The sequence below is a fragment of the Corynebacterium sp. LaCa78 genome (assembly GCF_046717505.1).
In the GTDB taxonomy this organism is placed as follows: Bacteria; Actinomycetota; Actinomycetes; order Mycobacteriales; family Mycobacteriaceae; genus Corynebacterium.
In genome coordinates this window covers 1,026,917-1,082,706 of sequence record NZ_CP177112.1, presented here as the reverse complement: position 1 = coordinate 1,082,706, position 55,790 = coordinate 1,026,917, and the positions used below count along the sequence as shown (strand labels likewise).

At 59.4% G+C, this 55,790-nt stretch carries 57 protein-coding genes and 1 pseudogene (2 of these 58 running past the window's edge); 17 read left to right on the top strand and 41 right to left on the bottom strand.

Annotated features, from left to right (window positions below):
* Positions 1-327 carry the 5' end (the start) of a DoxX family protein gene (locus ACLI1O_RS05270; protein WP_239267694.1) on the bottom strand. The gene continues 561 nt to the left of window position 1, outside the view, so the window shows 327 of its 888 coding nt (coding positions 1-327); it begins with the start codon at positions 325-327; the stop codon falls past the left edge of the window.
* A gap of 195 nt (positions 328-522) precedes the next feature.
* On the opposite strand from ACLI1O_RS05270, the gene ACLI1O_RS05265 reads away from it, so the two are divergent.
* The gene (locus ACLI1O_RS05265) at positions 523-1,620 is read left to right on the top strand and encodes a glutathione S-transferase family protein (protein WP_239267695.1); all 1,098 of its coding nucleotides are present in this window, start codon (positions 523-525) and stop codon (positions 1,618-1,620) included.
* On the opposite strand, the gene ACLI1O_RS05260 is transcribed toward ACLI1O_RS05265, so the two are convergent.
* Complete coding sequence (locus ACLI1O_RS05260; protein WP_239267697.1) at positions 1,589-2,461, bottom strand: ArgP/LysG family DNA-binding transcriptional regulator; 873 nt, start codon at positions 2,459-2,461, stop codon at positions 1,589-1,591. The two genes, ACLI1O_RS05265 and ACLI1O_RS05260, sit on opposite strands and share 32 nt — an antisense overlap.
* 69 nt (positions 2,462-2,530) lie before the next feature.
* On the opposite strand from ACLI1O_RS05260, the gene ACLI1O_RS05255 reads away from it, so the two are divergent.
* Positions 2,531-3,250 (top strand): LysE/ArgO family amino acid transporter, encoded by a 720-nt coding sequence (locus ACLI1O_RS05255; RefSeq protein WP_239267699.1) that lies wholly within the window; start codon positions 2,531-2,533, stop codon positions 3,248-3,250.
* Between the two features lie 113 nt (positions 3,251-3,363).
* On the opposite strand, the gene ACLI1O_RS05250 is transcribed toward ACLI1O_RS05255, so the two are convergent.
* From ACLI1O_RS05250 to gatB, 3 genes are all read right to left on the bottom strand, one after another.
* Entirely contained in the window at positions 3,364-4,794 is a 1,431-nt protein-coding gene (locus ACLI1O_RS05250; protein ID WP_239267701.1) for a hypothetical protein, read from the bottom strand.
* Positions 4,795-4,996: 202 nt separating this feature from the next.
* Entirely contained in the window at positions 4,997-6,049 is a 1,053-nt protein-coding gene (locus ACLI1O_RS05245) for an NAD(P)-dependent alcohol dehydrogenase (RefSeq protein WP_239267703.1), read from the bottom strand.
* A gap of 127 nt (positions 6,050-6,176) precedes the next feature.
* The gene (gene gatB, locus ACLI1O_RS05240) at positions 6,177-7,682 is read right to left on the bottom strand and encodes an Asp-tRNA(Asn)/Glu-tRNA(Gln) amidotransferase subunit GatB (protein ID WP_239275322.1); all 1,506 of its coding nucleotides are present in this window, start codon (positions 7,680-7,682) and stop codon (positions 6,177-6,179) included.
* 57 nt (positions 7,683-7,739) lie between these two features.
* Here gatB and ACLI1O_RS05235 point away from each other — a divergent pair, with 57 nt between their 5' ends.
* Positions 7,740-8,525 carry a DUF4261 domain-containing protein gene (locus tag ACLI1O_RS05235; RefSeq protein ID WP_284849478.1) on the top strand — a complete coding sequence of 262 codons (786 nt, stop codon included), beginning with the start codon at positions 7,740-7,742 and terminating at the stop codon, positions 8,523-8,525.
* On the opposite strand, the gene ACLI1O_RS05230 is transcribed toward ACLI1O_RS05235, so the two are convergent.
* From ACLI1O_RS05230 to ACLI1O_RS05220, 3 genes are all read right to left on the bottom strand, one after another.
* On the bottom strand, positions 8,522-9,487 hold the full coding sequence (locus ACLI1O_RS05230) for a bile acid:sodium symporter family protein (RefSeq protein ID WP_284849477.1): 966 nt from the start codon (positions 9,485-9,487) through the stop codon (positions 8,522-8,524). The two genes, ACLI1O_RS05235 and ACLI1O_RS05230, sit on opposite strands and share 4 nt — an antisense overlap.
* A 72-nt stretch (positions 9,488-9,559) precedes the next feature.
* On the bottom strand, positions 9,560-10,591 hold the full coding sequence (locus ACLI1O_RS05225; RefSeq protein ID WP_005280236.1) for an ATP-dependent 6-phosphofructokinase: 1,032 nt from the start codon (positions 10,589-10,591) through the stop codon (positions 9,560-9,562).
* A gap of 24 nt (positions 10,592-10,615) precedes the next feature.
* Positions 10,616-11,992, bottom strand: coding sequence for a DHA2 family efflux MFS transporter permease subunit (locus ACLI1O_RS05220; protein ID WP_284631832.1), 1,377 nt, complete (start codon positions 11,990-11,992; stop codon positions 10,616-10,618).
* A 47-nt stretch (positions 11,993-12,039) separates the two neighbouring features.
* Between ACLI1O_RS05220 and ACLI1O_RS05215 the strand changes: the two genes are divergently transcribed.
* Positions 12,040-12,363 carry a membrane protein gene (locus ACLI1O_RS05215; protein ID WP_005282483.1) on the top strand — a complete coding sequence of 108 codons (324 nt, stop codon included), beginning with the start codon at positions 12,040-12,042 and terminating at the stop codon, positions 12,361-12,363.
* Positions 12,364-12,440: 77 nt separating this feature from the next.
* Here the strand turns inward: ACLI1O_RS05215 and ACLI1O_RS05210 are convergent, their stop codons facing one another.
* The 3 genes from ACLI1O_RS05210 to gatC all read right to left on the bottom strand — a co-directional run bounded on the left by ACLI1O_RS05210 (position 12,441) and on the right by gatC (position 14,845).
* Positions 12,441-12,956 (bottom strand): META domain-containing protein, encoded by a 516-nt coding sequence (locus tag ACLI1O_RS05210; RefSeq protein WP_239267715.1) that lies wholly within the window; start codon positions 12,954-12,956, stop codon positions 12,441-12,443.
* Between the two features lie 104 nt (positions 12,957-13,060).
* Complete coding sequence (gene gatA, locus ACLI1O_RS05205) at positions 13,061-14,548, bottom strand: Asp-tRNA(Asn)/Glu-tRNA(Gln) amidotransferase subunit GatA (protein WP_239267716.1); 1,488 nt, start codon at positions 14,546-14,548, stop codon at positions 13,061-13,063.
* Positions 14,549-14,845 carry an Asp-tRNA(Asn)/Glu-tRNA(Gln) amidotransferase subunit GatC gene (gene gatC / locus ACLI1O_RS05200; protein ID WP_005280231.1) on the bottom strand — a complete coding sequence of 99 codons (297 nt, stop codon included), beginning with the start codon at positions 14,843-14,845 and terminating at the stop codon, positions 14,549-14,551. It abuts the gene before it with no gap.
* Between the two features lie 207 nt (positions 14,846-15,052).
* Here gatC and ACLI1O_RS05195 point away from each other — a divergent pair, with 207 nt between their 5' ends.
* Positions 15,053-15,715 (top strand): amino acid-binding ACT, encoded by a 663-nt coding sequence (locus ACLI1O_RS05195; RefSeq protein WP_005280230.1) that lies wholly within the window; start codon positions 15,053-15,055, stop codon positions 15,713-15,715.
* Between the two features lie 17 nt (positions 15,716-15,732).
* On the opposite strand, the gene ligA is transcribed toward ACLI1O_RS05195, so the two are convergent.
* Complete coding sequence (gene ligA, locus ACLI1O_RS05190) at positions 15,733-17,802, bottom strand: NAD-dependent DNA ligase LigA (protein ID WP_411707006.1); 2,070 nt, start codon at positions 17,800-17,802, stop codon at positions 15,733-15,735.
* 45 nt (positions 17,803-17,847) lie between these two features.
* Between ligA and ACLI1O_RS05185 the strand changes: the two genes are divergently transcribed.
* From ACLI1O_RS05185 to ACLI1O_RS05170, 4 genes are read left to right on the top strand one after another with little or no spacing between them, the layout of a single operon-like run.
* The gene (locus ACLI1O_RS05185) at positions 17,848-18,519 is read left to right on the top strand and encodes a 3'-5' exonuclease (RefSeq protein WP_411707005.1); all 672 of its coding nucleotides are present in this window, start codon (positions 17,848-17,850) and stop codon (positions 18,517-18,519) included.
* A gap of 40 nt (positions 18,520-18,559) precedes the next feature.
* Complete coding sequence (locus ACLI1O_RS05180; RefSeq protein ID WP_239267722.1) at positions 18,560-19,057, top strand: ArsR/SmtB family transcription factor; 498 nt, start codon at positions 18,560-18,562, stop codon at positions 19,055-19,057.
* Positions 19,057-20,055, top strand: coding sequence for a serine hydrolase domain-containing protein (locus ACLI1O_RS05175; protein ID WP_239267724.1), 999 nt, complete (start codon positions 19,057-19,059; stop codon positions 20,053-20,055). The genes ACLI1O_RS05180 and ACLI1O_RS05175 overlap by 1 nt, the downstream gene beginning before the upstream one ends.
* A 9-nt stretch (positions 20,056-20,064) precedes the next feature.
* The gene (locus ACLI1O_RS05170; RefSeq protein WP_239267725.1) at positions 20,065-20,355 is read left to right on the top strand and encodes a hypothetical protein; all 291 of its coding nucleotides are present in this window, start codon (positions 20,065-20,067) and stop codon (positions 20,353-20,355) included.
* Here ACLI1O_RS05170 and ACLI1O_RS05165 read toward each other — a convergent pair.
* Positions 20,352-21,269, bottom strand: a complete 918-nt coding sequence (locus ACLI1O_RS05165) for a methionine synthase (RefSeq protein ID WP_411707004.1) — start codon at positions 21,267-21,269, stop codon at positions 20,352-20,354. The two genes, ACLI1O_RS05170 and ACLI1O_RS05165, sit on opposite strands and share 4 nt — an antisense overlap.
* Entirely contained in the window at positions 21,270-22,355 is a 1,086-nt protein-coding gene (gene mnmA / locus ACLI1O_RS05160; protein ID WP_284643707.1) for a tRNA 2-thiouridine(34) synthase MnmA, read from the bottom strand.
* 96 nt (positions 22,356-22,451) lie between these two features.
* Here mnmA and ACLI1O_RS05155 point away from each other — a divergent pair, with 96 nt between their 5' ends.
* Positions 22,452-23,288, top strand: a complete 837-nt coding sequence (locus ACLI1O_RS05155; RefSeq protein WP_411707003.1) for a spermidine synthase — start codon at positions 22,452-22,454, stop codon at positions 23,286-23,288.
* Here ACLI1O_RS05155 and ACLI1O_RS05150 read toward each other — a convergent pair.
* On the bottom strand, positions 23,269-24,432 hold the full coding sequence (locus ACLI1O_RS05150) for a glycoside hydrolase family 25 protein (protein WP_284782580.1): 1,164 nt from the start codon (positions 24,430-24,432) through the stop codon (positions 23,269-23,271). The two genes, ACLI1O_RS05155 and ACLI1O_RS05150, sit on opposite strands and share 20 nt — an antisense overlap.
* A 415-nt stretch (positions 24,433-24,847) precedes the next feature.
* Here ACLI1O_RS05150 and ACLI1O_RS05145 point away from each other — a divergent pair, with 415 nt between their 5' ends.
* Positions 24,848-25,816 carry an HNH endonuclease signature motif containing protein gene (locus ACLI1O_RS05145; protein WP_411707002.1) on the top strand — a complete coding sequence of 323 codons (969 nt, stop codon included), beginning with the start codon at positions 24,848-24,850 and terminating at the stop codon, positions 25,814-25,816.
* Here the strand turns inward: ACLI1O_RS05145 and ACLI1O_RS05140 are convergent.
* The 25 genes and pseudogenes from ACLI1O_RS05140 to rho form a co-directional block, all read right to left on the bottom strand.
* Positions 25,813-26,928 (bottom strand): cysteine desulfurase family protein, encoded by a 1,116-nt coding sequence (locus tag ACLI1O_RS05140; protein ID WP_126318834.1) that lies wholly within the window; start codon positions 26,926-26,928, stop codon positions 25,813-25,815. The genes ACLI1O_RS05145 and ACLI1O_RS05140 overlap by 4 nt on opposite strands.
* Positions 26,928-27,869 (bottom strand): electron transfer flavoprotein subunit alpha/FixB family protein, encoded by a 942-nt coding sequence (locus tag ACLI1O_RS05135; RefSeq protein WP_411707001.1) that lies wholly within the window; start codon positions 27,867-27,869, stop codon positions 26,928-26,930. Before ACLI1O_RS05135 ends, ACLI1O_RS05140 begins: the two co-directional genes overlap by 1 nt.
* An 8-nt stretch (positions 27,870-27,877) precedes the next feature.
* Positions 27,878-28,660, bottom strand: a complete 783-nt coding sequence (locus ACLI1O_RS05130; RefSeq protein ID WP_349864992.1) for an electron transfer flavoprotein subunit beta/FixA family protein — start codon at positions 28,658-28,660, stop codon at positions 27,878-27,880.
* A 26-nt stretch (positions 28,661-28,686) separates the two neighbouring features.
* A complete protein-coding gene (locus ACLI1O_RS05125; protein ID WP_411707000.1) occupies positions 28,687-29,820 on the bottom strand; it encodes a THUMP-like domain-containing protein in 1,134 nt (377 codons plus the stop codon).
* On the bottom strand, positions 29,817-30,644 hold the full coding sequence (locus tag ACLI1O_RS05120; RefSeq protein WP_239267744.1) for an NUDIX hydrolase: 828 nt from the start codon (positions 30,642-30,644) through the stop codon (positions 29,817-29,819). The genes ACLI1O_RS05125 and ACLI1O_RS05120 overlap by 4 nt, the downstream gene beginning before the upstream one ends.
* Entirely contained in the window at positions 30,644-31,462 is an 819-nt protein-coding gene (locus ACLI1O_RS05115; protein WP_239267745.1) for an ABC transporter ATP-binding protein, read from the bottom strand. Before ACLI1O_RS05115 ends, ACLI1O_RS05120 begins: the two co-directional genes overlap by 1 nt.
* A 50-nt stretch (positions 31,463-31,512) precedes the next feature.
* Entirely contained in the window at positions 31,513-32,430 is a 918-nt protein-coding gene (locus ACLI1O_RS05110; protein ID WP_239267747.1) for a tetratricopeptide repeat protein, read from the bottom strand.
* Positions 32,430-32,738 (bottom strand): MTH1187 family thiamine-binding protein, encoded by a 309-nt coding sequence (locus ACLI1O_RS05105; protein WP_034653892.1) that lies wholly within the window; start codon positions 32,736-32,738, stop codon positions 32,430-32,432. Before ACLI1O_RS05105 ends, ACLI1O_RS05110 begins: the two co-directional genes overlap by 1 nt.
* A gap of 10 nt (positions 32,739-32,748) precedes the next feature.
* Complete coding sequence (locus tag ACLI1O_RS05100) at positions 32,749-33,033, bottom strand: hypothetical protein (protein ID WP_239267748.1); 285 nt, start codon at positions 33,031-33,033, stop codon at positions 32,749-32,751.
* On the bottom strand, positions 33,033-33,725 hold the full coding sequence (gene nucS, locus ACLI1O_RS05095; protein WP_411706999.1) for an endonuclease NucS: 693 nt from the start codon (positions 33,723-33,725) through the stop codon (positions 33,033-33,035). Before nucS ends, ACLI1O_RS05100 begins: the two co-directional genes overlap by 1 nt.
* 21 nt (positions 33,726-33,746) lie before the next feature.
* The gene (locus tag ACLI1O_RS05090; RefSeq protein WP_005280203.1) at positions 33,747-34,226 is read right to left on the bottom strand and encodes a DUF2550 domain-containing protein; all 480 of its coding nucleotides are present in this window, start codon (positions 34,224-34,226) and stop codon (positions 33,747-33,749) included.
* A 183-nt stretch (positions 34,227-34,409) separates the two neighbouring features.
* Positions 34,410-34,756, bottom strand: a pseudogene (locus ACLI1O_RS05085) (F0F1 ATP synthase subunit epsilon).
* Between the two features lie 10 nt (positions 34,757-34,766).
* Positions 34,767-36,212 carry a F0F1 ATP synthase subunit beta gene (gene atpD, locus ACLI1O_RS05080; protein ID WP_005280201.1) on the bottom strand — a complete coding sequence of 482 codons (1,446 nt, stop codon included), beginning with the start codon at positions 36,210-36,212 and terminating at the stop codon, positions 34,767-34,769.
* Positions 36,213-36,215: 3 nt separating this feature from the next.
* Positions 36,216-37,205, bottom strand: coding sequence for a F0F1 ATP synthase subunit gamma (locus ACLI1O_RS05075; RefSeq protein ID WP_239267750.1), 990 nt, complete (start codon positions 37,203-37,205; stop codon positions 36,216-36,218).
* Between the two features lie 50 nt (positions 37,206-37,255).
* Positions 37,256-38,896: a F0F1 ATP synthase subunit alpha gene (gene atpA, locus ACLI1O_RS05070; protein WP_023017789.1), complete on the bottom strand. Its 1,641-nt coding sequence runs from the start codon at positions 38,894-38,896 to the stop codon at positions 37,256-37,258.
* A gap of 60 nt (positions 38,897-38,956) precedes the next feature.
* Positions 38,957-39,772 carry a F0F1 ATP synthase subunit delta gene (locus tag ACLI1O_RS05065; protein WP_239267752.1) on the bottom strand — a complete coding sequence of 272 codons (816 nt, stop codon included), beginning with the start codon at positions 39,770-39,772 and terminating at the stop codon, positions 38,957-38,959.
* 6 nt (positions 39,773-39,778) lie between these two features.
* Positions 39,779-40,348: a F0F1 ATP synthase subunit B gene (locus ACLI1O_RS05060; protein WP_005280197.1), complete on the bottom strand. Its 570-nt coding sequence runs from the start codon at positions 40,346-40,348 to the stop codon at positions 39,779-39,781.
* Positions 40,349-40,391: 43 nt separating this feature from the next.
* Positions 40,392-40,631, bottom strand: coding sequence for an ATP synthase F0 subunit C (locus ACLI1O_RS05055; protein WP_005280196.1), 240 nt, complete (start codon positions 40,629-40,631; stop codon positions 40,392-40,394).
* A gap of 104 nt (positions 40,632-40,735) precedes the next feature.
* Complete coding sequence (gene atpB, locus ACLI1O_RS05050; RefSeq protein WP_005280195.1) at positions 40,736-41,536, bottom strand: F0F1 ATP synthase subunit A; 801 nt, start codon at positions 41,534-41,536, stop codon at positions 40,736-40,738.
* Between the two features lie 445 nt (positions 41,537-41,981).
* Entirely contained in the window at positions 41,982-42,413 is a 432-nt protein-coding gene (locus tag ACLI1O_RS05045) for a hypothetical protein (RefSeq protein ID WP_239267753.1), read from the bottom strand.
* A 10-nt stretch (positions 42,414-42,423) separates the two neighbouring features.
* The gene (locus ACLI1O_RS05040; protein WP_411706998.1) at positions 42,424-43,599 is read right to left on the bottom strand and encodes an MraY family glycosyltransferase; all 1,176 of its coding nucleotides are present in this window, start codon (positions 43,597-43,599) and stop codon (positions 42,424-42,426) included.
* 14 nt (positions 43,600-43,613) lie between these two features.
* Positions 43,614-44,282, bottom strand: a complete 669-nt coding sequence (locus ACLI1O_RS05035) for an L-threonylcarbamoyladenylate synthase (protein ID WP_239267756.1) — start codon at positions 44,280-44,282, stop codon at positions 43,614-43,616.
* A 32-nt stretch (positions 44,283-44,314) separates the two neighbouring features.
* Entirely contained in the window at positions 44,315-45,148 is an 834-nt protein-coding gene (gene prmC, locus ACLI1O_RS05030; protein ID WP_239267758.1) for a peptide chain release factor N(5)-glutamine methyltransferase, read from the bottom strand.
* A 9-nt stretch (positions 45,149-45,157) separates the two neighbouring features.
* Positions 45,158-46,234, bottom strand: coding sequence for a peptide chain release factor 1 (gene prfA, locus ACLI1O_RS05025; RefSeq protein ID WP_005282411.1), 1,077 nt, complete (start codon positions 46,232-46,234; stop codon positions 45,158-45,160).
* Complete coding sequence (rho, locus tag ACLI1O_RS05020; protein WP_239267760.1) at positions 46,227-48,104, bottom strand: transcription termination factor Rho; 1,878 nt, start codon at positions 48,102-48,104, stop codon at positions 46,227-46,229. Before rho ends, prfA begins: the two co-directional genes overlap by 8 nt.
* Before the next feature lie 374 nt (positions 48,105-48,478).
* Between rho and ACLI1O_RS05015 the strand changes: the two genes are divergently transcribed.
* The 5 genes from ACLI1O_RS05015 to ACLI1O_RS04995 all read left to right on the top strand — a co-directional run bounded on the left by ACLI1O_RS05015 (position 48,479) and on the right by ACLI1O_RS04995 (position 53,730).
* Positions 48,479-50,266: a long-chain fatty-acid--CoA ligase gene (locus tag ACLI1O_RS05015; RefSeq protein WP_284869747.1), complete on the top strand. Its 1,788-nt coding sequence runs from the start codon at positions 48,479-48,481 to the stop codon at positions 50,264-50,266.
* Positions 50,267-50,327: 61 nt separating this feature from the next.
* Entirely contained in the window at positions 50,328-51,443 is a 1,116-nt protein-coding gene (gene moaA / locus ACLI1O_RS05010; protein ID WP_239267764.1) for a GTP 3',8-cyclase MoaA, read from the top strand.
* A gap of 11 nt (positions 51,444-51,454) precedes the next feature.
* Entirely contained in the window at positions 51,455-52,660 is a 1,206-nt protein-coding gene (locus ACLI1O_RS05005; RefSeq protein ID WP_239267766.1) for a molybdopterin molybdotransferase MoeA, read from the top strand.
* A 15-nt stretch (positions 52,661-52,675) separates the two neighbouring features.
* Entirely contained in the window at positions 52,676-53,155 is a 480-nt protein-coding gene (gene moaC / locus ACLI1O_RS05000; RefSeq protein WP_284850272.1) for a cyclic pyranopterin monophosphate synthase MoaC, read from the top strand.
* Positions 53,155-53,730, top strand: a complete 576-nt coding sequence (locus ACLI1O_RS04995; protein ID WP_284769846.1) for a molybdenum cofactor guanylyltransferase — start codon at positions 53,155-53,157, stop codon at positions 53,728-53,730. The genes moaC and ACLI1O_RS04995 overlap by 1 nt, the downstream gene beginning before the upstream one ends.
* A 63-nt stretch (positions 53,731-53,793) precedes the next feature.
* On the opposite strand, the gene ACLI1O_RS04990 is transcribed toward ACLI1O_RS04995, so the two are convergent.
* Positions 53,794-54,273, bottom strand: a complete 480-nt coding sequence (locus ACLI1O_RS04990) for a molybdopterin-binding protein (protein ID WP_239267771.1) — start codon at positions 54,271-54,273, stop codon at positions 53,794-53,796.
* Positions 54,274-54,501: 228 nt separating this feature from the next.
* On the opposite strand from ACLI1O_RS04990, the gene ACLI1O_RS04985 reads away from it, so the two are divergent.
* Positions 54,502-55,790, top strand: the 5' portion of a protein-coding gene (locus ACLI1O_RS04985; protein WP_239267773.1) for a nitrate/nitrite transporter. The gene runs 37 nt beyond the window's last position; the window shows 1,289 of its 1,326 coding nt (coding positions 1-1,289); its start codon is at positions 54,502-54,504; the stop codon falls past the right edge of the window.

Genomic DNA, 55,790 nt, shown 5'->3' with positions numbered 1-55,790 from the left:
CTTGCGCTCTTGTTCCGCCAGCTCTTCTGGACTCAAGCCGGCATCGTCTGCCGCAAAACCTTCGGCCTGCGACGCCGCTGCGGGATCCAATACCGCGGTATCCTCACCTGCGGATTGCTGGTTTCCCTGCTGCGTGGCCCCATTAGCGGCATTGGGCAAAACCTCCGTCTCCGCCGCCTCTTGCTTCTGCGGCCGAATTTCTTGCGGTTCGGCGCGCCCTGCGCGGGCAAAGACATCGGGGTTATCCTGCCGCATGGAATCGTAGGCTGGAACGTTAAGATCCTCGTCTAAGGGATTGGCTTTATCCGGTTGCTGCTTATCGCTCATATGACCAACTTAAGACAGTTGCCTGCAGTTTTGCGGTACCGTTATCGGCGCGCCGCAATTGTCCCCGCACTCCTCTTCCCCCAGCCCCCATCTTGTTGTAATATCAACAATGTCACATAGTTGACATATAAACATTAATTACCGGCGGGGACACTTTCCCCGCCTTATGAATCCACCAGAATTGGGAACGAATCGATGACTTCACACGACTCCGACTGGGCCGGAGATGCCCGCAATGCTTCACCAGATGGCGAGTTTATTCGCGATACCACCTATATCGAAGACCGCATTTCACCAAAGGTATCCGAGATAACCGCGCAGGATGATGGCACCTTTTACTGGCCCATGGAGGCTGGCCGTTACCGCCTGGTGGCGGCCCGTGCCTGCCCGTGGGCGCACCGCGCGGTCATCGCTCGCCGCCTGTTGGGCTTAGAGGACTCCATTTCCTTGGCCCTCGCCGGGCCCGTACACGATGCGCGGTCCTGGACATTCGACCTCGACGAGGGCGAAGTAGACCCGGTTTTGGGCTACAAGCGCCTGCAGGAAGCCTACTTCGAGCGCTTTCCAGATTACCCCCGCGGAATTACTGTGCCAGCCTTGGTAGAAGAATCCACCGGCCGGGTAGTCACCAATGATTACCCCTCGATGGTGCGCGATTTTATTGAAAAGTGGACGGACTTCCAGGCAGAAGGCGCTCCCGATCTCTTCCCTGAACAGCACCGCGAGGAGATGAACGAGCTCAACGAGTACATCTTCCACGGCATCAATAATGGCGTGTACCGCTGCGGTTTTGCCGGCTCGCAAGAAGCCTACGAAGAGGCTTATGACCAACTGTGGGAGGCGCTCGATTGGGCCGAGGAGCGCCTGGGCACCCAGCGCTATATGGTTGGCGATCACATTACCGAAACCGATATCCGCCTATTTGCCACCCTCGTGCGCTTCGATCCCGTGTATTACTCGCACTTCAAGTGCTCGCGCCACAAGATCCAGGAACTGCCCAACCTGCGCGGCTACCTGCAAGAACTATTCCAGCTACCGGGCTTTGGTGATACCACCGATTTCACCGAGATCAAACAGCACTACTTTGCCACGCACACCGAAATCAACCCCACCCGCATCGTTCCGGTGGGACCGGATATGTCCTGGCTAGCAGAGCCGCACGACCGCGATCGCTTTGGCGGGCAGCCCTTTGCCCCTGGCGTGCGACTCCCGGGCCCCATTCCCTCCGGCGAGGAAGTAAAGAATCCGGAAGACTTTCAGCTTAAGCTCTTCCCAGCCCCGCAGCCGCGTTAATCACAGACCGCGTCAGATCGCTTAAGACCTCGGATTCTAGGCGCCAACGCTGCCAGTAGAGGTCGATGTCGAGCTGGTGGTCATCGAGAAGCAGCAGCTCTTTCGATTCCACCAGCGGCTGGGCCTGGACCTGCGGCAAAAGCCCCCACCCCAGGCCCACGCGCACGGCCTCCAGGTAGCCTTCCGAAGAGGGAATTTGCGAGACCCGTGCGCGCACGACGTGGGAGTCAATAAAGCGCTCGCGCATGGCATCATCGAGCACTTGGTCATTGGGGCCATAGCCCACCAGCGGCATCGTCTCCCAGGTAAACCGCCCTGAATGAAAGCCTTCCGCGATATGCGGGGCGGCAACGGCGAAATAGCGCATGGTCCCCAAAAACGTGGAATCGCACCCGGATACCGGCGAATGCTCCCTCGTTACCGCACCCAAAACATCGCCGCGCCGCAGCATCGCGAGCGTGCGGGCCTCATCCTCAATGCGTATGCGCAGGGCAACGTCTCCCTGCTGCGCGGTATCGCTTAATACCTGCGTAAACCAGGTGGCGAGCGAGTCGGAGTTGATGGCCACCGACAGGGGCACGCGCGCTAGGCGCTGGCCCAACCGGGCATCGGTTTCCGCCTGCACCAACGCCATGCGCCGGGCCGCCTGTACGAGGACTTCGCCGGCTTCCGTCGCCCCCACCGGATTCGCCCGCCGCACCAGCACACGGCCGGTGCTCGCCTCCAACGCCTTAATGCGCTGGCTTACCGCAGATGGGGAAATCCCCAGGACCGAGGCGGCGACCTCAAAGCTTCCTTCCTCCACGATGGCCAGCAAGGTTTCCAAATGTACCGGGTTCATGAAGCTATTCTAAACCATATGAAGATAGATTAACTGGACTTATTTACCGCTTGGATCCACACTAGGGGCATGTCCATCGTGCTTGCTGGTTTTGTGCTTGGTTTATCCCTCATCGTGGCCGTCGGCCCCCAAAATGCGATGCTGTTGAAATACGGCATCCGCCGCGATCACATCGGGCTCATCATCGTGGTGTGCGCGCTTTCCGATGTCATCCTCATTACCTCCGGCACCGCCGGTGTCGGCTACCTGGTTGAGCGCTTTCCCAATGCGCTTGAGGCGCTCAAGTACATCGGCGCGGCATACCTCGCCTTTTTCACCTTCACCTGCTTCCGCGATGCCTTCAAAACCAAGGGCGAGGCCATCGACGTGGAATCCACTTCCCCTAATTCCACCGAGGAAGTCGCGACCTTCGACGGCGACACCACGGGTGGGGCCGGCACCGGGCACGGTTCTGTCGCCACAGCTACCGCCACCCAGCGCCAGGAAATTAAGCGCTCTCCCTCCTGGGTTAAGCCACTACTTACCGCGCTGGCGCTAACCTGGCTCAATCCAGGCGCCTATGTTGATGTGCTGGTCATGCTCGGCGGCATCGCCAACCAGTATGGCGACCCCGGCCGGTGGCTTTTCGCCGGCGGTGCCATTGCCGCCAGCTTTACGTGGTTTCCCGTCATTGGCTTTGGCGCTGCCCGCTTCTCCCACGTCCTCTCCCGCCCCGAGGTATGGCGCTGGATCAACGTTGGCATCGGCGTCATCATGGTTGGCCTGACCCTCAAGCTCCTCCTGCTGTAATCCCTTGGCCAGCTCCAGCCCTAAGCGTTAAAAGGGGCATCGGCAAGCACAAGGCATAGAAAATCCCTCCCCGGGAAATCCTGGGGAGGGAAATTTATTGCTCTAAGGCGAGATTACTTCTGGGAGCTTTCCGCTTCGGAAGACTCATCGTCTTCCTCTGGGTCACCGATAGCACCGGTTTCTTCGATCCACTTTTCAATCTCTTCCGGCGAGCGGTCGTGCTCTACGCCCTCGCGCTCGATGTAGTAGGTGTGATCGTCCTGGTTTTGCTTCTCAAATTCTTCCTTATCAAAGTCCACATCGTCATCACCGTCAAGCTTTTCCGTCACCTCGGTCACGAGCTCTTCATAGAGGGATTCGCTATCCATATTGGAATCCTCGAGGTGCTGGCCAATCTCGTCGTCGTAGCGATCTGCGTCGTATTCCTTGTTCGGGTTCAGCTTCAGGTGCATCAGCGAACGCACGCGCTCGCGGCGCAGCGCCTCGTCCTGAATCTTGGACTGGCTGCGGAACCATGCGAAGACCAAGACGGCCACCATCGCGATGCCCATGTAGCCGATGACCGGGTAGACGTACTGCATCAAGGTCTTGAAGCCGAAGAAGGAGACGCCGAAACCTGCGAAACAGCCGGCGATGAAGATAACGCGGAACTTTGCCTCATTGCCCGCGGAAAGGCGCTTACCCAATGCGTAGAACATACCAATGGCGGTATTGAAAATCATCAGGTAAATAATGATGGCCATGATTGCGCCCAAGACTGGGTTGACGCTATCGACCAAGGACAGCATCGGGATATCGGAGCCCTCAATCTCCTCGGCGTTCATCAGCAGGGAGAAGCCTGCCAGGCCCATCATGACGGAGTAGACGATGCCGCCTACGATGCCGCCCCAACCGGCCTCACGGGGGCTAATGTTATCGCCGCCGATAACCAGCGACATCGAAACCGCCAGCATCAAAGCTAGGCCGTTGTAGTTCAGCGCGGAGACCAACCAGTTGCCGATCGGGGTATCGATTTGGCTGGAGGCTTCCATTGCCGCACCGATATCGTCCGGCATATTGAACATGGTGTAGATGGCCACACCAATGACGGCAATAATGATGGACGGCGTGAGCATACCGATGACCTTGGACACCTTATCGACGTCCATCATACCGACGGCAATCACGAGCCCCAACATCAGCGTCGAGCCGATCCAAGCCTGCCAGCCAAATTGCTGCTCCATATTGGAACCGGCACCGGCCAGCATCACGAAGCCGATGGCGAAGAGCGTGATGATAACGGCGACGTCCAATAGCTTAGACACGATAGGGTGGGTGACCTTGCGGAATACCGTGTTGTGCTCAGTGGCGTGGAAATAGCTGCCCAATTGCAAGAACACGGTGCCCGCCAGCGTCATAATGGCCGCTGCGACCACAATGCCGGCAATACCCCAGGTGCCGAAGGCGGTGAAATATTGCACGACCTCTTGGCCCGTAGCAAAGCCCGCGCCTACCAGCAGGCCCACGAAGGACATAGCCATGGCGAGAATATTTTTATAAGACACAGTTGCCTAACTTTTGTAGCGGATAATTTTCACACACCAGTGCGCGCGTCCTAGGCCCCCTCCTTATCCCCCGACGCGTGCGGGGAGGCGCGGCGCAGGAGTGTGCTCCTGTGCACATGGTACGTAACCCAATAACGAAATCCTACTTGCACGTGCGTGAAATACAATACATCATCTTTTGTCGATGAAGTAGCTTACATACTTAATCCGCGAAAGTTTCCGTATCGATGACAAAACGGAACTTCACATCACCGGCAACAACCCGCTCATAGGCTGCGTCAACGTCATCAACGCCCACCTTTTCGATGACCGCGCCGATGCCGTGTTCTGCACAAAAGTCCAGCATCTCTTGGGTTTCGGCAATGCCGCCAATATTGTTTCCGGTCAATACTTTACCGCCACCAACGAGGTTGCCCATCGTGATTCCCAGTTCCTCCGGCGGCAGGCCGACCACAGACATGATCCCCCGCGGCTTCAACAGCTGCAGGTAGTCATTGAGGGAATAGGAGGCGGAAATAGTAGACAAAATCAGGTCAAACTCGCCCTTGTGGTTGGCAAAGAAGTCGGGGGCCTCACCCGTTGCCAACACCCGCTGCGCGCCGAGCTTGTAGGCTTCTTGTTCCTTGCGCAAGGAGCGGGAAATGACGGTGACCTCAGCGCCCTTGGCGGCGGCGATCTGCACGCCCATGTGGCCCAGACCGCCAAGGCCAACGACGGCTACCTTATCGCCTTCCTTGACCTGCCACCGGGCCAAGGGCGAGTAGGTGGTAATTCCGGCGCACAAGAGCGGGGCGGCAACATCAAAGTCGAGGCCTTCCGGAATCGTCAACACAAAATTCTCATTGACCACGACCTTTTGCGCATAGCCGCCCTGGGTAATGGTCCCATCGACGTCTTCAGAGTTATAGGTTCCCACCGAGCCGTTCAGGCAGCTTTGCTCCTGCCCATTGCGGCACTGCTCGCACACCCCGCAAGAGTTGACCAAGCAGCCCACACCCACGCGGTCGCCTACCTTAAACTTGGTGACCTTGTCCCCTACCGCTTCGACCACGCCAGCGATCTCGTGGCCCACCGTCAGCGGGAAGTGGGCCTCGCCCCACTCATTGCGAATGGTGTGAATATCCGAGTGGCAAATGCCTGCCGCCTTGATATCGATGACGACGTCATCTTCGCGCGGATCGCGCCGTTCGATTTCTACGGTGCGAAAAGGTGCATCTGGGCTCGTTTTTTGCAGAACTTTAGATTTAATTGGCATGTCACATAGTCTACGCGTTGCCGTCCTGACCTGCCCAAATGAAAACTATGGTCAATTTAAAAACCACGAAAGCCAGCCTCCGCCCCTTGTGGAAGCAGGGACGAAGACTGGCTAGATTAGTGGCGTATTAGCTCAGCTTTTCCGCGATCAGCTTATTAACCTGACCCGGATCCGCCTTGCCTTGCGTCGCCTTCATCACGGCACCGACGATCGCGCCGGTGACCTTCTTATTGCCGGCGCGGTACTTCTCCACGATGTCCGGGTTTGCGGCCAAGGCATCATCCACGGCCTTTTCGATGGCCCCATCATCGCGCACGACCTCGAGACCGCGCTTGGCGACGACCTCATCAACATCGCCCTCGCCCGCCAGTACGCCATCGACGGCTTGGCGCGCCAGCTTGGTGGTCAGCTTGCCTTCCTTGACCAAGGCGATGACGCGGGCGATGTGGGCCGGGGTGATATCCAGCTCAGCCAGGGTCTTGTCCTGCTCATTGGCCTTACCTGCAAGATAAGACACCCACCAGGAACGAGCCTCGTCCGGCTTCGCGCCGACTTCGACCGTCTCCACGATGAGATCCAGCGCGCCCGCGTTGACTAGGTCGCGCATCTCCTCGTCCTTAATGCCCCACTCCTTTTGGATGCGGGCGCGGCGGACCCACGGCAGCTCCGGAAGGGTTGCGCGCAGCTCTTCTACCCACTCGCGCGGGGCGATGACCGGCGGCAAATCCGGGTCATTGAAGTAGCGGTAATCTTCCGCGGTCTCCTTCGGGCGGCCCTTAGAGGTAGAGCCATCGGTTTCTTGGTAGTGGCGGGTCTCCTGCTCGATGCTGCCGCCATCTTCTAATACCTGTGCCTGGCGCTGCATCTCAAAGCGTACGGCCTGTTCGACCGAGCGCATGGAGTTGATGTTCTTCGTCTCGGTACGGGTACCGAATTCTTCTTGGCCGATAGGGCGCAAGGAAAGGTTGGAGTCTACGCGCATGGAGCCTTGATCCATGCGGGCATCGGACACGCCCAACGCAGCGACGAGCTCGCGCAGCGCCGAGACATAGGCCTTTGCCACCTCGGGGGCACGCTCGCCGGCGCCGATGATGGGCTTGGTGACGATCTCAATGAGCGGAATGCCCGCGCGGTTGCAGTCCACCAGGGATGCGGTAGCGCCGTGGATGCGGCCATCGGCGCCGCCCAGGTGGGTCAGCTTACCGGTGTCTTCTTCCATGTGGGCGCGCTCGATTTCCACGCGCCATTCCGTGCCATCTTCCAGTACGACGTCGAGGTAGCCGTCATAGGCAATCGGCTCATCGTACTGGGAAATCTGGTAGTTCTTTGGCTGGTCCGGGTAGAAATAATTCTTGCGGGCAAAGCGCGAGGACTCCGCGATGGAGCAATTAAGCGCCAGGCCAATCTTGATTGCACCCTCCACGCCCTTGGAGTTAACCACGGGAAGAGCCCCGGGAAGGCCCAGCGATACCGGATCGGTATTGGAGTTAGGGGCTGCGCTGAAGTTCGTGGCGGATGTGGAAAACATCTTGGTTTCCGTATCCAGCTCCACGTGGACTTCCATGCCCATTACCGGTTCATACTTGTCGAGGACCTCGTCGAAGTCCATCAGGTCATACATCGCAGCAGTCATGCGTGCCATCTTAATACGTCCGTGCACTCTCGCGCGCTAGCCCCTAGGGTGACTGTCATGACGACTCCACATACAGTAGACACTTCGCTTGTCGATGCCCCACTGATTAACATCGCAGTCTTTTCTACCGCCCCCTCGACCGAAGAGATCACAGAGGCTGTTACCGGGACCTTTTCGGGGCGTGCCGGAGAGATTACTCCCGGCAAGAACCCAGGCAGCCTCGTCGTTCCTATCGATGGCGCGTTTGTCCTGCACTACCAGACCATCGATTCTGCACCCACCCCAGATAGTTACGGCCTCCACCCCATCTTGAGCGCCGATGCCGGCGACCTCAACACCGCGGGAGCCCAAGTGCTAGTCTCAGTCCTTCCGGATAATCAGGAACACGACCTCTCTCACCAATTCCGCGAGCCGCGCCGCGAGCACCTAGAGCTGCTATCCCAAGCGACGTCCGCCGTAGCCCAGCACCCCAACTGCCTCATCATCCACAACCCGCGCGGCAACGTCTCCATCTCCCCGGCGATGTTTAACGATGCCGTGCGCAATAACCTCGCCCCCATGCATATCGCGCCGGTGTGGATTACGCAATCGGGCGGCGAGCTCCGCGGCTATTCTATGGGACTGGTCCAAGCGGGCCACCCGGAAATCCAGGCGCGCACCAGCTCGATGGATCCCACGGACCTCTATTACAAGCTGGCAAATATCGCCAACCATATCCTGCAAGGCGCCACCGTCAAAGGCGGCGATACCTTGGCCTTCGAGGAAGGCCAGGCCTCACTCACCATCACGGAGGAGCCCTGGTTCGTAGACCAGAACTTCCCCGCTGTCACCATTAACTTTTAGCTGACTTTGGCCTTGCGGGCATCGCTAAAGCGGCACAGCGCAGCCAGGATCGCGCCGGACAAGTTGTGCCACACGGAAAAGACAGCGCCGGGCAAGGCAGCCAGTGGGCTCATATAGGAAGAGGCAAGGCTAGTGGCCAGCCCGGAATTTTGCATTCCTACCTCCACGGCCATGGTGCGGCGGACCGGAACCGGCTGGCGGGTAAAGAGGCCCGCGAGATAGCCCAAGCCATAGCCGCACGCGTTGTGAATGACCACGGCGGCAAAGACCAGCACACCGGCGGTGACGATATTGTCATGCGCGCCGCCGACGACAATGCACACGATCAAGGCAATCGCGGTAACCGAAATCCACGGCAATGCCGCCTGAATCTTCGCCACGAGCCGGGGAAGCAGCATGCCGATGACGATGCCCGCGATGACCGGAACGAGCACCACCTTGACGATGGACCACGCCATCGATGCCGCGGAGACCGGCATGTATTCGCCCGCCAACCACAAGGTCAATAGCGGGGTGAGGATGGGCGCCAAGAGCGTGGAGATGGAGGTCATGGTCACCGAAAGCGCGACATCGCCGCGCGCTAAGTAGGACACCACGTTAGAGCTCGTGCCGCCTGGGGCGCAGCCGACCAAAATCACTCCAGCCGCAACCGCTTCTGGCAGATCCATGACTGCCACCACCGCGAGCGCGATCAGCGGCATAATGACGAACTGCGACACCACGCCGAGCACCACGGGCAGTGGCCGGCGCACCACGAGCGCAAAATCGACGGGCTTGAGGGTAAGCCCCATGCCAAACATGACGATGCCCAACAGCGGCGTTACCTGCGGGGCAAAGGATGCCGCGGTATCCGGGGCGATGTAGCCAATAATGCCGCCGATAATAACGAGTATGGGAAAACCCAGCGCCGCGATGAGCGCTTGCCGTTCTTCCTGTTTTTCTGTAGCGCTATTGGTACTCATATACAAAAGAATACCCTCCCACCATGTGAGAGGGCGATCTTAATATTCGAGACGGCGGAGGTTTAACAGACCTTAGCCGAACAGGGCTTGCGCATTGCGGTAGCGGGCATCTGGCACCGTCTTCAGCGTACCCACGGCCTCTTCCAATGGCACGAGGTCGATATCTTCACCGTGCAGGGCAACGCACATTCCCGAGTCCCCATTGTGCGCCGCGCGGGCAGCGTGCACGCCGTAGCGGGTCGCCAGGACGCGGTCATACGCGGTGGGTGTGCCGCCGCGCTGGATGTGGCCCAACACGGTGGTGCGCACGTCATAGCCGGTGCGCTTATTGATTTCATCGCCAATGACCTGGCCAATGCCATTGAAGGTTTGGTGGCCAAATTGGTCGACGCCACCGGCCTCAAACTCCATGGTGCCCTCCTTCGGCAGGGCACCTTCGGCCACACAAATGATGCCGTATTTCTCACCCATCTGGAAGCGGCGTTCCATCGCCTTGGTAATCTCCGCGATATCGAAGGGCTCTTCTGGAATCACGGTGTAATGTGCGCCGCCGGCCATGCCTGCGTGCAAAGCAATCCAGCCCACGTGGCGGCCCATGACCTCCACGATGAGGATGCGGTTGTGGGATTCAGCCGTCGTGTGCAGGCGGTCGATCGCATCCGTTGCCACCGATACCGCGGTATCGAAGCCGAAGGTATAGTCCGTGGCGTTGACGTCATTATCAATGGTCTTCGGCACGCCCACGACGGGGATGCCATTATCGTTAAGCCACTTAGCGCCCTTGAGCGTGCCTTCGCCACCGATGGCAACGAGGGCATCGACCTCGGCCTCGCGCATATTCGTCTTGATCTGCTCCAGGCCGGCCTTAAATTTATCGGGGTGCAGTCGGCCGGTACCCAAAATGGTGCCGCCACGCAAGAGAATCCGGTCGATGCCGGCATCGTCGTAAAGATCGCGCCGACGGTCTTCTAAAAGGCCAACCCACCCGTCTTCGTAGCCCACGACGGTATCGCCAAATTCGTTGGATGCGGTTCGCACAACCGCACGGATTACAGCATTCAGGCCGGGGCAATCGCCACCGGAAGTCAGTACAGCAAGACGCATAACCCCCAATTTAGCGCAGGATTTTTATCCATGCAGCGTGTCCACGTAGCGCAGTGAGGAGATAAGTCCCACCACCAGCGCGATAACAATCACGAGAATCGAATTGATGATCGCCGTAGTCGGATTACCCGTTTGCATTACGGCGGAGACTAGAGCCACGCCCACCACGGATCCCACCTGGCGGGAGGTGTTATACGCCCCCGACGCCGCGCCCATGTGGTGAGGTGAAATATCGCGCAGCGTCGTTGCCGCATTAGAGCCCCAGATAAAGGACTGGCCGATTCCTAGAACGGCGATGGGCAAGGCCAACCACCACGGATTGGCGTCGGCATGCATGACCCACCAGGCCAAACACAGCGAGGCGATCATCAGGCTAAACCCCACCAGCCCCATCAGGCGCGGATTCACCACGTCCGTGAGGATGCCGGCGATGGGTGACATCAGCATCGAGACCAGCGCCATGGGAGCCACGATAATGCCGGCCTCCCCGGCGGATAACCCCTTGACCGATTGCAACCACAACATCACCGGCAGCATGACCGAAGCCGCCATAAAGCCCATGGTTAATATGCCCACGGAACCGGCCGCATAATTGCGGTTGTGGAAGAGCTCCACCGGAAAAAGAGGCGTAGAGCCGCGATCCTGCGCGCTAGTCTGCAAGCGCACAAAGGCGATGCTTGCGACTATGCCGATGGCAAGCACCACTAGCACCCGCCAGTCCCAATCCAGCTCTGGGCCTTGTTGAATGCCAAAGACGATGGACCCTAGCGCAATGAGCGAGACTATGGCCGAGGGCTTATCGATGTCCTGGGCCGTGGTCGGCAGCTTCGGTATCCACAGCAGGGCCAGCACGATGGCGGCGATAACAAATGGAATATGCACCCAGAAGGCCGCCTGCCAGCCAAAAGAAGCCACGAGGAACCCGCCGAGCAGCGGCCCAGCCAAGGATGCCACCGAACCGATAATCCCCCATACCCCCAGCGCGCGCCCACGGCGCTCGCGGGCGAATACCCGGTTAATAACGGACATCGTCTGTGGCATCTCCAGCGATGCTCCGAGACCCTGCACGATGCGCGCGACGATGAGCACTTCTATCGACGGCGCCAGCGCACACGCTACTGCGCCGATCCCAAACAGCGCCACGCCGATGCAAAACAGGGCGCGCTGACCGAGGACATCGCCAAGCCGCCCCGTAAAAAGCAGCGGCACTACGACGGCAAGCAAAAAGGCGGCCGAAACCCACATGATTTCATTGACCGTGGCGCCCAAATCCGCCTGAATCTCCGGCAAGGCGATGGCTACCATCGATTGGTCCAACAGGGATACAAAGAAACCGAGGGATAGGGCAAACATGGCGAGCCATGCTTGGCGCTCCGATGGCAGGTTAGTCTCCGCAATCATGGCAGGAATTCTAGCGGGGCACACAAATCAGGCCTAGACTGGCCACCATGTCCATGATTGATATCAAGAAACCGCAAGACGTATCCACCGCCACCACCGTTACCCTCGGCCTTATCGGTGGTTGGGTCACCGCCCGCGAGACCGGCATTCGCCCGCTCGGCGGCGTCATCCTCGGCGCAGCGGGCCTATGGGCCGGCCGTTCTTGGGCCAAGAAGACCAACCCCGCCACGACCGCAGGCCTGTCCGCCCTGTATGTCGGCGCGTTCGGCGCCTCCCACCCATTGGCAAAGAAGATTGGTTCCTGGCCAGCAGTCCTCGCCGTGACGGCCGCCTCCGCAGGCGCTGCCTACGCGCTTTCCGATGCCAAGTAGTCCACCCCGCCACATACACAACAGCACCATGGTCCCCCGCCAAGGAGGATCATGGTGCTGAATGGTTTTGTGAGTATTTACTCCACAACGTTGAAGACAACGGCGTTGTCCTCAGTGCCCAGTGCGGCCTGGCCGTCAGGCAGAGCATAGAAGGAAGGCTCGGACTCGAGGACGTCACGCAGGGAATCAGAAAGTGCCTGGGTGTGGTCATCACACGCCACCTTGGTGGAGACGAAGTCACCTACGTGAATGGTGCCATCCTTATCCACATCGTAGGAGGTGGTGTAGGTATTGCAGCCATCATCGAGAACCAGGGACTGATCCTTGTCGAACTGCACGGTGAACTGACCGTCTTCCTTAACGGAGTGCAGCTCACCGGTGATGGTCTGGCCCTCGATGTTGGGCACCAGCTTGTCAGCGTCTGCCGGCAGGGATTCCACCAGGTCGCTCTTGGCGGTGGTGTCTGCCACCTCGGTGCCGGGCTCAGCCGGTGCCGGGTTTGCTGCGGGTTCCTCAGCGTTTGCTACGCCCATGGTCATGAGCGCAGCTGCGGAGACGGACATCGTCGCGGTTGCAATCTTTTTCAAAGTCATACCCATTAATCTACCCCTGCCGGATGGGCATCCAACAGGGGTGTAAACGAATCGTTATCTAATCCGCAGCTATTTCACAGTGACAACGATTTTAGATAGCGCGGCTAGCTTTGGCGCTTAGCTTCATAGGCTGCACCCACCTTGTACAGGCGGTCATCCTGGAAAGCCGGTGCCATGATCTGCAAACCGGTAGGCAAGTTGGTATCGGCGGCCAGGCCGGAAGGCACGGACATGCCGCACAGGCCGGCCAGGTTTAGCGGCAAGGTGCACAGGTCGAAGTTGTACATCGCCATGGGGTCTTCGGCCTTCTCCCCCAGCTTGAACGCGGTGGTTGGGGTGGTCGGCGAGACTAGTACGTCAGCCTGCTCAAAGGCGCGGGCAAAGTCCTGGGCCACGAGGGTGCGCACGCGCTGCGCCTGCAGGTAGTAGGCATCGTAGTAGCCCACGGACAGCGCATACGTGCCCAGCATGATGCGGCGCTTGACCTCGGGGCCGAAGCCCTCTGCGCGCGACTGGGACATGACCTGCTCCGCGGAGTGGGATCCGTCATCGCCAGCGCGCAGGCCGTAGCGCATGCCATCGAAGCGGGCCAGGTTGGACGAGACCTCACACGGCATGATCAGGTAGTAGGCAGCCAAGGCCTCGTCGAAGTGCGGGCAGTCCACCTCGACGATTTCCGCGCCCTGCTCGCGCAGCTGTTCCACGGCGGCGTGGTAGTTCTCCATCACGCCGTCCTGCCAGCCATCGCGCTCGAATTGCTTAATGAGGCCTACCTTGACGCCGCTCAGATCACCCTTCGCGCCTTCGCGGGCGGCCTCCACCACGGGGGCAACAGGCCTGTCCACAGACGTGGCGTCGAAGGCATCGTGGCCGGCAATAACCTCGTGCAAGAGCGCGGTATCCAGGACGGTACGGCCACAGGGACCCGCCTGGTCCAGCGAGGACGCGGCTGCAATCAGGCCGTAGCGAGATACCGTGCCGTAGGTGGGCTTTACGCCCACGGTATTGGTCAGCGCCGACGGCTGGCGAATGGATCCGCCGGTATCGGTACCAATACCTAATGGAGCTTGCCCCGAGGCCAGCGCCGCTGCAGTGCCGCCACCGGAACCGCCCGGGGTGCGCTCGGTGTCATACGGGTTGTGAACCGGGCCAAATGCGGAGTTCTCATTGGACGAACCCATCGCAAACTCATCCAGGTTCGTCTTGCCAAGGATCGGGATGCCGGCCTCGCGCAGGCGCTTGGTCACCGTCGCATCATACGGAGACATGTAGCCTTCGAGCATCTTGGATGCGGCGGTAGTGGGGGCATCGGTAGTAACCAGCAGGTCTTTTAGAGCCAGCGGCACACCGGCCAGTGCCGATGCGGGCTTTTCGCCGGCGTCGAGGGCCTTATCCACGACATCGGCAGCCGCCAATGCTTCCTCCTGCCCCACGTGCAGGAAGGAGTTGAGTTCCGGGTTGGTTTCCGCAATGCGATCCAAAAAGGCCTGGGTGACCTCGCGGGAGGTCACCTCGCGCGCGTGAATCTTGTCCGCCAGCTCGGCGGCGGTCAAAGAGGTCAGCCCCTCCGCAGGTACGACAACGTTGGTCATTTACTCTCCTCCCAAAATCTGCGGCACGACGAATCGCTCATCTTCCACGGCCGGCGCTTGGTCCAAGGCCTGCTCGGCGGTAAGGGTGCGCACGATGACGTCTTCGCGCATCGGTGCATCCACGGAGTGCGGGTGGCTCATCGGTTCCACGCCTTCAGTGTCCACGTTCCTTACTGCGGAAACGGAATCAACAATTTCATCAATCTGGCTTGCGAATTGGGCTAGCTCTTCATCGCTTAATGCCAGGCGGGAAAGCTTGGCAAGGTGGGCTACCTCATCACGCGAAATCTCAGACACGCGAACTCCATCCTTTTTCCATAATCGACGCGCAGGTGAAAATTATTTTCCCGCGCGTACTATGTAAATTGCTAAGGCTCCATGATACTGCACCAACCCGCGCGGTTGCCGAGTCACCCCGAATTATTGCCCCTTGAACGTCGCACTGTGACCCAGGTATCGTTATTGGAACTATAAGCTTATAAGCTACTGAAAGCGTGCGACTTAATGTCTTACCTAATCCGTGTCCTGCTTCCCGATACCCCTGGTAGTTTGGGCCAGCTTTCGGAGGCCTTCGGACTGGTTGACGGCAATATCCAATCCGTTGACATCGTAGAATCCTTCCCGGATGGCACCGTCATGGATGACATCGTCATTGAACTTCCCGCAGACGCTATGGCCGATGCCTTAATTACCGCCGCCGCCTCTGTTCATGGCGTGGAAGTAGATTCCATTCGGCCCTTCAGCGGCCGCGTGGACCGGCGCGGGCAGATCGAGTTATTAGCGCGCGTTGCCGCCAATGCCTCCAATGTCACGGCAGCGATGGAGGAAGTCGTCGCGGCTATTCCGAAGGCGGCGACCTCCACGTGGGCCATCGTCATTGACAATAATGAGCCCATTCACCGCGTCGCTTCCTCAAACGCGGCCCCTGCCGATGACGATACGATTCCGGTCGATCTCAACATCGACAGCGCGCGCACCTTGCACCCCGATAAGGACGAATGGGTGCCAGAAAGCTGGGCGCTGCTCGATTCCGCCCTGGCCGCGGCTCCCCTGGGAGATACCGGGATGGTCATCGCCATGGGTCGCACCGGCGGGCCGGAATACCTGGCCTCTGAAGTCGAGCACCTCGGCCACATCGGCACGATTTTGGGCGCCTTCCTCAAATAAGCCCCAGCCCGGCGCGCCTATACCTCCCCGGTGTCCAAGAGCGTGTGGAATTGCTCCTCGTTCAAGATAGGCACGCCAAGGTCGCGAGCCTTATCCTCCTTGGAGCCGGCTTTGGCTCCGGCGACGAGGTAGGAGGTTTTCTTTGATACGGAGCCGGTTGCCTTTCCGCCGCGGCTGATGATGGCTTCCTTGGCGGAATCGCGCGTGAAGTCTTCGAGGCTGCCGGTAACAACGATGGTCAGGCCCTCTAGGGTTTGTTCCTTCCTGTCCTCGGCGGCTACCTCCATGGCTAGACCAGCCTCCGCCCATTTCTCAACGATGGTGCGGTGCCAGTCCACCTCGAACCAGGCGTGGAAGGATTCCGCGATGACCGCGCCTACGCCATCTACCTCTGCAAGATCTTCGGTTTTGGCCGCGCGCAGCTTTTCCATGGAGCCATAACGCGCTGCCAAGGCGCGGGCGGCAATGGGGCCCACGTGGCGAATGGATAGCGAGACTAGCACGCGCCAGAAGTCGCGGTCTTTGACCTCTTCTAAGTTCTGCAGGAGGTTCTTGCCCGCGGTATTGACCTTGGCATTGCCCTCTTTTTTGCTGCGCTTATCCTTCGTATCGCACTTGGCCGTATAGACATCGGAAGCAAGCAGCTTTTCTTCCGTTAGTTCGAAGAGCTCGGATTCATCGGTGAGGATTCCGTTTTCGATGAGGTCCATAGCTCCCTTCTCCCCCAGTGCCTCAATGTCGAGGCCCTTGCGGGAGGCGAGGTATTCCAGGCGCGCGGAAAGTTGGGCTGGGCAGGATTGGGTATTGGGGCATCGCCAGTCAGCATCGCCATCTTTTTGCGGGGCGAGCGTCGTGCCGCAGGCTGGGCACTGCGTGGGGAAGGACCATTCGTATTCGCTGCCATCGCGCTGTTCGCGCACGGGGCCTAGTACCTCAGGAATGATTTCCCCGGCCTTGCGGATAATAATGGTATCCCCGATAAGCACGCCCTTGCGCTTGACCTCAGACTGATTGTGCAGGGTCGCCATGGATACCGTGGAGCCGGAGACAAAGACCGGTTCCATGATGGCAAAGGGGGTAACGCGCCCCGTACGCCCGACACCGACCTCGATGTTTTTTAGCTTCGTCGTGACCTCTTCCGGCGGGTACTTATAGGCAATGGCCCAGCGGGGTGCGCGGGAGGTCGCCCCGAGCTGGCGCTGTGAGCCCAAATCGTCCACCTTGACCACGAGCCCATCCATTTCAAAAATCGCATCGTGGCGGTGTTCGGCCCAGTAAGATACTTCCTCTTGTACTTCTGCGGCGGAGTGGACCTGCTTGGTATAGGGCGAGACGGGCAAGCCCCATGCGGCGATGGCCTTATAGGCGTCGTGCTGGGAGGAGGGGGAAAATCCCTCGCGCGCGCCTAGGCCGTGACACACCATGCGCAGGCGGCGTTTTTTCACCTCGGCGGGATCCTTCATGCGCAGTCCGCCGGCCGCAGCGTTGCGGGGATTGGCAAACCGCGCCTTGCCGTCCGCCGCGCGCTCCTCATTGATCTCTTCGAAATCTTCGGGGCGCATATAGACCTCGCCGCGGATTTCAATAAGTTCCGGGACTGGGTACTCATCAGTGCCCGTAAGTTCGTGCGGGATATCAGAAATAACCCGCGCATTGGCGGTAATCTCCTCGCCCACGGTGCCATCGCCACGGGTAGCGGCCGTGTCCAAACGCCCGTTGCGGTAGACCAAGTCGATGGAGAGGCCATCGATCTTCAGCTCCGTCAGGTAGGTTTTGGCGGGCGTCCTATCCAGCCAGTCCTGCATCTCACCGGCGCTAAAGACGTTATCGAGGCTCATCATGCGCTCGAGGTGCTCAATATCCTCGCCGGCGTTCGGGGTTGCACCTACCTGTTGGGTAGGCGAATCCGGAACCGCCAGCTCCGGGTGCTGCTTTTCTAGGTCCATCAGGCGCTGGAAAAGCGCGTCAAAGTCGGCATCGGGAATTGCCGGTTCACCGTTGTAATACAGGTTGCGGTGGCGGCGCACTTCCTGCGCCAGGTCGTTCCATTCACGTTGCACATCAGCTGGATTAGTCACGGTATCCAAGTCTAGCGATCCCCCATGTCCGGGCTAGCTACTAAGGTATGGACCATGAACTTCGACGCCTCCCGCATGCTCGCCTTCGACCTTGAGACCACCTCCGCCAACCCCAAAGACGCCCGCATCGTTACCTCTGCCCTAGTCCGCATTGACGGCCACGATGTCCAGAAGGTGGAGCACCTTGCGGATCCTGGCATCGAGATCCCCCAAGCCGCCACCGACGTGCATGGGATCACAACGGAAAAGGCCCAGGCAGAAGGCCGCCCGCACGAGGAGGTCCTCAAGGACACGGTTGATGCCATCAAGGCTGCGTGGGACGACGGCCTGACACTCATCGTGTATAACGCGCCTTTTGATCTTACTGTGCTGCGCAGCCTCACTGGCGATTTCACGGTCACCGGCCCTGTCTTCGATCCGTACGTCATTGACCGCGTGAGCGATAAGTGGCGCAAGGGAAAGCGCACCCTCGGAGCGGTGTGCGAGCACTACGGCGTGGAATTGGGCAATGCGCACGAGGCTACTGCCGATGCCCTCGCTGCCGCTCGCGTGGCCTGGAGGCAGGTGCGCCAGCACTACCCCAACCTCGCGCAGATGGACGAAAACGAGCTCATGGAATTCCAAGCAGTCAAGTGGTACGAGGACCGCGTCGCCTTCAAGAAGTACCTAGAAGGCAAGGGCCGCGATGCCTCCGATGTCTCGACGGCGTGGCCGCTCATTTCCTAATCCCCTTGCCATATTTCTAGTGTTTTGGAATTCTAGAAATATGGATTCCTTAGAATCGCGCATTGCCCGTCTCGAGGCTCGCGTCACACAACTCGAAAACCCCGACCCTGACCCCGTCGAATCATCCGCGGGAGAGTCCACCATGTGGCTCGCGGATGCGCTTGAACCTTCTGACCAGCTTCCTGAAGGGTCCGTCATTTTTGGCGGCAACATCACCACCGGCCTAGGTTCCTATGTCTACCAATGGCAGCGCCCAACAAACACGGTGACCGCTGGAGATTGGTCCGACAATCTCGACCGCCTCGCCGCATTGGCGCACCCCGTGCGCGGTGAAATTCTGCGCCGCCTCCTTAGCGCACCAGCCACCGCCACAGAACTGGTGGAAGAGGAAATCGTCACCTCCACCGGCACCGCCTATCACCACCTCAGTGCGCTTACTAACGGTGGCTGGACCACCAAGACACACGGGCAATACTCAATCCGTGCGGCCCGCGTCATCCCCCTGCTCACGATCATTACCGCAAGCGAGGATCACTAATGCGAAAGCGAAAAATGGCGCTAGCCATCACCGTCACCATCATGTCAGCAGCCCTCCTGCTCGTGATTGGGCCGCGGCGGATCGCTGTGGCCACCACGGAAACCGGCAATGCCGAACTTTCCGCCACACTGCGCAAACACACCGAACCGGGTTTCAATAATCTCACCGCCTTCACGCTGCACGAAGGGAAAGCCACCTTCGCAGGGCTCGGCGCGGATGAACACACAGAGGTAGAAATCGGTTCGGTGACCAAGATGTTCACCGGAGAAATAGCTCACCAGCTTGTAGAAGAAGGAAAAATAGGCCTTGATACCACCGTGGGCGATGTCCTAGACGTTGGCCAAGCACCCATTTCCGAGGTCACAGTACAAGAGTTGCTCAACCACACCTCAGGATTACCCCGGCTAGCACAAGGGAATTTTTTCGCTGATGCAATATCGGCCGTTACTGGTGTTAATCCCTACGCAGGTGAGACCACCCAAGATATCCTCGATGCCGCCACCGAAGCGGATCTTAAAGATCGTGGAACGGAGACTTATTCCAATATGGGGTATGGACTGCTTGGCCACCTCCTGGAAACGGCAGCCGATTCAGACTATGAAGACCTGCTCCAGGAGAGAATCTTCCAACCCGCCGGAATGACGGAGTCCTACCTCATGACCCCAGGATCTGTCCCCGATGATGCCCCACGGGGCCTTACTGCCACCGGCCGGGAGGCCGATCCATGGGAGATGGGAGGCGGCAATGCCGCAGCGGGCGCACTACGATCAACCGCACATGACATGGCAGCTTTCGCCGAGTGGATTATGGATAACGGCGATATGGCCTATGGCTGGCAAAAAAGTGAAGACAACCAAAGCTTCTGGCACGACGGCGGAACGGGTGGCTACTCGACGATGCTCATCATAGATCCCGAAAATAAGCGCGCAGCCTTCGCCAATAATGACACCCCGGCGTGGACTAGTGACCTCGCCCAAGCGCTATTCGATGAGATTTAAGGAATTAAAATGATTACCACCCTAATCTTTGCCGCCATCACAGCATCCGAAATCTGGGGAACGTGGAAAGCGCTCAAGAAACCACCTTCCTCGGGGATGCTTATCACGTCGGCGATTGTCAGCATCGCCATGATCGCCTTCGTTGGTAACGCCGCTCCGTGGTACAGCCTAGTCAATTATGGCTGGTGGTATGTCCTCGTAACCGCTTGCTCCCTACACATGGGCGCCGTCGCCTGGTGTATATACACAGACCGCAGTGAAAAGTCTCCGAAGACAGATAGCCTTGGGCGAGCTGCTTAAAGGTCGCCCGCATCGCGGGTGAGGATCGCGGCGGTCTCGGTTACAGAGTGCAATGAGCTTGCCGATGCCCGAGCCGGAAACACATCAAAGTGGTCCACGAGCAGCTCACGCGGCATGCCAATGCGGTCCAGGTGGCGGGCAAGCGAAATCGCCTCGTCCTGCGCGTTGGTGCCGGAAAGTGGAACGCCGACTCGGCGGCCTTCGGACAGGTGCTCGCCCATCCCATCGAAATGCTCCGGGGTAGATAGACGGTCGCGGTAGCGCGCATCAACGAGGAATGTCTTCACGGCCCCAGCCACCGACCACAGCGGCGGAGCATGGAGATAATCCGCCTCAAACCGCAGGAGGGTCTCGAGTGCCGCCTCATCAGGGACGGCGGGGATCGAATCAAAGTCGGTGGTTCCTGGAATGCGGCCGGCGATGACATCGGCAAGCAGCGGCTCATCCAGTTGCACCACGACCTCGCCGTGGAAGCGGCGTGCAACATCGGTGGCGTGGGTGCGGATGCCGTGCAGCAGGGCATCGGAAAGCTCCGCAAAGGCACCGGAATCGGTGAGTACGCGGTGACCATCGGCAAGCTCAATGCTGGCCGCCAGCGACCACGGGCCGAGCGCCTGCACCTTGATGCGAGGCACGGTCTCTCCCCACACCTGCTGCACCTCATCGAGATCGCGCTCGAGTCGGTCCCACGCGCGGCGAGTAAGCAGCTGGGGACGGGCCGTCATGCGCCACGAACGGGGGCCGCGATCGATGGTGATGGCCTCGAGCATGCTTGCGGTACGCCCCACCGAATCGGAGCCCAGCCCGCGTTCCGGTAGCTGCGGGATGGCGGGAAGCTCGGTCTCGCCCATAATGATGTCCGCTGCCTCCGCCATAGAGGTGCCGGGCATGGGCCCGAGTGCGAATCCGGTCATTTACACGGTCTCGCAGATGGTGCCGGAACCGATGACGATATCGCCCAAGTCATCTGGGGAAGGCAAGTACAGCACCGCAGCCTGTCCGCGGGCAACGCCAGACAGTGGCTCCTTGAGCTCCAGGCGCATCGAATCAGCGGCGCGGTCCACGTGGGCAATGCACGGCACTACGGAACCGTGCGCACGAACCTGCACCTCGCACTCAAAGTCGCCGTCCATACCAGGGTGCAGGTACTTCAAGCGGTCAGCCCTGATGGCGGTAACCGCCAGGTCCTCGCGCGCGCCAACAGTCACCGTGCCCGTTGCAGCATCGATATCGGTGACGTAACGCGGGCGGCCATCGGCAGCCGGGGCCTTGATGTCCAGGCCCTTGCGCTGGCCGATGGTGTAGTTCCACGCACCATCATGTTCCTTAAGCTCCGTTCCCTCTTGGTCCACGATCATGCCGGGGCGAAGGCCGATCCGCGATCCAAGGAACTGCTGGGTATTTCCGTCTGGAATGAAGCAGATGTCATAAGAATCCGGCTTCTTCGCTGTGGAAAAACCGTGCGCCGCAGCCTCTTCGCGGATTTGCGGCTTGGGGGTATCACCGATGGGGAAAAAGCAGTGCTCCAGCTCCTCGGCGGAAATGACGCCGAGCACATAAGACTGGTCTTTATTCTCATCCTTGGAGCGGCGCATGTAGCCATCATCATCAAGGGTGGCGTAGTGGCCGGTCGCAACGGCATCAAAGCCTAGAGCCATGCCCTTTTGCAGCAGCGCACGGAACTTAATCTTCTCATTGCAGCGCAGGCAGGGATTCGGGGTTTCACCGCGGGCATAGGAATCCACGAAGTCCGTAATAACCTCTTCCTTGAATTCCTCCGAAAAGTCCCAGACATAGAACGGAATGCCCAACTTATCGCAAATGCGGCGGGCATCGGCGGAATCCTCCAACGAACAGCAGCCGCGGGCCTTTTCGCGCGTTTGCTGCGCGTCCTTATGCAGGGCCAGGTGCACGCCGACGACATCGTGGCCAGCCTCCACCGCACGGGCGGCGGCGACAGATGAGTCCACGCCACCAGACATTGCTACCAATACTCGCATTGCATTCCCCTTTAAATACCTCGACTACAGGCCCGAAAGTGTACTCCCTTGCCCCAACGCAGCTTAAATCGATTCCATTCCCTAAGCTTGAATCCCATGGGTAGAAAGCGAGCTGCGAACAGGTCAGGCATCACCGGGACCTACGAGATATCCACCGGCACCGCCGAGGTCGTACCGGATGAATTCCGCGACGGAGCTTATATCCTTAACGTCAATGGCGTTCCTAGCAGCCATATCGTGCTGGGCGAGCCGCAGGAACTCGACTTTGAATATATGCGCTGGATCGCAGCGGCGGTGGAACACCTTAATACGGTCTCCCCTAATAAGCTGCGCGTTACCCACCTCGGCGGGGCCGGCTGCTCACTCCCGCGCTACTTCGCCGACCTTTGGCCGGACAGCCGCCATACGGTAGTCGAGCTTGATGCCAAGCTGGGCGAATTAGTCCGCGAGCTTTTCGATGTCCCCCGTTCCCCCACCGTCAAAATCCGCCCCGGCGATGCCCGAAAGGAAACCGAAGGTTTTCTGCCCGCCAGCCGCGATATCATTATCCGCGATGTCTTCTCTGGGGACACCACGCCGAAAAATCTAACGACGGTGGAGTTTTTCCAAGCGGCCAAAATGCCCCTGTCTGCCGGCGGCCTTTATGTGGCCAACTGCGGCGATCACTCGGACCTCCAGTTGGCGAAGAAAGAATTGGCCGGGCTTTCTGAGGTCTTCGATCACCTCGCTGTAATCGCTGACCCGCCCATGCTCAAGGGGCGCCGATATGGAAACATCATCTTACTGGCCTCAGATACACAACTGCCAGCTGAGGGCTCGGTACAAGCCGCTCAGCTGGCAAAGGCACTCTTAGGCGGGGCCGTTCCCGCACACTTTAAGGATGAAAGCTGGACCCGTAAATTCTTTGCGGGAGCTACTTCAGCACGCGATTGAGCAAGTCAGCTACTTGATCGGCATCGAAGTCCGGCACGTCAGCACCGGCCTTCTTCGCCGCATCCTTAGCTTCTTCGACCTGGTTGCCGGAAACTTCGCCCTTGTCGACGCCATTGACATGGCCCGCGTTGTCAAGCAGTAGTGCCAAGTCGCCGACGGTGAAATCACCGACCGCCATCTTGCCAAGTTGCTTCAGAGGTAGAGCGTCCTCCTCTTCCAAGGCCTTCACAAAGGCCGCCAAGCCCTCAGCAGCCTGGGCATCGAGGCCGGCGTCTTTGGCGGCATCGGCAAGCTGGGGCATTGCAATGAGGCCAGCCGCAAGGGCGAAGATTGCACCAATCACCGGCGTGCTATCGGAGCTAAGGTCCACACCATCGTCGAGGACGAGGCTATCGAGCGCGCCGCCGATATCGACGTAATTGCCGCCGCTAAAAGACTCTAGCTGCTGCTTCGAGCCATTAAAGAGGTTCAAGTCCACATCGGTGGGAATACCAGCGACCTTGCCCGATCCAGAGCGCTGCCAGAAGGACAGGTTCTTCCACCCACCCACTGGATCCGGGGCTTCATCCTGGTATGCCGCCAACCACAGTGGCATATTGGAGAACTTCTGGGAGTTATTCATCTCGCCCATCCAGAAGTACTTGTAGGTATAAATCATTGGGGTGCGGTTGGTCAGGCGCTTGAGCTCGGAGGTAAATTCCTCGATCCAGCTCTCCAACTGGGAGGCCGACTTGCCCTCGGAGACCTCGATATCAAGCACCGGCGGCAACGTCTGATTCGGCGCCAACGCAATCTGCGCCGCAAAGTTAGCCGCCTGCGTCTTCGCATCGCCAGCTGGGCGCGCATAGTGGTATGCGCCAGTCTTCAGGCCGTGCGCATTGGCCGCTTGGATGTCTTTAACGTAGTGCGGGTTAATCCAGTCCCCACCCTCGGTGGCCTTAACAAAGGCGAAGGACTGGCCGTCAGATTTCACCTTATTCCAGTCAATAGGCATGCCACCGGGGTGCTGGTGGGCAGCAATATCGATGCCTTTCGGTGCGCTGTTTCCCAATGCTGCCTGCGCGGCAGCGGTCCCGCTCACCGTGACTGCAACTGCAGCGATAACCGCGATGATGCTCTTGCGGAGTGCCCTCATAGTTGTCATGCGCGAGAGTCTAACAATCATTCACACTAATCACATTTACAACACGCGTACCACGCGTGGGGATTTTTCACTCCCCTATCCAGTTTTTCGGAAATGTACCATTTAGAACACATATTCGCTTTTCGGCTTGCGGGAGTCAAACGGATAACTTATGGTAAACCTATGAACATTAGCAACTTAGTGCGAAACTCGGGGGATAATCGCCATGGAACCCTACTACCTCATCACTGATCCACACGATGACATAGCAGTTAGTGCCACGTGTAATAGAAAATCCGACTACCTACTCTGGAAGGAAATTCGACCAAGTTTAGAAGATGATTTCGATATTGCGTGTCATACGCTGGCAGGTCGCACCGGCTTAAGCGAACGGCGCACGAGGGATATCACCATGGCGCTATACCGCTTAGAGGAATTGCCACGCACAAAACTGCTGCAGGAAACCTACTACTTCCTCGACTTCTCTCGGCTTATCACCATTGATTCGGTCTTAAGCAAACTTGGCGAGGTAGACAGCGGCGTCCTTCAACGCATAGACGCCGAATTGGAAAAATACCTGACTCCCACAAAGCCGGGTCAAAACTTTCCATCAAATGCTGCCCTTCGCCGAAAGCTCAATGGGCTTATCACCATGGAATCCCCAGACACCACAGGTGATAAGGAATCTGAGGAAGAAGACGGGCGAAATGACTCCTATTTCATCTACCCCACCGCGGGCGGACGAGCAGGGTTAAACGTAGAGTTCGATGAAGATACACTCATCCTCATTGACGAGGTTGTTCAGCGTACTTCGGAAGGGCACGGACTCAGTAAGGCCGATGCACTGGCCCAGCTGATCCTCGGAACCATCGAAGATAAATCTCAGGTACACCTTTATATGTACCGCGCCAGCGACGTAAAAGCGGCTCCAGGATTTATCCAGGGCTACGGGTGGGTTCACCCAGATACCGCTGACCGTCTAACACCGATCACTACCTGGGACATGGACCAAGCGGCAACAAGGGTAAGCCCGGCCTACTCCACGCCGCCGCTCATCGGTGCCTATGTGGAAGGCCGCGATGGTGTGTGCCGCTGGCCTGGGTGCAACCGCCCAGCCTACAGGTGCCAAAAAGACCACCGGATCGATTTCTCAGAGGGAGGAAAGACGACGGCTGGAAATTTAGCCTCGCTGTGCCAGCACCACCACAACGTAAAGACGGATAAAAGCGCCTTTTACATCATGGATCCGCACAGCGGGGATATCATCTGGCTCTTCCAAGACGGACGGTGGGCATACGACGAACCGCAGGGACCGCTAGCGGCGAAAAACAAGAACTGGGCGCTAACTGTTGCCCAGGCAATCGCCGCCCGGCGGAATGCTGCCAAAGAAAGGGCTGATACTTAAACCGTGCGGGCTCGGGCAACAACCTCTGGTAAATGCGCGAGCACGTAATCCACATCGTCTTCGGAAGTAAGGCGTCCCAGAGTGAACCGGAGGGACCCAATTCCTTCTTCCTCGCTGACACCCATTGCAGAAAGCACATGGGACATGCGGTTGACGCCTGCGCTGCAGGCACTGCCGGTCGATGCCTCAATCTGCAGCGAGTCCAGCAACATGATGAGGCTATCGCCATCGGTGCCGGGGAAAGAAACGTGTAGGTGCGACGGCAAGCATGGCTCGGTGGAATTCACGACAACGTTGTCGATGGATGAGAGGATCCCATCCCGCAGCTTATTCCGAAGTGCAGCGATGCGCTCGCCCTCGGCAGCGCTTTCTGCGATCGACTCCTCCAACGCAGCGGCGAGCGCGGAGGCGCTAGCTACGTCTACCGTGCCAGGGCGAAGTCCGCGTTCTTGCCCGCCTCCGTAGGAAATCGGCTGCGGCGCAGGGGTGCGCTTGGCCAAAAGCACGCCAATACCGCGCGGGCCGCCAAACTTGTGTGCGCTGGCGGCAAGCGTTGTGATGCCCAATTCCGCAAAATTGATGGGCAGCTTGCCCGCTACCTGCACCGCATCCACGTGCATGGGAATACCGGATTGTTGCGCGAGGGATGCGAGATCCTCGATGGGCTGAATCGCACCGGTTTCGTTATTGGCCCACATGCAGGTGGCAAGGTCGGCAGGTTCCGCGAAGGCGCCCCCATCGCTGATATGCCCGTTGCGGTCCACAGGGAGCAGATCCACGGTGGCGCCACCCTGGGCAAGCTTGCTCACGGTATCGCGCACCGCTGGGTGCTCAATATCCGTCGAGATGATGCGGTTGGTATTTCCCGCCGCAAAAAGCCCCTGGATAGCGATATTATCCGCCTCGGTCCCAGAGGAGGTAAAAATGACCTCGATGGGTTCGCACCCAAGGAGGGAGGCGACTTTCTCGCGGGCATCGTCAAGCACGGAGCGGGCCCTACGGCCAGAGGCGTACTGCGCGCTGGAGTTGAGCGATCCGGAGGCGGCAACCCATGCGTCGATGGCGGATTGGCGCATCGGCTGGGTTGCTGCGTAGTCGAAATAGTGCGGCATTACTGGCGCGCCTTCAATTCCTCGGTCAAAGCTGGGGCGATTTCGTGCAGGTCTCCGACGACGCCGAGATCGGCGATTTGGAAGAACGGTTCATCTTGGTCCTGGTTAATCACCACGATGGTGCCGGAGGTCTGCATGCCCGAGGTGTGCTGAATGGCACCGGAAATGCCCAAACCAATGTAGAGATCTGGCGACACGGTCACGCCTGTCTGGCCCACCTGGTGGGTAGCGTCGTAGAAGCCTTCATCGACGGCGTCGCGGGTGGCACCGACGGCGCCACCGAGGGCATCGGCAAGCGGCTCTACGATCTCGCCGAACTTATCGCCGACGCCGCGGCCGCCAGAAACCACAACCTTGGCTGCGGTGAGCTCGGGACGGGCGGACTTCTCGGCCGGAGTAAAGGAATTAACCTTGACATCCTTCTCGGTTGCCGCAGGCAGTGGCATTGGGGCCGCCTGAGTTTCCACCTGCTGGGGCTCCGCCGCAACGGAACCCGGCTGCAGGGTATAAATCGGGCAGCTGCCAGTGGCCTGCGAAGTGGTCTCGTAGGTGCCGCCGAAAATGGTCATCGTTGCAGACCCATCCGCCTCAATGGAATCCACATTGACGAGCGCACCGGAGGCCAAGCGGGCGGACAAGTGGCCCGCAATCTCGTTATTCGTCGGGCTGGCGGCCAGAACGATGGGCGCCGGATTGGCTGCGCCCAGGGCGTGCAAAGCATCAACCTCAGGGGTCACCAGGCGCTGGTCATAATCCTCCGCCGTTGCCTGCACTACCTGGGCGGCACCGAGGGCGGCTAGCTCGGCATCGAAGGAATCTGCCTGCTTTCCGACGACCACCGCAGACACCGTCCCCAATTCGCGTGCGGCGGTAATGAGCTCACCGGTAACGGGGAGAATGCTGTCTGCATCGTGTTCAACAAGTACGTAAACGTGAGACATTTCTACTCCTAAATCAAGTTCTTTGCGGCAAGGAAGTCAGCAATCTTCTTCGCAGCATCCTGCGGCTGTGGCTCCGAGATAACCTCGCCGGCCGTGCGCGGTGGGCGCTTAGAAGAAGAAGTGACCGTCGTGGTTGGTGCAATGGCATCAATGCCTAGGTCGGCCACGCTCAATGTGGTGATTTGTGCCTTCTTAGCGGCCATAAGCCCCTTGAAGTTTGGGAAGCGCGGTTTATCAGCCTTATCGGTGACGGACACAATCGCAGGAAGGGCGGCCTCGAGCTCCCAGGTTCCGCGGGCGTCTTCGCGGCTGCCTTTTACCGCGCTGCCCGAAAGTTCTACCTGGTGCAGCTCGGTCAAGGCGGGCAGTTGGCGGTATTCAGCGAGCAATCCAGCCAGCGTGCCGGTCGAGGCATCGGAAGCCTCATTGCCCAAGGTGATCAGTTGGACATCCTCTAGCGTGTTAATCGCTGCGTTCAGGGTCCACGCGGTAGACAGTGCATCGGCGCCGGCCAGTGCGTCGTCAGATACGAGGACCGCGTCATCTGCACCCATCGCAAGCGCCTTGCGGAGGGCCTCGTCTGCTTGTGCGGGGCCCATCGTTAAAGCGACAACACGGTAGTTTTCATCCGGATTATCATCGCGCAGGCGTAGCGCTTGTTCCACGGAGTATTCATTAATCTCATCAATGATGTTGTCCACGGAGGTGCGATCCAGGGTGTGGTCATCCTCCAGAGATTTGGTGGACCACGTATCCGGTACATGCTTGACCAGAGCCACAATCGTTGGCATTGGGGGCACTCACCTTTCCGATAGATTTATGTTGCGTAATTCTCTTCGGACGATAATACTCGGGGTTGGCAAAGCAACGCGATACCCTGTGAGCCAATTCGCGTAATGATGACTGCGAATGGCCGCGAGCCCTTCAACTTCATCTGCTTTCTTAGCTGGTCAGGGTCCACGTCTACGCCGCGCACAAGGATTTCTAGGCTGCCTGCATCATAAGATTTTAGTACCGATTTTAGGCGCTTTAGGGGGACCTTTTCTATGAATGGAAATCCCGACATTCCCTGCGGGATGCGATCCCCTGTTAGGTACGCAATCCGCGGATCGATCTGCCACAATCCTTCGCGCGCCGCATAATGCTGCACGAGGCCCGCGCGCACCACTGCCCCATCGGGGTCAATGAGATACGTACCGATCTCGCCCGCCTCTGGCAGGTTGTGCTCTTCATCCGTGAGGACGTCAACTGACTCGCCCTGAATCATCACCGCGTGCCTGCCCGTGCCGAGGCCAGGTGTGTAGAGGCACGCCTCCTTAACTGCTCCATTGACGCTGCTTACAGCGACCAATCCGTCCCAGTCACTGAAATCGAGACCGGGTGCGCACTTGATGGCCAGGTGTGCGTCCCTGTGCGCGGCGATTAGGTCTGGCAGCGGTGGCAGCAAATCCTCCGGACGGGAAATCCGCCGCCCGGCCTTTCTGCGGGCAGGATCGGCGATAATGACGTCCGCCGTGGTGGTCGTAGTGAGTGCATCTGCTTGAAAGAACGAGTCAGAATCCAAATTATGCCGGGCCATGGCAATGCGCGAGGCGTCGATATCGGAGCCGAAATAGTCAAGGCTCGATCCGTAGCCTTCAGTGCCGATGGAACACGTGACATCGTGGACGGTGCGCATCCCTTTCTGCTGCAGGAATTCTGAGCGATAGCGCGCAACAGGCAGCGGGGTGGCTTGCTGGGCAGAATCGGCATCCATAAGCCAGGTCTCAGGCAGCTTTCCGCCCCGCCGGGCAGTAAGTAGCTCCATGGCGCAGCGCGCATAATCGCCGTAGGCTGCTTTCAGCTTTTCTAGATCCTTCAGCTGCGAAGCCTTGCTCAGATCCAAGTCCAAGCTAGCCAGTTCGGCGTTGTGCTCGCTTAAGAAACGGACTTCATCGAGGTTAAAACTCATATGCGCTCTGTAGGGGTGGTGGCGAAATATTCCGCATACTGCGGGTCATCGCGGGGATCGCCGATGACGGGGCGAAGGTCGGACGAGGAGGCATCATCAAGCACCTCTTGGACGGTGGAGTACTTGCATAACCGTTGCATTTGCGCCCATGTAGGAACTACGAGGCGGACGAGTCCGGCCCGCCAGCCCTCTAGGATGAGCTGCGGCGAAAACCATCCGGCATCATCTGCTTCGTGAGTGTCCCCGTCCGGCTCCTGCCCGCTCGGAAGCAGGCCAACGAAGAAAAATGTATCGAACCAATGGTTTTTGCTTTGCCCTACCCACCGGGCCCATGGGAGGAGCATATCGGCATCGACGCGCATCCCGTTATTACTAAGGAACTCGGTAAAGGAGATGGTGTGGCTTTCTAGGAGCCTGCGCTCGCGGTGATACCGGCGCGCATTAGAAATCGTGCCGTCATCCCGGATCGCAAACAAGGTACCGGATTCCTCGAAGAGCTCGCGGGCCGCGGCGAAGACGAGGGCGTGGGCTTTGTACTTGGTCACGCCCATCCGCCGAGCCATAGCCACAACGGACTTTCCAGCCCACAAATCACCGGAATCCCACGAACGCGGTGGGAAATCGCGCGGGTCTACCCCACCGCCAGGGAATACGGCATGGCCCGGGTAGTTACGCATGGTGCTCACGCGTTCTTGGACCCAGACCTCGAGCCCGTCGTGGCCATCGCGAAGCAAGAGCACGGTCGCCGCCATGCGCCCACCGTTAAACCCGGTGGTATCGCTGGCGTCGATCGCATCGAGCCGGTCATGAATCTGGTTGTTCATTAAGATATCCGGCGGGCAAAGTATCGCTGCCCAATACGATCTACCTGAATGGGTTGGTGGAAGGCCTGGGATAGGTTCTCCGAGGTCAGCACGGAGTTAATGAGACCTTTTGCTACCACTTTTCCTTCATCCAGAAGCATCGCGTGGGTAAAGCCGTACGGGATTTCTTCCACGTGGTGGGTAATCATGACGATGGCCGGGGCATCCGGATCCATCGCGAGATCGCCCAAGTATCCCACGAGATCTTCGCGCCCGCCAAGGTCCATGCCAGCAGAAGGCTCATCCAAGATGAGCAGCTCCGGGTTGGACATCAAGGCGCGGGCGAGGATGACGCGCTTCTTCTCACCTTCCGAAAGCGTCGTCCACGTACGGTCCTTTAAGTGGCTAGCGCCAACCTGGGCCAAGATGTCATCGGCGCGGGAAAAGTCCATGTCTTGGTATTCTTCGCGCCACCGGCCCAAGACCGCGTAACCGGCAGAAATGACGAGGTCATAGACCCGCTCATCCGCGGGAATGCGCGATTGCACGGCGGCGGAGGACAGACCAATCAGCGCGCGCAGGTCACGCATATCGGTCTTGCCAATTTGCTCGCCCATCAAAAAGGCCGTGCCCTTGGAGGGAAATTCCTCCGCGGCCGCCATGCGCACCAAGGAGGTCTTTCCGGCGCCATTCGGCCCGATGATGACCCAGCGTTCATCGAGCTCGACCTGCCAGTCCACGGGCCCTACCAAGTGCTTGCCACCGCGGCGAAGCTCCACGCCACGGAAGTCGATGAGCCAGTCTTGATCAGTTGGGGTTACGTCGTTCACGCCTTCCATTGTGACTGATCTATTCACCACCCGCAGTAATTGACACAGCTCCGCCGACTTTAATACAGCGCGCTTGCCAGCTTCGTGCGCGCTTCAAGAACGCGCGGGTCATTACCTGCAAAAAGGCCAAAGAGCTCAAGTAGGCGTTCCCTGAGCTGGGCCTTCTCATCGCCGGCGGTAACCTTCATGGCCTCGATGAGGCGGTCGAAGGCCTTTTCTGGGGCACCTGCGACGACTTCGGCATCGGCGGCACGCATCTGCTTGTCGATGTCCCCCTTATCCCCATCCGCAGCAGCAATCGGGTCCTCGGTTTGGTTTGCCGGATCCAACCGCTTGAGAAGCTTCGTTGTGTCCCGCGCCTGCTTAATCTGCGTATTATCCGGTTCCGCTTCCAAGATGGATTCGTAGACCTTAATCGCGCCGTCGAAATCGCCGGAGTTCAGGAAGGATTCTGCCTCTTGCAGGCGAGGGTCGTCCTCTTCTTCCTCCTCCGCTGCGGCCGGTGCGGGCTCAAGCCCCTTAAGCTGCGGTCCGACGTTTTCTACCAAGCTATCCAGCCACTGCTTAAGGGCCTCCTTCGGTTGGGCTCCCTCGAAATTGGTCAGCGGTTGGCCTGCGCCAATGGCTACCACGGTAGGCAGGTTCTTCACGCCGAAGGCCTGCGCGACCTGTGGAGTGGCGTCCGCATCCACGTAGCCTACGAGGAAGCTAAGGTTTCCCGCCGCGGCTAATTCCTGCAGGTCCTGCTTCAGCTGGTCGGACTGGGTAGAGCGCGAGGTGCCAATGAGGACGACTACTGGAACCTCGGTGGAGCGGCGCACCACCTCGGTCTCGAAATTCGCCTCGGTGACGGTAAAAAATGGCTGGACTCCGTTAGACTGTGGCTGCTCTTGCGCCTGCTGGCGGGCTTCCGCACGCGCCTTGACCTGGCTGAGATCGAGGGCACCGCCTACATAAGCATTATTCGCAGAAGTCATTAATCCTCCTTAGCTAAACGACGATTCACGGCGTCTACTTTATCTGTCAATTGATTCGTCACGCCTTCGCGGATATCGGCCTTAATAACCAATGAGGTGCGCGGTGATACCGCACGCACGGCTTCGGTGGCTTTCTTAATAGTGCCGAAAACCTCGTCCCACTCGCCTTCTACAAGGGTAAACATGGCGTTGGTTTCATTGGGCAGGCCGGATTCCCGCACCACGCGGACCGCCTCCGCCACGGCATCAGCCATCTCGCCGGAGTCATTATCCACCACTGCGGGTGCTACTGAAAATGCAACAATCATGCCCGCAAGTCTACCTTCGCTCCCAGCAATGCCGGTGCCAATGGCGGCGGTCATCGCCCTGCCTGCCGGTATCGCGCGGCCAGGCGACGATGTGGGCAACCCCAGGCGGAATATTTTGGTTACACCCCGGGCAAAGATAGAACTTCTGCGCCCGCGCGGACCCGATGTGCCGCATGATATACGGCTCCCCGTGCGTCCAGCTGGGGCCCTCGACCGTCTGCGAGCCAAAGAAGGTGGAGCCGTCCTTGGGCAGTGGCCGGAATTCCTGTGGTTTTCGCCTATTTCGCCGTGGCATTAAAACAACCGCAATTCTTTCGACTCGAGTCCGCGCAGCTCCTGGTAATCCAAAACCACGCAGCGGATGCCGCGGTCTTCGGCAAGCGTTCGGGCCTGTGGTTTGATCTCTTGCGCCGCAAAGATGCCGGATACAGGCGTGATTAATTCATCGCGGTTCAATAGCTCAAGGTAGCGGGTTAATTGTTCTACTCCGTCGATGCCACCGCGGCGCTTGACCTCCACGGCAACGTTCCGGTTATCGGCATCTTTAGCCATAATGTCTACTGGGCCAATAGCCGTGGGATACTCGCGGCGCACGAGGGTGAAATTGGAGCCCAGGGTGTCGATCTTTTCGGCCAAAAGCTCCTGTAGGTGCGCCTCCACGCCGTCCTTTACCAGGCCTGGGTCTTCGCCCATCTCGTAGGAGATATCCTCGTGGATTTCCGCAATTGTAATGCGCAATTGCTCGCCCTTCGGATTTTCAACTAGCCACAACACCTCGCCGGTGTCATTGCCATCCACGTCCTCGATGACGGATTCACTCACCGTACACGGCGGCGTCATCCAATTGAGGGGCTTATACGCGCGGTCATCGGCATGCACCGATACCGAGCCATCTGCCTTGACGATGAGCAGGCGGTCCGCCAAGGGCAGGTGGGCGTCGAGCCGTCCCACGTAATCAACTGAACAACGGGCGATTACTAAGCGCATGGGTACTACCCTAGCCTGTTGCTATTGGCGCTTGGACTGCCGGGTGGCGCGTTCCCGCAACTGCTTGTAATCAAAGCGCTGTTGCCGCTTAGACGGCGCCGCCTCTACCCAGGCCTCGAAGGCCATGATTCCGCGGGCATCGGAAGCCAGCTCATATTCCGCGTCCCCGGTGCTAAAGTGCACCACCTCGGTGGCATCAGACATAAAAGAAGCCTCGTCATCATCCAAAGAACGAGAGTTCAAAATGGTGATGTCGAGGCGGTTAAACCACAGGTTATAGCGCGGGAATACGGAGCGCAGTTTGAAGTATTCAACAACTTCTCCGGTATAGCGCAGCACGCCATGGCGCCAAGAAAAGCTATCCTTTGCCGGCATTGAGCGCAACAACACCGCGGTTCCGCGCGAGCGCAGAGTAAAAAATCGCAGGGCTGCCAGCAAGACCACCAGCAGTACCACCAACGCTAAGGCCCACAGGACCACCGAGATAACCGTTGAATTCATGGGCTCCACACGCCATCCTTGGTTAGTGAAAGAACAATTATTTGGATTGTAGCGCCTGATTCCGCCTCCGCGCCAATAAGAAAAGGCAAAGAAAACGTGAAAAAGCGCACCGGATAAATTCCAGTGCGCTTTTCTGAGAGCAGGAAGGGCGGCTATTGCTGCCCTCTCCTACCAATCCAAGGTTTATTCAGCCTTTGCTGCGCGGCGAAGTGCACGCAATGCAGCCTCACCGCGGGACTTGGTGAGCTCATGAGCCGAAGAGGAATCCTCTTCCGCCTGGGCCTCATCCACCTCATCGGACCAGATGGCCCAATCAGCGAGGACGGTAATCTTGTCCTGGCGGCAACGCGCCGCGCGCCATCAACTGGGTGGATGGTCACTACGCCATTGTCGATCAACTGACCGATCACAGGCTCGTGACCGGGAAGCACGCCGATCTCACCCTCGGTGGTCTCAGCCGTCACTATGGAGGCCTGACCAGACCACAATGAGCGCTCGACGGAAACCAATTCGGCGGTGATGTCAGCCATGTGCCTCTCCCTACTTCTCGTTCAACTTCTTGTATGCAGCTTCGACGTCGTCCAAGCCACCCAAGCCGTTGAAGGCCTGCTCTGGGTAGTGGTCAAACTCACCGTTGCAGATGCGCTCGAAGGCATCGATGGTATCCTGCAGCGGCACGTAGGAACCCTCCAGGCCGGTGAACTTCTGCGCGACGAAGAAGTTCTGGCCCAAGAAGCGCTCGATGCGGCGGGCACGCTGCACGGTCACCTTGTCTTCTTCAGACAGCTCGTCCATACCAAGGATGGCGATGATGTCCTGCAGTTCCTTGTTCTTCTGCAGAATACCGATGACGCGCTGTGCTACCTCGTAGTGCTTCTCGCCCACAATGCCTGGCTCGAGGATACGAGAGGTAGAGGTCAGCGGGTTCACTGCTGGGTAAATACCCTTGGAAGCAATGGCACGGTCCAGCTCGGTCGTCGCATCCAAGTGGGCGAAGGTCGTGGCTGGGGCCGGGTCAGTGTAGTCATCGGCAGGCACGTAAACGGCCTGCAGAGAGGTAATGGAACGACCCTTGGTGGAGGTAATGCGCTCCTGCAACACACCCATCTCATCAGCCAAGGTTGGCTGGTAACCCACGGCGGAAGGCATACGCCCCAGCAGGGTGGATACCTCGGAGCCGGCCTGGGTGAAACGGAAGATGTTGTCAATGAACAGCAGCACGTCCTGGTTTTGCACATCGCGGAAGTACTCCGCCATGGTCAGGCCGGACAGGGCCACGCGCATACGAACTCCTGGTGGCTCGTCCATCTGGCCGAAGACAAGTGCGGTATCTTGCAGAACGCCCATCTCTTCCATTTCCAGGAAGAGGTCGGTGCCCTCACGGGTGCGCTCGCCGACGCCGGCGAAGACCGACGTACCGGAGAACTCGCGGGCAATACGGGTAATCATTTCCTGAATCAGGACGGTCTTACCCACACCTGCACCACCGAAGAGGCCAATCTTGCCGCCCTTAACGTAAGGGGTCAGCAGGTCGATGACCTTAATGCCGGTCTCGAGGATCTCGGTCTTGCCCTCGAGCTGGTCGAACGCTGGTGGCTCGCGGTGGATGCCCCACTGCTCGCCATCGCGGCCGAGGCCCGGCTCGTCGAGGCAGTCACCGAGGGCGTTAAAGACGTGGCCCTTGACGACGTCGCCGACGGGAACGGAGATAGGCTCTCCGGAGTCGACTACCTCGGCGCCACGGACAAGGCCATCGGTAGGTGCCATGGACACGGTACGAACGAGGTTGTCACCGAGGTGCTGCGCGACCTCGAGGGTGACGGTCTTTGCCACAGCTTCGAGCTTAATCTCGACGTGGAGTGCGTTGTACAGGGCCGGAAGTGCCTCGCGTGGGAATTCCACGTCCACCACCGGACCGATGACGCGCACGACACGACCGGCGACTGCCGAAGACTGTGCATTCTGCTCTTGCAGAGCTGTAGTCATAATCTAGTCACTTTCTGCGCTGTCAGATAGCGCGCCAGCGCCACCGACGATCTCTGAAATTTCCTGGGTAATCTGCGCCTGACGGGCCTGGTTGGCCACGCGAGACAGGTCATTGACCATCTCGGTTGCATTGTCAGTAGCAGATTTCATAGCTGTACGGCGTGCAGCGGACTCGGAAGCCGAAGCCTCCAAGAACATAGCAAACAGGATACGCGAGACGTACTGCGGAAGCAGCGCTTCCATCAGGGTATCCGCGTCCGGTTCGAACTCGAAGTCCGCGGAAATGTTTTCCGTCGGCTCCGGATCCTCCAGTGCGGAGTCACCCATCTCGTACTCCTCGCCCTGCACTACCGGCTCAACAGGCAAAAGCTGCTGCGCACGCGCGGTTTGAGTCAACATGGACTCAAACTCGGTGTAGACCACGTGCACCTGGTCGAAGCCGGTAACACCTGCGCCTTCACCTTCCGCGTGCAAGCCCTCGCGGCCCTTGGTAGTGCCCTTCGAACCAGCAACGAAGCCATCGATCATGTGGCGACGCACATCGTGGGTGCCCTCCCAGGTTGGATCCTGAGAGAAACCATCCCAGCTGCCCGCTACCTCTTCCTCGCGGAAGTTGTAGTGGCTGATGCCCTTGCTGCCGGTGACGTAGCGAACTACCTCGTAGCCTTTGCTTTCGAGGAGGGCCTTGAGCTGGGCTGCCTTCTTGAAGACGTTGTTGTTGTAGCCACCGCACATGCCTCGATCAGAGGTGATTACGAGAATCGCGGCGACGTTGCCGTCTTCACGCTCGCGCAGCATAGGGTGCTCTAACGTCGACGCTGCAGCCAACCTGTTCATAACATTGGTCAGCTCAGTCGCGTACGGCTGAGAGGCTTCCACCCGAGCCTGCGCTTTGGTAATGCGCGAGGTAGCAATGAGCTCCTGGGCTTTAGTGATCTTCTTAGTCGAGTTCACGGACCGGATGCGGTCGCGCAATTCGCGAAGATTAGCCATCGTTTCTCCTCCCTTCTTTCATATAGACGGTTAATTGCGAGAGCTGAACTCTACTTAGCCGTCTTCCGGGAGACGTTGAGCTCGGTGCTTTTCACGTCATTTTCGTCCAAAGGATCTACAGGCTCTTCGGTGCCCAAGTTGTGGCCCTCGGAGGTGCGGAACGTAGGAGCGAACTCCTTGGCTGCAGCCTCGAGTGCTTCCTTGGACTCATCGCTCAGCGCCTTGCCGCCGGCGATCTGCTCAAAGACCTCTGGAGTATTGGCGTTGAGGTACTCGTGCACCTCGGCCTCGAAGCGGCGAACGTCTTCGACGGGAACGACGTCGAAGATGCCTGCCTCGGCGAGGTAGATGGATACCATCTGGTATTCCACCGGCTGCGGCGAGGACTCGGACTGCTTCAGCAGCTCGACCAAGCGGGAGCCGCGCTCCAGCTGTGCCTTGGAGGCAGCGTCCAGGTCGGATGCGAAGGCAGCGAATGCCTGCAGGTCGCGGTATGCAGCAAGGTCAAGACGGAGGTTACCGGCAACCTTCTTCATACCCTTGGTCTGTGCCGCACCACCAACACGGGAGACGGACACACCGACGTTAATAGCCGGGCGCACACCCTGGTTGAACAGGTCGGACTCCAAGAAGACCTGACCGTCAGTAATGGAAATGACGTTGGTCGGAATGAAGGCACTGACGTCGTTCGCCTTCGTTTCGATGATGGGCAGTGCGGTCATAGAGCCGGCACCCATGTCATCGGAAAGCTTGGCAGCGCGCTCCAGCAAACGGGAGTGCAGGTAGAAGACGTCACCTGGATAGGCCTCACGTCCCGGCGGGCGGCGCAGCAACAGCGAAATTGCGCGATAAGCCTCAGCCTGCTTGGTCAAGTCATCGTAGATGACCAGGACGTGGTTGCCCTGGTACATCCACTGCTGACCCAATGCAGCGCCGGAGAATGGTGCCAGCCACTTGTAGCCGGCGGAATCAGAAGCCGGGGCCGCCACGATGGTGGTGTAATCCAGCGCGCCATGCTCCTCAAGAGTGCGGCGCACGCTGGCGATGGTCGAGCCCTTCTGGCCGATGGCGACGTAAATACAACGGACCTGCTTGTCCTTGTCGCCGGACTCCCAGTTGGCCTTCTGGTTCAAAATGGTATCGATGGTAACCGCAGTCTTACCGGTCTTACGGTCACCAATGATCAGCTGACGCTGACCACGGCCGATCGGGGTCATCGCATCGATAGCCTTGATGCCGGTCTGCATTGGCTCTTCAACCGGCTGGCGCTGCAGCACCGAAGGTGCCTGCAACTCGAGGACGCGCTCCTCTTCGCTTTCGATTGGGCCCAAGCCGTCAATGGGCTGGCCCAGTGGGTTAATAACGCGGCCGAGGAAGTCCTCGCCCACGGGGATGGAAAGGACCTCTCCGGTCCTCTTAACCTCGTCGCCCTCCTTGAGGGACTCGTAGTTACCCAGGACCACGACACCGATGGAGTTGGTGTCAAGGTTCTGTGCGACGCCAATTACGCCGCCGGGGAACTCGAGCAGCTCATTCGCCATAACGGATGGCAGGCCAGAAACCTGCGCAATACCGTCAGCTGCCGAAATGACTACTCCGACCTCCTCACGGGAGGCCTCCGCGGAGTAGCTCGAGGTGTAGTTCGCAATCGCACTACGGATCTCGTCGGAGGAGATCGTCAGCTCCGCCATGTTCTTCCTGCTCTCGGTAGTATCTTCCAGCACTTACTTAAATCGTTTCTGTCGTTTCGGCTACACCATCTGGGCACGGAAGCGGGCAATCTTGCCTGCCGTCGAGCCGTCAATGATTTCATCGCCGACGCGGATGCGCATGCCACCGAGGAGGCTGGTGTCAACCTCAGAGTGAATGGACATCGCACGACCATAAATTTTGCCCAGCTTCTCAGCGAGTACTGCCTGCTGGCCTTCATTCAATTCACCCGCAGCGACAACGCGCGCGATGGTGCGATCCTGCAGGGCTGCTGCAGTATCGGCCAATCCGGCTACGTCATCAATCGGGTTCTGCTCTGGGCGGCTGATGGCCTGCAGCGCGAGCGCCTCAGTAAACATCGTCACCTTGCCGTAGAGCACGTTTGCCAGCAATCCGCGCTTGCGTGCGGATTCAGCAGTTCGATCGGAAAGCAGCTGGGTAAGCTCGCCCTCGCGGTCCAGAATCTGGGCCAAGCGGAAAAGCTCGTCTTCGACCTGGCCCAATTGGCCCTGCGCCTCGGCTGCGCGCAGCAATGCGCGGCGGCCCAAGGATACAAGCCCGTTGACGAAGTCCTTCGGCGAAGACCATTGGTTCGCCGCAGCTTCCTGCAGGATGCTCAGTGCACCGGCAGAAATCTTGGAGCCAAAGAGATTCTCGGCCAAGGACTTGCGTGCTTCAGCCGGGGCTGCAACGTCGATGAAGGACACGCGCAATTCGCGGTCCCCATCCAAAACGTCGGCGACCTCAAAGATATCCAGGCCCGCTTGGACTGCACTAGCGACGTTCTTATCGCCAGCGAGGATTTCATCCACACGGGATTGTGAGTTCGCGAGTGCTTCGCGGCTAGCTGCCTTCATAGTTGCCTACTTTCCGGCCGGTGCCACAGAGTCGAGCTCGGACAAAAAGCCATCGATGGTAGAGGACTTCTTGGAGGCGTCAGAAAGCTCGCCGCCCAGAATCTTTTCTGCCAAGTTGATGGAGTTCTGTCCCATTTCGGAACGCAGCTCAGTAACAACCTGCGCACGAGAAGCTTCCAACTGCTTTTCGCCATTGGCGACGATGCGGCGGGATTCCTCTTCCGCTTGGCTCTTCGCGTCAGCCTCGATCTGCTTGCCGCGCTCGCGCGCCTGCTCGCGGATCTCGGCTGCCTCTGCGCGGGCATCAGCCAGCTGAGCATTGTACTTTTCTAGAGCAGCCTTGGCCTCGGCCTGCTGGGCCTCAGCGCGCTTCATGCCGCCCTCAATCCGGTCTTCACGCTCTTCGAGCAACTTGGTGTAACGAGGAAGCACGAACTTCCAGAACAACCAGAGAATTACGATGAAGCACAGCAAAGACCAGAAAATGTCATAGTTCTTGGGCAGAAGAACGGAGAAGCTACCCGAACCTGGGTTCTCCTCGCCCTCTGCTGCAAGCATATAAACGACGTTATTCATAGGTCTCCCGTCTTAAAAGTTTCGGTTTGGAAAAATCGTACTTTTAGAACAGGAAGCCGGCAACCAGGCCGATAAGGGCCAGGGCCTCGGTGAAGGCGATACCCAGGAACATGGTGGTACGCAGCTGGCCGGCCATCTCCGGCTGGCGAGCCATAGCCTCAACGGTCTTGCCGGCAACGATGCCGATACCGATACCTGGGCCGATAGCAGCCAGGCCGTAGCCGATGGTGCCGAAGCCTTCGAACGTCGTAGCAGCATCCTGTGCCAGAATGATTTCGTTCATGGTGAAAGTCGTTCCCTTTCGTAAAAATCTTCAGTCCGAACCGGACCGAATGTCAGTGTTGTGTAATTAGGTGGATTACTCGGTCGCGCTCGTCGACCTCGTCCTTAGTGCGAATCAGCGTGCAAGGACAACTCGATGTACACCGCCGTCAACAAAGCGAAGATGTACGCCTGCAAGAAGATAACCAGAATCTCGAACAGGCTCATAGCCAAGCCCAAGACCACGGTTAGCCCAGACAGGACGGTCCAACCATTTAGCTGCCAGAAGAAGAAGTTCGTAGCAGAGAAGAGAAGAACCAGGATGATGTGTCCAGCAAGGAAGTTCGCCATGAGACGAATTGCAAGGGTAACCGGTCGCAGAATGAACGTAGAGAAGAACTCAATCGGTACCACCAAGAGGTGCAATGCCGGTGGCAAGTTCGGAATCACTACGGAGGAGCGAATGAACTTACCAAAGCCGTAACGCTTGGCGCCGGCGTAAATCATGACGATGTACGAAACGGCTGCCAACACAATTGGCATACCAATACGACCGTTGGGCGAGACGTTAAGTCCCGGAATAACGGTCGCGACGTTCATAAACAGAACCGCGAAGAAGATGCTAGCGATAATTGGCAGGAATCGCTTTCCCTCCTTCTTACCCAAAATGTCCTCGGCGATGTGGACGCGGACGAAGTCGACCGCGTTCTCGCCCACATTCTGAATGCCAGAAGGAACCAACTTAGGGTTCTTAAAGGCAGCCCAGAAAAGGATCACCACAATTAGCGTCATCAAAATGCGAATCAGCATCAGGCGATCAAGCGCGAACCATCCGTCGGCGAAGTCACCGAAAAACAGATGGTCGGCATCAATTTGCCCCGGGAAGAATTCTTCACCTAGATCGGGCGTATGGAAGTGCCCTTTCATAGCCAATGTTGTAACGCTCAGCGTTCTCTCCCGTGTTCGGGCCACACAGCCAATAGCTGGCTTCTGTGGTGCGATGGACGTCTCAAACTCTCTGCCTTGAACACGGACTCCGTCGCACATCAGCGTGAACAAGACAGGGATTTACCGTGCAGGATAAAAGCGCAACACTTAACCCCGCGGTAACCCGAAGCAAATCGTATCAGCTGGATCGACAGTTTTCGCACGTGGGGGCCCCATAAGCCACACCCGATACCGCCATATCCGTCTTTTGGCAGACAAAACCGCGCTATTCCTGCCTAATTCACAAACGTGCATTTGATCACACCCCCAAGCCAACACACCTCCTCGGGGGTGGCGGCCTGCCATTAATGCCAGCATGCAGGCATAAAAAGGCCGCCGCGCACCACCCCAGTGCGCGACGGCTAAGCCCTAATGTGGGCGCGGGTTAGGACACGTAGGTGACCCGAGAGGTAACCACGGCCCAGACTTCGGAGCCTAAGGTAACGATGAGTGCGACGACGACAGTAAGAAAAAGCGCCCAGGTGTCATAGAAATCCATGTCCCGGATAATGGCCAGCACGCCGATAAGCACGATCAGCTTGATAAGCCAGCCGCCCAATACCACCGCGATGGTGGTTGAGGGCGTCGAGTTCGCGGTAAAAAGGACCGATAAAGCGGTAAACAAGACAAAGCCGCCGCCGAGGGCAGCGCCGACGATAACGCCCCAGAGCCCGGCGACACCTTGTGCCCCGCCCCAGACGGCGAGGGAAATGATGGTAAAGATGCCGAGGGCGGTAGCCCCCTTCTTTACGGCGCGCTGCAGCGGCACGCGCGGGTCATCGAAATTAACATTTTCCGTTGTGTCACTCACGGACATTCACCCTACATCACGCGCTCGGAGAGTCATGCAATACGCAATCATCCGATGACCGGAGGCCAATCTTGCCCTGCCGCAGTGGGATCAAGGTCGCACCAAAGGCAACCAATAATGCCGTGATGGACAGGCCGATCGCTACTGGAGCCGGCACGATGGAAAAAGACACCGCACCGAAGGCCACCGCGGATACCCAGAGGTACAACACGAGCACAGTGCGCCGGTGCGTATGCCCCAACGACAACAAGCGATGGTGGATATGCGCCTTATCCGCAGAAAGTGGCGAACGGCCCTGAGACAGGCGACGAATAACCGCCCAGACAAGGTCTAGGACTGGAATAAACACCGCTGCGATCACCACGAGGATGGGTGACATAAGCGCCACCATGTCCACGGTGCCGTAGAGCGACATATTGATCTTGCCCGAGGCCGAAGTAGAAGCCGCGGCGAGCAAGAGCCCGATGAGCATGGAGCCGGAATCGCCCATAAAGATTCGCGAGGGTTCAAAGTTATGGGGCAAAAAGCCCGCACACATCCCCACCAACGCAGCGCTGATGATAGCGGGTGGATACGCCGATACCGCCCCGCCCTGGTCATGCAGAACGGTGAGCGAAAAGACCAAGATGGCGCCACCGGCGATAAGCCCAAGTCCTGCTGCGAGGCCATCGAGGCCGTCGACGAAGTTGATGGCATTGATAAGGAGCACGGTGAAAAACGCGGTAAGCAGGGTGCTTTGAATCTGGTCGAGCACTACCGTGGTCCCGCCACCGAAGGGGATGAAAAGCAACGTCCACGTCAGGCCCAGGCCACTCATGAGCGCGGCGGCAAAGAGCTGCCCAAAAAGCTTGATGAGGGCGCCGAGCTCTAGGTAGTCATCGGCAACGCCAACAAGCACGATGGCCAGCGCCGCCCACATCACCGCGCTCATTTCCGGGGTGACGGGCATGAACCCGCGAGTCAAGGCTGGAAGCTGGGCTGCGAGGAATATCGCCGCGCCGAAGCCGGTAAACATGGCGAGCCCGCCCATGCGGGGCGTGGGCTGAGAGTGGGAATCGCGCAGGCGAATTTCTGCCACCCGGCCTGTGCGGACCAAAAAGGATCGCACCACGCCGGTGGTCAGGTAGGTAAATGTCGCTGCAACGAGGATGACCAAGGCCAACTCGCGCAGCGGTACGCCAGTGCCGCTCACGCGAAATGCTCCTTCTATCCTTGGGGCCGGGTGCGCAACGAGTCAGCCGAGACGCCGAGGACCTCACCGATCTCCTCTGCGGATAATGCACCCTCCCGCAGCAGGTATGGATGGTCACCGGCGAGGTCAATGATGGTCGAGGGCTTGCCGATGTCCGTTTCTCCCCCGTCCAAATACACGGTGACGGCCTTGCCCAGTTGAGCCTTGGCCATTTGCGCGGTCGTCGGCGGTTGGTGTCCAGAAATATTGGCAGAAGAGACCGCCATCGGCCCCACCTCGCGCAAAAGCTCGATGGCAATCGGGTGAAGGGGCATCCGCAGCATGACGGTACCGCGGGTATCACCTAAGTTCCACGGCAGGGACGGGGCCTGCGGCACGACGATGGATAGTCCGCCTGGCCAAAAGGCTTCAACGAGGTCACGGGTGGAATCGGGATACGAGGCGACGAGGCCGCGAACGGTGTTCCAGGAGCCGACGAGCACGGGAACCGGCATATCCGGCCCACGCTGCTTAGTGGCAAGTAGATTGGCTACCGCGTCATTATCGAAGGCATCGCAGCCCAAACCGTACAGCGTATCGGTGGGCATGACCACGAGCCGCCCAGACTTGGCGGCCTTGGTGGCGATGCTCACGCCTTCCTCACGCTCGGTGTCATCGGCGCAATTATAAATTTTTCCTTGCATCAATTATCCCCTTCTTGCCCGACGGTGATGCCTTAGTCTACCGCGCGCTGTGCGGTAATAAAGCGCGGCGTGCCTGTTAAGTCCTTAAGCGGAGCGATATGGGAAAAGCCGCCGTGGTCACCCACCGCATCGCGCACGGCATCGCCAGTCGTATCGTCGTGTTCAATCGCCATGACCCCACCGGGCCGCAATAGCCTGGCGATGGTGGGAATCAACCCGCGGATTACTCCCATGCCGTCATCGCCGCCGAAGACGGCCACGTGCGGATCGTGATATACCTCCGGTTGCAGGTTCGGATCTTCCGGAACGTATGGCGGGTTGCTCACCACGAGATCGACCGTGCCATCCCAGTCCGCCAGAGTCTGGCTGTCGGTCGCGTCCGCCTGCACCACCTCTATCCCGGTGCCGAGAGTATTGGCGCGGGTGAACTCGAGGGCGGCATCGGAAAGCTCTACTGCCTTAACCTCCGCCTGTGGTACGTAATGCTGCAGGTAGAGCGCCAGCGCGCCCGAGCCCGAGCACAAATCCACCATGCGCGGGCCGGGGGCGTGGTGGACCGCCCAGTCCGCCATCACCTCCGTTTCCGGGCGCGGGATGAATACGCCTGGGCCCACCTTCAATTCCAAGGGCCCAAACCACGCCGTACCCAGCACGTATTGCAGCGGCTCGCGCTGTTCCCGCCTGCGCAATAGCGCCTGGAAGGCTATGTCAAAGCCGGGCATGGGCGGCTCATGCAGCGGAATATCCAAATGCCCACAGTGAATGAGGTGGGAGATGAGGATCCGCGTATCCCACTCGGGGCTTCCTACTCCAGCAACGCGAAGGCGCTGCACCCCATGGCGCAGCGCCTCACCGTACGATTTCATCGACCGCGATTACCCCTCGGCCTCAAGGCGCTCGGCGCGCTCTTGGTCCTGCAGGGCCTTGATGAGATCCTGCATATCGCCGTTCAACACGGAATCCAGGTTATTGGCCTTGTAGCCAATGCGGTGATCCGTGATGCGGTTTTCGGGCCAGTTGTAGGTGCGCACGCGCTCGGAGCGGTCCATGGTGCGCACCTGGGAGGCGCGCTGCTCGCCAGCCTCGGCCTCGCGGGCCTCGCGTTCCATCTGGTCCAGGCGGGCCTGCAGCACCTGCAGGGCGCGGGCCTTGTTCTGGATCTGCGAACGTTCCTTCTGGCAGGTAACGATGAGCCCCGTGGGCAGGTGGGTAATGCGCACCGCGGAGTCGGTGGTGTTCACACCCTGACCACCCTTACCGGAGGAGCGGTACACATCGACGCGGATATCCTTGTCATCGATATTGACCGATTCCACCTCTTCCGGCTCTGGGTACACCAGCACGCCAGCGGCAGAAGTCTGAATGCGGCCCTGCGATTCCGTGACCGGCACGCGCTGCACGCGGTGCACGCCGCCTTCAAACTTGAAGACGGACCACGCGCCATCGCGCGTCGGAGACTTAGCGCGGAAGGAAATGGTCATGTCCTTCACGCCGCCCAAATCGGACTCGTTAAGGCCCAAGACCTCCCACTTAAAGTCGATCTTATCGGCAAAACGCTCATACATGCGGGCCAAGTCGCCGGCAAAGAGCGCGGCCTCTTCACCGCCGGCGCCGGCCTTGATCTCCATGATGATGTCTTCCGAGTCCTGCTCATCGCGCGGGGCGAGCAGGTCTGCCAGCTTTTCTTCCAGCTCTTCCACGGACGCTGCTAGGCGGTCCGCTTCTTCCTGGAAGTCGTGGTCTTCATAAGCCATCTCCTTGGCGTCCGCGAGATCCTCGCGCGCCTGGGTCAGCTCCTCGTTGACCTTGATGATGGGGCGCAGCTCCGCGTACCGCTTGGATAGCTTGCGAAAAGCCTGCTGATCGCCGGCGATTTCTGGGTCACCCATCTGCATTTCAATACCCTGGTATTCCGACACAATGTCATCAACCATGGAAACTTGATTAGACATAGTCTTCCTCGTCCTTATCCGCAGCCATTGGTGCAGAAGAAGCCACCTGCATGAGGAACTCGCCATTCGAGCGGGTCTTCTTAAGCTGCTTGATCAACAGGTCAATTGCCTGGTGGGAATCCAGGGCCGACAGGATGCGGCGCAGTTTGGTCATAATGCGCGCCTCCTCAGGCACCAGCAGGAGCTCGTCCTTGCGGGTACCAGAGGGGTTGACATCCACCGCCGGGAATACGCGGCGTTCCGAGATCCCGCGGTCCAGCTTCAGCTCTGCGTTGCCCGTACCCTTGAATTCCTCGAAGATGACGGTATCGCCAGTAGAACCGGTCTCCACCATCGCGGTGGCGATGATGGTCAGCGAACCGCCCTCTTCGATATTGCGGGCAGCGCCCAAGAAGCGCTTTGGCGGGTAGAGCGCATTGGAGTCCACACCACCGGACAGGATGCGGCCCGATGCCGGGGAGGAGTTGTTGTAGGCGCGGCCCAGGCGAGTAATGGAATCCAGCAGCACCACGACGTCCTTGCCCTGCTCCACCAAGCGCTTGGCGCGCTCGATGGCCAGCTCGGAGACGGAGGTGTGCTCTGAGGGCGGGCGGTCAAAGGTGGAAGAAATGACCTCGCCCTTCACCGAGCGCTGCATATCCGTGACCTCTTCGGGGCGCTCATCCACCAGCACGACCATGAGGTAGCACTCGGGGTTATTGGTGGCAATCGCATTCGCGATATTTTGCAAAATCGTGGTCTTACCGGCCTTCGGCGGCGAGACGATGAGCGCGCGCTGGCCCTTACCAATCGGCATGATCAGGTCGATGACGCGGGTGGTCAGGATCTTCGGATCCGTTTCCAAGCGCAGTCGCTGGTTGGGATACAGCGGTGTCAGCTTATTAAAGTGCGGGCGCTGCTTAGCCTCTTCAGGATCGATCCCATTGACGGTATCGACCTGCACCAACTGGTTGTACTTGCGGCGGTTGCGGCCATTGCCGTGGGTGTGGGTAGGCCCAGCCACCTTGACCTGACCGGTAATAGCATCACCAGAGCGCAAGCCCAGCCGGCGCACGATGTTTTTATTAACAAAGACATCCGCGTCGCCCGCGCGGTACCCAGTGGTGCGCAGGAAGGCGACGTTATTGTCTACGACATCCAAGATGCCGCCGACTGCCTGTAGCTCATCGCCCTCGCGCACCTGCAGGTCATTGCCGCCGCCGTGGTTATCATTATTGCCCCGGCCACCCCGGCGGTTCCGGCGGTTGCGGCGGCCACGGCGGTTGCCGCGGTCAAAATTATTATCGTCATTGCGATTATTACGGTGATTATTATCGCCGTTCTTCTCGCCCTGCTTGTCTCTCTGGTTATCGGAGCCATCCTGGGAGTCATCGCGGCGATCCTGGTGACGATTCTGGTTCTGTCCCTCGCCCCGGTTGTTGTCACTCCGGTTATTCTCGCCGCGGTTATTATCGTCCTGCTCTTGACGCTCCTGGCGGCGGGCGCGGTTGCGGCGGGCACGACGGGCCTGCGACCGCGATTCATAGCGTTGGTCGTCGCCGTTGTCCTTGCGGTCTTTGTCGCGATTGTCCTGCTGGTCGCTGGACTTGCCGTTATCGCTCTCGCCGCGATCGTCTTTCTTAGACGGCTTATCTTTCTGCTTGGCAGGCGCCGCATCCTTAGCGGGTTTCTCGGCCTTCTCGGCCTTTTCTGCCTGCTCTATTTTTGCCTTCGCCTTTGGGGGAACCTGACCGGTCTTAATAGCGGTGATGAGATCCCCTTTGCGCAGGGCAGAGACGCCGCGAAGGCCGCGCTCAGCGGCCATTTTGCGCAATTCCGGCAGCTTCAGGGATGCGAGATCCTGTGCCGCGGTGTTGTCCGTATCGCTCACGGATATCCTTTCGTTGCTTGACCAGGTCCATAGTTGGGATCCGCCCTCCCCCATTTCGGGGAAGCTTGGGCGGGTGCACTGGAAGCCGATGTGTATTTTTCTTATCTTCTCGCCCTCGTGCCAAGGTGCGAGCGCACCCTGTCGGGCAATAAGCATGAGGCCTCTTCCGGTTACCGTATGGGAATTCCCCCTTGTAGCTCGTACGCGGGGGCGGAAGAATTCAAGAAACGACTGTGGGCAATGTTTAACAATGGGACCTGTCACTGGGCCCGATTGCATAGGATTGGGAAGATTTTCCCGCTTTCCTATCAGTCGAAAGCAAGTATAGCGCATTAGCTACACCGTGAGTACTTGGACACCGCTACAGTGGAAGCATGCTTTCCACGATGATGGATATTCCCCTGTCTCTAACCCGTATTTTGGAATACGGCGCGTCAGTGCACGGCAATACCACTGTTACCACCTGGCACGGCGAGGGCACCGGATCCGAGTTTGGCCCCGCAGAAAAGGTCACCTTCCGCGATATCGCCGCCCGCGCGGCCGCCTTTGCCCATGTTTTGCACGATGACCTCGGTATTACCGGCGATCAGCGGGTGGGCAGCTTTATGTGGAATTGCGCCGAACACCTCGAGGTCATGTTTGGTTCCGCCTGCAAGGGTGCGGTTTTCACCCCACTGAATAAGCAGCTGATGAATGACCAGATCCGGCACATCATTAGCCACGCTGAGGTCTCCGTCATCGTGTGCGATCCCCGGCTCGCCCCGCAGTTGGGCACGGTTTTAAACGGCGCGCCTTCCGTGCATTCGGTTATTTTTACCGGCTCCCAATCGCCGCAGCGCTTTGCCCATCATTTCCCGCGCGGCATCGAGTTTTATTCCTACGAGGCGCTGCTGGATGGCCGCTCCACCATCTACGATTGGCCCGAGCTCGATGAACGCACCGCCGCCGCACTGTGCTATTCCACCGGCACCACCGGCGCGCCGAAGGGCGTTTTATACTCCCACCGCTCGCTCTACCTCGAGGCCATGCAGCTGCGTTCCTCGGATTCGCTGTGCATTACCCACGGTGAGACCTTCCTGTGCTGCATTCCCATCTATCACGTGCTGAGCTGGGGCGTTCCCTTTACCTGTTTCATGACGGGTACCCCGCTCGTGCTTCCCGATGCCGATGTCTCCGCCCCCACCCTTGCCAAGGTCATCGCGGCCACGTCGCCCCGCGTGGCCCACGGCGTGCCCACCATCTGGATCCAGCTCTTCGTGCACTACATGCACAATCCGCCTGAGCGCATGACGCTGACGGAAATTTACGCCGGCGGCTCACCTGTGCCGCCGCAGCTTATCAAGATGTGGGAGGAGCATTACGGTGTCGACGTCGTCCACGTCTGGGGCATGGTCGAAACCTCGACGGTCGGCAGCGTCGCCCGCCCGCCGCAGGGTGCCTCCGGCGATACCCGCTGGGCATATCGCATCTCCCAGGGCAAGATTGCCGCATCGCTGCAGTACCGCGTGGTCAATGATGGCCAAGTGGTATCCAAGACCGACCGAAATGCCGGTGAGCTCCAGGTGCGCGGCAACCTCGTGACCGGTTCTTATTATCATTCTCCCACCGCCGAGCCGGGCGAGGTGGCTTCCGAGTTTCGCGGCAAGCCGGTCGAGGCCGCGGAATCCAAGTTCACCGCGGATGGCTGGTTGCGCACCGGCGATGTCGGTTCCGTGACGAAGGACGGCTTCCTCACCGTTGAGGACCGCGCCCGCGATGTCATCCGCTCCGGCGGCGAGTGGATCTACTCGGTGCAGCTGGAAAACCTCATCATGGCCAATTCCGATGTGGTGGAGGCCGCGGTGATCGGCTACCCCGATAAGCAATGGGTGGAACGCCCCCTTGCCGTCACCGTCTTGGGCGAGCAGGCCTCGCCCACCATCGAGACCGCCGAAAAGTTGCGCCAGAGCCTGCGCAAGGAATTGCCCAGCTGGATGCTGCCGGAGTACTGGACCTTCGTAAAATCCATCGATAAGACGTCAGTGGGCAAGTTCGATAAGAAGGATTTGCGCGCCCACTTGGCCGAAGGCGATTACAACATCATCCGCCTCAAGGGCCCGGGTGAAGCCCAGCGCCTTGACGATATCGACGAAAGCGATTTTAACCGGGAAAACGAGGAATAATCCCCGGCCAGGTGGCGTTGTAGCTTGGTGTACCTTGTTCCCCACTCTTAAACTGGCAGCAATGACTTCACCAACGCCTTCTTCTTCAGCGGTCTCCCTGCCCCTGCCCACCGTGGGCCGGTCGCAGCCGCCGGAGGACTTACCTGCCGCCGCAAGCGACGGCACCCGCGCCTTGGTTGATCGCTACGGCCGCAGGGCCCGCGACCTGCGCGTGTCGCTTACGGATCGCTGCAACCTGCGCTGCACGTACTGCATGCCGGCCGAAGGCTTAGAGTGGATGCCCACGCAGCAAACGCTGTCCGATGATGAAATCATCCGGCTTATCCGCCTCGGCGTGGAAAAGCTCGGCATCCGCCAGGTGCGCTTTACCGGCGGCGAACCGCTGCTGCGCAAATCCTTGGCGGATATCATCGCCGCCACCAAGGAACTCACAACGGATGAAGGCATCGCACCGTCCACGGCACTGACCACCAATGGGTTGGGCTTGGAAAAGCGCGCTGCAAAGCTCGCTGACGCTGGGCTCGACCGCATCAATATCTCGCTGGATACCATCGATCCTCAGCGCTATGCCGCACTCACCCGCCGAGACCGCCTATCCCACGTGCTCGAGGCCATCGCCGCCGCAGCGGATGCCGGATTAAATCCCGTCAAGATCAATGCCGTGGTCATGCCCGGCGTCAATGAGGAAGATATCGTCCCGCTGGCGGACTATGCCCTGCACCAGGGTGCCCAGCTGCGCTTTATCGAGCAGATGCCACTCGGCCCGCGCGAAAAATGGCGCCGCGAAGACATGGTCACCGCCGATGATATTTTGCTCAGGCTCCAAGACCACTTTTCCATGCGCCCTGCGCGTGAGCCGCGCGGATCGGCCCCGGCCGCGTTATGGGATACTATCGCCCCCGATGGCACCGTCGGCAAGCTGGGCATTATCGCCTCCGTGACCCATCCCTTCTGTGGCGACTGCGACCGCACCCGGCTTACCACCGATGGCGCCGTGCGCAACTGCCTCTTTGGCAATTCCGAAACCCAATTGCGGGATCTCATGCGCTCCGGCGCCAGCGATGAGGAGTTGATGGAGGCATGGGCCGGGGAAATGTGGACGAAGAAACCGGGCCACGGCATTGATGATGAAGGCTTTTTGCAGCCGGATCGTCCCATGTCTGCCATTGGCGGCTAATCTAATAATTTATGTCCGCATCGCGTTCCATTTCTGAGCACCTTTCCGCGGTTCTGGCGCTGGCGCCGGCCCCGCGCGCAGAGTCCGTTCCCGTGGGCCCAGCGCTGCGCGGCCGGGTATTGGCGGAGGATGCCACCGCGCGTTTTCCCGTCCCGCCGTTTGCCAATTCCGCGATGGATGGCTTCCTCGTCCGCGCCACTGATATTTCGGGCACGGGCCCAGGCCCGTGGACGCTGCCGGTAGCAGGCGATGTCCCCGCTGGGGCTACCGCCCAAGAAGTTCCCGCCGGCCAGGCCGTTCGCATCATGACCGGCGCGCCGGTGGGTGATGCCACTGGCTTAATCGTCGTCCCAGTAGAAGACACCACCGTCCCGCCTGGGCCCACACAGTTGCCGAGCGAGGTCACCATCACCGCCGCGCCCACAAAATCGCATATCCGCACCGCAGGCGAAGATATACAGCCAGGCATCATCGTTGCTACGGCTGGGATCACCGCGAATGCCGCCGTGATCGCAGCGCTTATTTCCACCGGAATCTATTCCGTGGAGGCTTACCGGCGCCCGCGCATCGCGGTGATTTCTTCCGGCAATGAGCTATCCCCGTATCCGGACGAGCTTTCCCCAGGGCGCCTGCCGGATTCCAATGGACCGATGCTCGCCTCCCTTGCCTACACGGAGTCCTACTCCCACGTCGGCGACGACCCCGCGGAGTTATCCCGGCTGCTTGATGAGCTCACCGAATCCCACGATCTCATCATTACCTCCGGCGGGGTATCGACCGGCGCCTTTGACGTGGTGCACGGGGTGCTGGGCACGGGCGATGATTCGTGGTTCGGGCACGTTCATCAGCGGCCGGGCGCGCCGCAGGGCATCGGCACGTGGCGGGGCGTTCCGGTGCTCTCGCTGCCGGGCAATCCGGTGGCGGCGTTCGTCGGTTTCCAGCTCTATGCCCGCCCGCTTATCGCCGCCTTATCGGGCCAGCCGCACCCGCGGGAGGCCGTCCAACTGCGCGCGGAGGTCGCGGTACCGCTGCCACCTGCACACACGCGCCCCTGTATCGTTCCGGTCACCGTCAGCTTTGCGGGAAAACCCAGGATTACTGGCGCGTTAAGCCGCGGCAGCCACCGGGTGGTCTCGCTGGCAGGTACGAATGGGTATTGCATCATCGATGGACCTGCCCCCGCCGCGGGCGAAGAGACCACCGTCTATCTGTATTAAAGAGGAGAATTTTCTATGGAGTTTACCCACCTCAATTCCGCCGGCACCGCCTACATGGTCGATGTGACCGAGAAGCAGCCAACCGTGCGCACCGCCACCGCCGAGGGCGAGGTCGCCTGTTCCCCGGAGGTCATGACCGCGCTGCGCGAGGGCACCGTACCCAAGGGCGACGTGCTGGCGGTCGCGCGCATCGCCGGCATTTCCGCGGCAAAGAAGGTTCCAGAACTCCTGCCACTCGCCCACACCATTGGCGTGCATGGCTGCGCGGTGGATCTCGAGCTTGCCGATGCCCACGTGAAGATCACCGCCACCGTGCGCACCGCCGACCGCACCGGCGTGGAAATGGAGGCTCTGACCGCGGTCAACGTTGCCGCCTTGGCGCTCATTGACATGGTCAAGGGCGTCGACCGCTCTGCTTTTATTCGTCGCTGTGGCATCGTGGCGAAATCGGGCGGGCGCTCCGGCGATTGGTCTAGGACCCTCTCGGAGGCTTAATGGACGGCGCGATCATTCTGGCCGGCGGGCAATCGCGCCGCATGGGCGGGGCGGATAAGGCACAGGTGCGCGCCTTTGGCCTGCGCTTGGTGGACCGCCTGCTGCGCCAGCTTCCCTATGGCATGCCGTCTATCGTTATTTCCCCGCATTACCTCAGCCTGCCGCAGGTGTGCGAGTCGCCGCTTTTCGGCGGCCCTGTCGCCGGCATCGAAGCTGGTGCGCGCGCTTTGTCGCATTGCGACCGCCTGGCACTCTTCGCTGTGGATGCTCCCGATTCCCCGCAGCTCCTCCCGCACCTTAACTACGCGTTGCAGGCCGCGCCCAGCGCCGATGCCGCGATTACCCGCGCCGCGGATGGGTACTTACAGCCCCTGTGTTCGCTGTGGCATACCGATGCGATCTTCGAACGCTTGGGCGCGCTGGAGTCGACCCGCAATGTCTCCGTAAAAAGGCTTATCCGCGGCGCCGATTTCGTCGAGGTGGCCGGCACCGGTGCCGAGCGCGATTACGATACCCCTGCCGAATTGCAGGACATTCCACCGCACCCCGCCCTTCGCGCTCACCGGCGCGGCTAAGGCAAGTACACGCCGCCCTCCCCGTGAGCGCGAAGGGCGGGTTACGGGGAGGGGTGAGAGAGATTATTCGCCGCGGGAGCGGAAGACATCGGCAAGCAGCGGCGCAATAACCCCAAGGGCATCTGCGACGGCGCCGGTGGATGAGGCGCAATTGATGATGAGGCTGCCGCCGCCGTGGTCGGTCATGCCAATGATCCCGCGGGAGAGGCCCGCCTTGGGCGAGGACCCGAGCCCGCGCAGGAGCACCTGGGTCTCCAGGCCGTAGAGGCGGGCCTTGATATAGCGCTCGGTGACCTCTGGGGTCAGGTTCGTCGCCCCGATGCCAGTGCCGCCGATGACCACGACGATATCGGTGCCGGTATCCACGGCGGTGCGCAGCGCGTCGTCGACTGGCGTATAGCCCTCCGGCACGATGCTCGGTGGCGCGACATCGATGTCGTGGGTGCGCAGGATTTCTGCCGCTTTCTCCCCGGCGCGGTTCGGTTTTTCCCCGGACAAAATGCGGTCCGAGCTGACGATTATCTGTGCCTTCCTTTGGGGCATAAGTCTCATTCCTTTCCCATTGTGGAGTGTGGTTAATATCACATTATTCAGTTTTCGATACCAACACACTTGGGACATGGGGCTAACCTGCGATATCGGAATCGATCAAGAATTACGCAACATTTGTATGCCGTAATTAGATACGGATTTTACCGTTTTTATTTACCTGTTCGAGCATAGTCGCCGGTAAATTGAGGAGTCGAACGACCTACTACCTGTGAGGAAATCATGACTGCTCTTGATACCTCAGGCAAAGTCATCCAAGGTTGGGATCCAGAAGATTCTGACCACTGGGACTCTAAAATTGCCTGGCGCACGCTGTGGATCTCCACATTTGTCCTTATCATTGGCTTTGCCACCTGGTACCTCGTATCGGCAATTGCCCCACAGTTGAACCAGATCGGTTTCGACTTATCCCGCAGCCAGCTCTACTGGCTGACCGCCATCCCCGGATTGGCCTGCGGTATCTTCCGCCTCATCTTCATGTTCTTGCCGCCCATCCTGGGCACGCGCAAGCTCGTCTTCAGCTCGTCGCTGCTATTTATCATCCCCATGCTGGGTTGGTTCTTCGCGGTGCAAGACTCCTCCACCCCATACTGGTGGCTGCTGACCCTCGCCTTCCTCTCCGGCATCGGTGGCGGCGTGTTCTCCGGATTCATGCCCTCGACCGGTTACTTCTTCCCCAAACGCCTGTCCGGTACCGCGCTGGGTATCCAGGCCGGCATCGGTAACTTCGGTATCTCCTTTATCCAGCTGGTCGCCCCATGGCTCATGGGCTTTACCCTGCTGGGCGTGGGCTTTGTCGCCCCGCAGCGCACCGATGACGGCGAAATCTTTGTCCACAACCCCGCCATCTTCCTGGTGCCGTGGGCCATCGTCGGCGCATTCCTCGCGTGGACCCTGCTCAAGGACGTTCCCGTGAAGGCGAATTTCCGCCAACAGATGGACATCTTTGGCAATAAGAACACCTGGATTCTTACCGTCGTCTACTTCATGACCTTTGGCGCATTTTCCGGCTTCGCGGCGCAAACCGCGCTGCTTATTAACCAGATTTTCGGCGAAGGCTCCGAATTTGCCGGCACCTACGATAACCTCCCTGCCGGCGCGAGCTACGCCTTTCTGGGACCACTCATCGGCGCGCTCGTCCGCGCGCTGTGGGGCCCGCTGTGCGATAAGTTCGGCGGCGCCATCTGGACCTTCATTGGCTGCCTGGGCATGACCATCTTTACCGTCGTGGCCACCTTCTTCCTCACCCCGGACGAGCCGGATGAGGTCTGGTGGTTCCTGGGCACCATGCTCATTTTCTTCTTCTTCACTGGCCTGGGCAATGCCGGCACGTTTAAGCAGATGCCCATGATTTTGCCCAAGCGCCAAGCAGGCGGTGTCATCGGTTGGACCGGTGCCATCGGCGCCTTCGGCCCGTTTGTCGCGGGTGTCTTGCTCTCCATGATGTCTGCACCGACGTTCTTCTGGGGCTGCGCCGTCTACTTCGCCATCACCACCGTGCTGGTGTGGAT

Coding starts and splice junctions, on each gene's coding strand:
- ACLI1O_RS05265 (WP_239267695.1), top strand. CDS start 523: ATGACTTCACACGACTCCGACTGGGCCGGAGATGCCCGCAATGCTTCA.
- ACLI1O_RS05260 (WP_239267697.1), bottom strand. CDS start 2,461: ATGAACCCGGTACATTTGGAAACCTTGCTGGCCATCGTGGAGGAAGGA.
- ACLI1O_RS05255 (WP_239267699.1), top strand. CDS start 2,531: ATGTCCATCGTGCTTGCTGGTTTTGTGCTTGGTTTATCCCTCATCGTG.
- ACLI1O_RS05245 (WP_239267703.1), bottom strand. CDS start 6,049: ATGCCAATTAAATCTAAAGTTCTGCAAAAAACGAGCCCAGATGCACCT.
- gatB (WP_239275322.1), bottom strand. CDS start 7,682: ATGACTGCTGCGATGTATGACCTGATGGACTTCGACGAGGTCCTCGAC.
- ACLI1O_RS05235 (WP_284849478.1), top strand. CDS start 7,740: ATGACGACTCCACATACAGTAGACACTTCGCTTGTCGATGCCCCACTG.
- ACLI1O_RS05230 (WP_284849477.1), bottom strand. CDS start 9,487: ATGAGTACCAATAGCGCTACAGAAAAACAGGAAGAACGGCAAGCGCTC.
- ACLI1O_RS05225 (WP_005280236.1), bottom strand. CDS start 10,591: ATGCGTCTTGCTGTACTGACTTCCGGTGGCGATTGCCCCGGCCTGAAT.
- ACLI1O_RS05220 (WP_284631832.1), bottom strand. CDS start 11,992: ATGATTGCGGAGACTAACCTGCCATCGGAGCGCCAAGCATGGCTCGCC.
- ACLI1O_RS05215 (WP_005282483.1), top strand. CDS start 12,040: ATGTCCATGATTGATATCAAGAAACCGCAAGACGTATCCACCGCCACC.
- ACLI1O_RS05210 (WP_239267715.1), bottom strand. CDS start 12,956: ATGACTTTGAAAAAGATTGCAACCGCGACGATGTCCGTCTCCGCAGCT.
- gatA (WP_239267716.1), bottom strand. CDS start 14,548: ATGACCAACGTTGTCGTACCTGCGGAGGGGCTGACCTCTTTGACCGCC.
- ACLI1O_RS05195 (WP_005280230.1), top strand. CDS start 15,053: ATGTCTTACCTAATCCGTGTCCTGCTTCCCGATACCCCTGGTAGTTTG.
- ACLI1O_RS05185 (WP_411707005.1), top strand. CDS start 17,848: ATGAACTTCGACGCCTCCCGCATGCTCGCCTTCGACCTTGAGACCACC.
- ACLI1O_RS05180 (WP_239267722.1), top strand. CDS start 18,560: ATGGATTCCTTAGAATCGCGCATTGCCCGTCTCGAGGCTCGCGTCACA.
- ACLI1O_RS05175 (WP_239267724.1), top strand. CDS start 19,057: ATGCGAAAGCGAAAAATGGCGCTAGCCATCACCGTCACCATCATGTCA.
- ACLI1O_RS05170 (WP_239267725.1), top strand. CDS start 20,065: ATGATTACCACCCTAATCTTTGCCGCCATCACAGCATCCGAAATCTGG.
- ACLI1O_RS05165 (WP_411707004.1), bottom strand. CDS start 21,269: ATGACCGGATTCGCACTCGGGCCCATGCCCGGCACCTCTATGGCGGAG.
- mnmA (WP_284643707.1), bottom strand. CDS start 22,355: ATGCGAGTATTGGTAGCAATGTCTGGTGGCGTGGACTCATCTGTCGCC.
- ACLI1O_RS05155 (WP_411707003.1), top strand. CDS start 22,452: ATGGGTAGAAAGCGAGCTGCGAACAGGTCAGGCATCACCGGGACCTAC.
- ACLI1O_RS05150 (WP_284782580.1), bottom strand. CDS start 24,432: ATGACAACTATGAGGGCACTCCGCAAGAGCATCATCGCGGTTATCGCT.
- ACLI1O_RS05140 (WP_126318834.1), bottom strand. CDS start 26,928: ATGCCGCACTATTTCGACTACGCAGCAACCCAGCCGATGCGCCAATCC.
- ACLI1O_RS05135 (WP_411707001.1), bottom strand. CDS start 27,869: ATGTCTCACGTTTACGTACTTGTTGAACACGATGCAGACAGCATTCTC.
- ACLI1O_RS05130 (WP_349864992.1), bottom strand. CDS start 28,660: ATGCCAACGATTGTGGCTCTGGTCAAGCATGTACCGGATACGTGGTCC.
- ACLI1O_RS05125 (WP_411707000.1), bottom strand. CDS start 29,820: ATGAGTTTTAACCTCGATGAAGTCCGTTTCTTAAGCGAGCACAACGCC.
- ACLI1O_RS05120 (WP_239267744.1), bottom strand. CDS start 30,644: ATGAACAACCAGATTCATGACCGGCTCGATGCGATCGACGCCAGCGAT.
- ACLI1O_RS05115 (WP_239267745.1), bottom strand. CDS start 31,462: ATGGAAGGCGTGAACGACGTAACCCCAACTGATCAAGACTGGCTCATC.
- ACLI1O_RS05110 (WP_239267747.1), bottom strand. CDS start 32,430: ATGACTTCTGCGAATAATGCTTATGTAGGCGGTGCCCTCGATCTCAGC.
- ACLI1O_RS05105 (WP_034653892.1), bottom strand. CDS start 32,738: ATGATTGTTGCATTTTCAGTAGCACCCGCAGTGGTGGATAATGACTCC.
- ACLI1O_RS05100 (WP_239267748.1), bottom strand. CDS start 33,033: ATGCCACGGCGAAATAGGCGAAAACCACAGGAATTCCGGCCACTGCCC.
- nucS (WP_411706999.1), bottom strand. CDS start 33,725: ATGCGCTTAGTAATCGCCCGTTGTTCAGTTGATTACGTGGGACGGCTC.
- ACLI1O_RS05090 (WP_005280203.1), bottom strand. CDS start 34,226: ATGAATTCAACGGTTATCTCGGTGGTCCTGTGGGCCTTAGCGTTGGTG.
- atpD (WP_005280201.1), bottom strand. CDS start 36,212: ATGACTACAGCTCTGCAAGAGCAGAATGCACAGTCTTCGGCAGTCGCC.
- ACLI1O_RS05075 (WP_239267750.1), bottom strand. CDS start 37,205: ATGGCTAATCTTCGCGAATTGCGCGACCGCATCCGGTCCGTGAACTCG.
- atpA (WP_023017789.1), bottom strand. CDS start 38,896: ATGGCGGAGCTGACGATCTCCTCCGACGAGATCCGTAGTGCGATTGCG.
- ACLI1O_RS05065 (WP_239267752.1), bottom strand. CDS start 39,772: ATGAAGGCAGCTAGCCGCGAAGCACTCGCGAACTCACAATCCCGTGTG.
- ACLI1O_RS05060 (WP_005280197.1), bottom strand. CDS start 40,348: ATGAATAACGTCGTTTATATGCTTGCAGCAGAGGGCGAGGAGAACCCA.
- ACLI1O_RS05055 (WP_005280196.1), bottom strand. CDS start 40,631: ATGAACGAAATCATTCTGGCACAGGATGCTGCTACGACGTTCGAAGGC.
- atpB (WP_005280195.1), bottom strand. CDS start 41,536: ATGAAAGGGCACTTCCATACGCCCGATCTAGGTGAAGAATTCTTCCCG.
- ACLI1O_RS05045 (WP_239267753.1), bottom strand. CDS start 42,413: ATGTCCGTGAGTGACACAACGGAAAATGTTAATTTCGATGACCCGCGC.
- ACLI1O_RS05035 (WP_239267756.1), bottom strand. CDS start 44,282: ATGCAAGGAAAAATTTATAATTGCGCCGATGACACCGAGCGTGAGGAA.
- prmC (WP_239267758.1), bottom strand. CDS start 45,148: ATGAAATCGTACGGTGAGGCGCTGCGCCATGGGGTGCAGCGCCTTCGC.
- prfA (WP_005282411.1), bottom strand. CDS start 46,234: ATGTCTAATCAAGTTTCCATGGTTGATGACATTGTGTCGGAATACCAG.
- ACLI1O_RS05015 (WP_284869747.1), top strand. CDS start 48,479: ATGCTTTCCACGATGATGGATATTCCCCTGTCTCTAACCCGTATTTTG.
- moaA (WP_239267764.1), top strand. CDS start 50,328: ATGACTTCACCAACGCCTTCTTCTTCAGCGGTCTCCCTGCCCCTGCCC.
- ACLI1O_RS05005 (WP_239267766.1), top strand. CDS start 51,455: ATGTCCGCATCGCGTTCCATTTCTGAGCACCTTTCCGCGGTTCTGGCG.
- moaC (WP_284850272.1), top strand. CDS start 52,676: ATGGAGTTTACCCACCTCAATTCCGCCGGCACCGCCTACATGGTCGAT.
- ACLI1O_RS04995 (WP_284769846.1), top strand. CDS start 53,155: ATGGACGGCGCGATCATTCTGGCCGGCGGGCAATCGCGCCGCATGGGC.
- ACLI1O_RS04990 (WP_239267771.1), bottom strand. CDS start 54,273: ATGCCCCAAAGGAAGGCACAGATAATCGTCAGCTCGGACCGCATTTTG.